The organism is Burkholderiaceae bacterium (assembly GCA_024235995.1).
In the GTDB taxonomy this organism is placed as follows: domain Bacteria; phylum Pseudomonadota; class Gammaproteobacteria; order Burkholderiales; family Burkholderiaceae_C; genus Ottowia.
Genome location: JACKLI010000001.1, coordinates 1,288,548 through 1,344,168, shown reverse-complemented (window position 1 = coordinate 1,344,168; position 55,621 = coordinate 1,288,548). Strand labels below are relative to the sequence as shown.

At 69.0% G+C, this 55,621-nt stretch carries 55 protein-coding genes (2 of these 55 only partly in view); 9 read left to right on the top strand and 46 right to left on the bottom strand.

Translation table 11 applies throughout. The features are described 5' to 3' along the window. On the top strand, positions 1-332 hold the 3' portion of the coding sequence (locus tag H6927_06515; GenBank protein MCP5217753.1) for an acyl-CoA thioesterase. Its footprint begins 154 nt before the window's first position; only the last 332 of its 486 coding nucleotides appear in the window; the start codon falls outside the window, past its left edge; the stop codon is at positions 330-332. On the opposite strand, the gene H6927_06510 is transcribed toward H6927_06515, so the two are convergent. Both H6927_06510 and H6927_06505 read right to left on the bottom strand, forming a co-directional pair. Then, entirely contained in the window at positions 317-802 is a 486-nt protein-coding gene (locus H6927_06510) for a thioesterase family protein (protein ID MCP5217752.1), read from the bottom strand. The two genes, H6927_06515 and H6927_06510, sit on opposite strands and share 16 nt — an antisense overlap. Positions 803-872: 70 nt before the next feature. After that, complete coding sequence (locus H6927_06505) at positions 873-1,646, bottom strand: enoyl-CoA hydratase (GenBank protein MCP5217751.1); 774 nt, start codon at positions 1,644-1,646, stop codon at positions 873-875. 89 nt (positions 1,647-1,735) lie between these two features. Here H6927_06505 and H6927_06500 point away from each other — a divergent pair, with 89 nt between their 5' ends. After that, the gene (locus tag H6927_06500) at positions 1,736-2,788 is read left to right on the top strand and encodes a tellurite resistance/C4-dicarboxylate transporter family protein (GenBank protein MCP5217750.1); all 1,053 of its coding nucleotides are present in this window, start codon (positions 1,736-1,738) and stop codon (positions 2,786-2,788) included. A 16-nt stretch (positions 2,789-2,804) separates the two neighbouring features. On the opposite strand, the gene H6927_06495 is transcribed toward H6927_06500, so the two are convergent. The 11 genes from H6927_06495 to H6927_06445 form a co-directional block, all read right to left on the bottom strand. Then, the gene (locus tag H6927_06495) at positions 2,805-3,401 is read right to left on the bottom strand and encodes a 2-hydroxychromene-2-carboxylate isomerase (protein MCP5217749.1); all 597 of its coding nucleotides are present in this window, start codon (positions 3,399-3,401) and stop codon (positions 2,805-2,807) included. Between the two features lie 14 nt (positions 3,402-3,415). After that, entirely contained in the window at positions 3,416-4,162 is a 747-nt protein-coding gene (locus H6927_06490; GenBank protein MCP5217748.1) for an SDR family oxidoreductase, read from the bottom strand. Positions 4,163-4,170: 8 nt separating this feature from the next. After that, positions 4,171-5,031, bottom strand: a complete 861-nt coding sequence (locus tag H6927_06485; GenBank protein MCP5217747.1) for a thioesterase family protein — start codon at positions 5,029-5,031, stop codon at positions 4,171-4,173. Between the two features lie 76 nt (positions 5,032-5,107). Next, positions 5,108-6,316: an acetyl-CoA C-acyltransferase gene (locus H6927_06480; protein MCP5217746.1), complete on the bottom strand. Its 1,209-nt coding sequence runs from the start codon at positions 6,314-6,316 to the stop codon at positions 5,108-5,110. A 25-nt stretch (positions 6,317-6,341) separates the two neighbouring features. Further along, positions 6,342-8,741, bottom strand: coding sequence for an enoyl-CoA hydratase/isomerase family protein (locus tag H6927_06475; GenBank protein ID MCP5217745.1), 2,400 nt, complete (start codon positions 8,739-8,741; stop codon positions 6,342-6,344). 12 nt (positions 8,742-8,753) lie between these two features. Further along, positions 8,754-9,191: a DUF2147 domain-containing protein gene (locus H6927_06470; GenBank protein ID MCP5217744.1), complete on the bottom strand. Its 438-nt coding sequence runs from the start codon at positions 9,189-9,191 to the stop codon at positions 8,754-8,756. 85 nt (positions 9,192-9,276) lie between these two features. Then, the gene (locus tag H6927_06465) at positions 9,277-11,073 is read right to left on the bottom strand and encodes an acyl-CoA dehydrogenase C-terminal domain-containing protein (protein ID MCP5217743.1); all 1,797 of its coding nucleotides are present in this window, start codon (positions 11,071-11,073) and stop codon (positions 9,277-9,279) included. A gap of 34 nt (positions 11,074-11,107) precedes the next feature. Beyond that, entirely contained in the window at positions 11,108-11,761 is a 654-nt protein-coding gene (locus H6927_06460; protein ID MCP5217742.1) for a TetR/AcrR family transcriptional regulator, read from the bottom strand. Between the two features lie 305 nt (positions 11,762-12,066). After that, positions 12,067-12,711 carry a nucleoid occlusion factor SlmA gene (gene slmA, locus H6927_06455; protein MCP5217741.1) on the bottom strand — a complete coding sequence of 215 codons (645 nt, stop codon included), beginning with the start codon at positions 12,709-12,711 and terminating at the stop codon, positions 12,067-12,069. Between the two features lie 58 nt (positions 12,712-12,769). Continuing rightward, positions 12,770-13,663 carry an acetylglutamate kinase gene (gene argB / locus H6927_06450; protein MCP5217740.1) on the bottom strand — a complete coding sequence of 298 codons (894 nt, stop codon included), beginning with the start codon at positions 13,661-13,663 and terminating at the stop codon, positions 12,770-12,772. A gap of 46 nt (positions 13,664-13,709) precedes the next feature. Continuing rightward, a complete protein-coding gene (locus H6927_06445) occupies positions 13,710-14,822 on the bottom strand; it encodes a glycosyltransferase family 4 protein (protein MCP5217739.1) in 1,113 nt (370 codons plus the stop codon). Between the two features lie 226 nt (positions 14,823-15,048). Between H6927_06445 and H6927_06440 the strand changes: the two genes are divergently transcribed. Beyond that, positions 15,049-19,125 (top strand): glycosyltransferase, encoded by a 4,077-nt coding sequence (locus tag H6927_06440; protein MCP5217738.1) that lies wholly within the window; start codon positions 15,049-15,051, stop codon positions 19,123-19,125. A 22-nt stretch (positions 19,126-19,147) separates the two neighbouring features. Then, a complete protein-coding gene (locus H6927_06435) occupies positions 19,148-20,098 on the top strand; it encodes a glycosyltransferase (protein MCP5217737.1) in 951 nt (316 codons plus the stop codon). Positions 20,099-20,129: 31 nt separating this feature from the next. On the opposite strand, the gene H6927_06430 is transcribed toward H6927_06435, so the two are convergent. The 8 genes from H6927_06430 to H6927_06395 all read right to left on the bottom strand — a co-directional run bounded on the left by H6927_06430 (position 20,130) and on the right by H6927_06395 (position 27,251). Further along, a complete protein-coding gene (locus tag H6927_06430) occupies positions 20,130-21,020 on the bottom strand; it encodes a class I SAM-dependent methyltransferase (GenBank protein MCP5217736.1) in 891 nt (296 codons plus the stop codon). Positions 21,021-21,033: 13 nt separating this feature from the next. Beyond that, positions 21,034-22,296, bottom strand: coding sequence for an ABC transporter ATP-binding protein (locus H6927_06425; protein MCP5217735.1), 1,263 nt, complete (start codon positions 22,294-22,296; stop codon positions 21,034-21,036). Further along, entirely contained in the window at positions 22,271-22,507 is a 237-nt protein-coding gene (locus H6927_06420; GenBank protein MCP5217734.1) for a BrnA antitoxin family protein, read from the bottom strand. The genes H6927_06425 and H6927_06420 overlap by 26 nt, the downstream gene beginning before the upstream one ends. Next, positions 22,482-22,775, bottom strand: a complete 294-nt coding sequence (locus H6927_06415; GenBank protein MCP5217733.1) for a BrnT family toxin — start codon at positions 22,773-22,775, stop codon at positions 22,482-22,484. The genes H6927_06420 and H6927_06415 overlap by 26 nt, the downstream gene beginning before the upstream one ends. Positions 22,776-22,799: 24 nt before the next feature. After that, the gene (locus tag H6927_06410) at positions 22,800-23,249 is read right to left on the bottom strand and encodes a nucleotidyltransferase domain-containing protein (protein MCP5217732.1); all 450 of its coding nucleotides are present in this window, start codon (positions 23,247-23,249) and stop codon (positions 22,800-22,802) included. A 33-nt stretch (positions 23,250-23,282) separates the two neighbouring features. Beyond that, entirely contained in the window at positions 23,283-24,083 is an 801-nt protein-coding gene (locus H6927_06405; protein MCP5217731.1) for an ABC transporter permease, read from the bottom strand. A gap of 211 nt (positions 24,084-24,294) precedes the next feature. After that, the gene (locus tag H6927_06400) at positions 24,295-25,287 is read right to left on the bottom strand and encodes a peptidyl-prolyl cis-trans isomerase (protein ID MCP5217730.1); all 993 of its coding nucleotides are present in this window, start codon (positions 25,285-25,287) and stop codon (positions 24,295-24,297) included. Positions 25,288-25,529: 242 nt separating this feature from the next. Then, the gene (locus H6927_06395) at positions 25,530-27,251 is read right to left on the bottom strand and encodes a hypothetical protein (protein ID MCP5217729.1); all 1,722 of its coding nucleotides are present in this window, start codon (positions 27,249-27,251) and stop codon (positions 25,530-25,532) included. Positions 27,252-27,473: 222 nt separating this feature from the next. Between H6927_06395 and H6927_06390 the strand changes: the two genes are divergently transcribed. Further along, complete coding sequence (locus H6927_06390; GenBank protein ID MCP5217728.1) at positions 27,474-28,571, top strand: IS5 family transposase; 1,098 nt, start codon at positions 27,474-27,476, stop codon at positions 28,569-28,571. 162 nt (positions 28,572-28,733) lie between these two features. Here H6927_06390 and H6927_06385 read toward each other — a convergent pair whose 3' ends face one another. The 24 genes from H6927_06385 to rfbB form a co-directional block, all read right to left on the bottom strand. Beyond that, a complete protein-coding gene (locus H6927_06385) occupies positions 28,734-29,168 on the bottom strand; it encodes a hypothetical protein (protein ID MCP5217727.1) in 435 nt (144 codons plus the stop codon). Between the two features lie 378 nt (positions 29,169-29,546). Further along, a complete protein-coding gene (gspD, locus tag H6927_06380; protein ID MCP5217726.1) occupies positions 29,547-32,054 on the bottom strand; it encodes a type II secretion system secretin GspD in 2,508 nt (835 codons plus the stop codon). Positions 32,055-32,081: 27 nt separating this feature from the next. Then, positions 32,082-32,834, bottom strand: coding sequence for a hypothetical protein (locus H6927_06375; protein ID MCP5217725.1), 753 nt, complete (start codon positions 32,832-32,834; stop codon positions 32,082-32,084). Beyond that, positions 32,831-33,391 (bottom strand): hypothetical protein, encoded by a 561-nt coding sequence (locus H6927_06370; protein ID MCP5217724.1) that lies wholly within the window; start codon positions 33,389-33,391, stop codon positions 32,831-32,833. Before H6927_06370 ends, H6927_06375 begins: the two co-directional genes overlap by 4 nt. Next, complete coding sequence (locus H6927_06365) at positions 33,388-34,476, bottom strand: PilN domain-containing protein (protein MCP5217723.1); 1,089 nt, start codon at positions 34,474-34,476, stop codon at positions 33,388-33,390. Before H6927_06365 ends, H6927_06370 begins: the two co-directional genes overlap by 4 nt. Before the next feature lie 20 nt (positions 34,477-34,496). Then, on the bottom strand, positions 34,497-35,378 hold the full coding sequence (locus H6927_06360; protein MCP5217722.1) for a general secretion pathway protein GspK: 882 nt from the start codon (positions 35,376-35,378) through the stop codon (positions 34,497-34,499). A gap of 13 nt (positions 35,379-35,391) precedes the next feature. After that, positions 35,392-36,084 (bottom strand): prepilin-type N-terminal cleavage/methylation domain-containing protein, encoded by a 693-nt coding sequence (locus H6927_06355; protein MCP5217721.1) that lies wholly within the window; start codon positions 36,082-36,084, stop codon positions 35,392-35,394. Then, a complete protein-coding gene (locus H6927_06350) occupies positions 36,081-36,530 on the bottom strand; it encodes a prepilin-type N-terminal cleavage/methylation domain-containing protein (protein MCP5217720.1) in 450 nt (149 codons plus the stop codon). The genes H6927_06355 and H6927_06350 overlap by 4 nt, the downstream gene beginning before the upstream one ends. 53 nt (positions 36,531-36,583) lie before the next feature. Then, positions 36,584-37,069 carry a GspH/FimT family pseudopilin gene (locus tag H6927_06345; protein ID MCP5217719.1) on the bottom strand — a complete coding sequence of 162 codons (486 nt, stop codon included), beginning with the start codon at positions 37,067-37,069 and terminating at the stop codon, positions 36,584-36,586. Positions 37,070-37,138: 69 nt separating this feature from the next. Next, positions 37,139-37,576 (bottom strand): type II secretion system major pseudopilin GspG, encoded by a 438-nt coding sequence (gene gspG, locus H6927_06340; protein MCP5217718.1) that lies wholly within the window; start codon positions 37,574-37,576, stop codon positions 37,139-37,141. A gap of 26 nt (positions 37,577-37,602) precedes the next feature. After that, a complete protein-coding gene (locus H6927_06335; protein MCP5217717.1) occupies positions 37,603-38,826 on the bottom strand; it encodes a type II secretion system F family protein in 1,224 nt (407 codons plus the stop codon). After that, complete coding sequence (gene gspE, locus H6927_06330; protein ID MCP5217716.1) at positions 38,826-40,574, bottom strand: type II secretion system ATPase GspE; 1,749 nt, start codon at positions 40,572-40,574, stop codon at positions 38,826-38,828. Before gspE ends, H6927_06335 begins: the two co-directional genes overlap by 1 nt. Positions 40,575-40,656: 82 nt before the next feature. After that, positions 40,657-41,844, bottom strand: coding sequence for an acyltransferase (locus H6927_06325; protein ID MCP5217715.1), 1,188 nt, complete (start codon positions 41,842-41,844; stop codon positions 40,657-40,659). 4 nt (positions 41,845-41,848) lie between these two features. After that, on the bottom strand, positions 41,849-42,652 hold the full coding sequence (locus H6927_06320; protein MCP5217714.1) for a glycosyltransferase: 804 nt from the start codon (positions 42,650-42,652) through the stop codon (positions 41,849-41,851). Next, on the bottom strand, positions 42,652-43,206 hold the full coding sequence (rfbC, locus tag H6927_06315) for a dTDP-4-dehydrorhamnose 3,5-epimerase (GenBank protein MCP5217713.1): 555 nt from the start codon (positions 43,204-43,206) through the stop codon (positions 42,652-42,654). Before rfbC ends, H6927_06320 begins: the two co-directional genes overlap by 1 nt. A gap of 24 nt (positions 43,207-43,230) precedes the next feature. Then, entirely contained in the window at positions 43,231-43,974 is a 744-nt protein-coding gene (locus H6927_06310; protein ID MCP5217712.1) for an N-acetyltransferase, read from the bottom strand. A gap of 57 nt (positions 43,975-44,031) precedes the next feature. Further along, a complete protein-coding gene (locus H6927_06305; GenBank protein ID MCP5217711.1) occupies positions 44,032-45,867 on the bottom strand; it encodes a hypothetical protein in 1,836 nt (611 codons plus the stop codon). A gap of 28 nt (positions 45,868-45,895) precedes the next feature. Continuing rightward, entirely contained in the window at positions 45,896-46,270 is a 375-nt protein-coding gene (locus tag H6927_06300; protein MCP5217710.1) for a GtrA family protein, read from the bottom strand. Then, entirely contained in the window at positions 46,267-46,731 is a 465-nt protein-coding gene (locus H6927_06295; GenBank protein ID MCP5217709.1) for a WxcM-like domain-containing protein, read from the bottom strand. The genes H6927_06300 and H6927_06295 overlap by 4 nt, the downstream gene beginning before the upstream one ends. Next, positions 46,728-47,660: a glycosyltransferase family 2 protein gene (locus tag H6927_06290; protein MCP5217708.1), complete on the bottom strand. Its 933-nt coding sequence runs from the start codon at positions 47,658-47,660 to the stop codon at positions 46,728-46,730. The genes H6927_06295 and H6927_06290 overlap by 4 nt, the downstream gene beginning before the upstream one ends. Before the next feature lie 3 nt (positions 47,661-47,663). Further along, positions 47,664-48,773 carry a DegT/DnrJ/EryC1/StrS family aminotransferase gene (locus H6927_06285; GenBank protein MCP5217707.1) on the bottom strand — a complete coding sequence of 370 codons (1,110 nt, stop codon included), beginning with the start codon at positions 48,771-48,773 and terminating at the stop codon, positions 47,664-47,666. Between the two features lies 1 nt (position 48,774). Further along, on the bottom strand, positions 48,775-49,674 hold the full coding sequence (rfbA, locus tag H6927_06280) for a glucose-1-phosphate thymidylyltransferase RfbA (GenBank protein ID MCP5217706.1): 900 nt from the start codon (positions 49,672-49,674) through the stop codon (positions 48,775-48,777). Beyond that, on the bottom strand, positions 49,671-50,573 hold the full coding sequence (gene rfbD / locus H6927_06275; protein ID MCP5217705.1) for a dTDP-4-dehydrorhamnose reductase: 903 nt from the start codon (positions 50,571-50,573) through the stop codon (positions 49,671-49,673). The genes rfbA and rfbD overlap by 4 nt, the downstream gene beginning before the upstream one ends. Beyond that, positions 50,570-51,634 (bottom strand): dTDP-glucose 4,6-dehydratase, encoded by a 1,065-nt coding sequence (gene rfbB / locus H6927_06270; protein MCP5217704.1) that lies wholly within the window; start codon positions 51,632-51,634, stop codon positions 50,570-50,572. The genes rfbD and rfbB overlap by 4 nt, the downstream gene beginning before the upstream one ends. Before the next feature lie 155 nt (positions 51,635-51,789). Here rfbB and H6927_06265 point away from each other — a divergent pair, with 155 nt between their 5' ends. From H6927_06265 to H6927_06250, 4 genes are all read left to right on the top strand, one after another. After that, positions 51,790-52,299, top strand: coding sequence for a phasin family protein (locus H6927_06265; GenBank protein ID MCP5217703.1), 510 nt, complete (start codon positions 51,790-51,792; stop codon positions 52,297-52,299). 98 nt (positions 52,300-52,397) lie between these two features. Then, positions 52,398-53,558: a DUF3108 domain-containing protein gene (locus H6927_06260; protein MCP5217702.1), complete on the top strand. Its 1,161-nt coding sequence runs from the start codon at positions 52,398-52,400 to the stop codon at positions 53,556-53,558. Next, entirely contained in the window at positions 53,555-54,244 is a 690-nt protein-coding gene (locus tag H6927_06255) for a TetR/AcrR family transcriptional regulator (protein MCP5217701.1), read from the top strand. The genes H6927_06260 and H6927_06255 overlap by 4 nt, the downstream gene beginning before the upstream one ends. A gap of 66 nt (positions 54,245-54,310) precedes the next feature. Further along, on the top strand, positions 54,311-54,565 hold the full coding sequence (locus H6927_06250) for an acyl-CoA-binding protein (GenBank protein ID MCP5217700.1): 255 nt from the start codon (positions 54,311-54,313) through the stop codon (positions 54,563-54,565). A gap of 14 nt (positions 54,566-54,579) precedes the next feature. On the opposite strand, the gene H6927_06245 is transcribed toward H6927_06250, so the two are convergent. Next, positions 54,580-55,621 carry the 3' portion of an acyltransferase gene (locus H6927_06245; protein ID MCP5217699.1) on the bottom strand. It continues 197 nt past the right edge of the window, so 1,042 of the gene's 1,239 nt are visible here — the last part of the coding sequence; its start codon lies beyond the right edge, outside the window — the gene reads right to left on this strand; the stop codon is at positions 54,580-54,582.

Here is a 55,621-nt window from a genome sequence, read left to right as displayed (position 1 = left end):
GCTGGGTGATGGCCCAGGTGGACCTGGCCGGCTCGGTGCTGCCCGCGCGCTATGCGCAGGGGCGCATGGCCACGGTGGCGGTCAACCAGTTCATCTTCAGGCAGCCGGTGCGGGTGGGCGACATCCTCTCGCTGGTGGCCAAGATGGAGCGCATCGGCCGCACCTCGATGACGGTGAACGTGGGCGTGTATGCCGAGCGCATCCGCAACCAGGGGCGCTACATCAAGGTGACCGAGGCGCAGCTGACCTACGTGGCCATCGACGAGGACGGGCGGCCGCGCGAGGTGCCGGTGCGCGACCTGGCGACACCGCTGCGTCAGGACACGATGTAGGCCGCCGCGCCGGTGGCTAGCAGGCCGCCGTCGGCCCCGTGAAAGGCCATGCGCGTGCTGGCCACGCGCGAGCCCAGGCGGAGCACCTGCGCCTCGGCCCTGAAATGCGGGCCCACGCCGGGGCGCAGGTAGTCGATGCGCAGATCGATCGTGCCCAGCTTGGCAAAGCGCGCCAGGCGCTGCTCGGGCGGCTCGTCCATGTGGCGCGCGCCGATGGCCGCCATCACCGCCAGGCCGGCGGTGGCGTCCAGCACCGCGCTGATCACGCCGCCGTGCAGGCGCTGGTGCTGGTAGTGGCCGATCAGCTCGGGCCGCATGTCGATGCCGCAGCACACGCGCTCGCCCGACAGCTCGGTCACCTTCAGGCCCAGCAGGGTGTTGAAGACGATGCGCTCCTCGAACAGCTGCGACAGGCTGGCGACGAAGGCGGGCTCGAAGGGCCGGGCGGGGACAGGGGCTTTGGGGCTCATGGTTCAGGCAGCAAGCGGGTCAACTATCATAATCATAGCTTGCCGCGCTTTTCCGACGCGGGCCAGTGCCTCAAAACTTGCTGAAATCGGGTTTGCGCTTCTGCGCAAAGGCGGCAAAGGCCTCGCGCGCGGCCGGCTCGTGCAGCATGCGGCCGAAGACCGCGCCCTCCTCGTCCATGCGCGCCAGCACCGCCGCCTGCTGCCCGCCCTTCATCAGGCGCTTGGTCTCCATCAGCGCGGTCAGCGGCTTGGCCGCCAGCTTGCGCGCCTGGCCCTGGGCGATGGCGTTGCATTCGGTGGGCGGCACCACGCGGTTGACCAGGCCCACCTCCAGCGCCGCCTCGGCCATGAAGGGCTCGCCCAGCAGCAGGGCCTCGGCCGCGCGGTGCATCCCGAACATTTGCGGCAGCAGCAGGCTGGAGCCCGCCTCGGGCACCAGGCCCAGGTTGACGAAGGGCAGCGCGAAGGCGGCGTTGTCGCCGGCGTAGACCAGGTCGCAGTGCAGCAGCAGCGTGGTGCCCACGCCCACCGCCGGGCCGCAGACCGCCGCCACGATGGGCTTGGGAAAGCTGGCGATGGCGCGCAGAAAGCGCCACACCGGCTGCTGCTCGCGCGGGCCGGGGTCGGCCGGCGCGGCCTGAAAGTCGCCGATGTCGTTGCCGGCCGAGAACACCGTGGCGTCGCCCTGGATCAGCACCACCCGCACGGCGGCGTCTTGCGCCGCCTGCTCCAGGCCGTCGGCCAGCGCGGCGTACATGGCGCGGGTGATGGAGTTCTTCTTGTCGACCCGGTTGAAGGTCAGGGTCATCACGCCGGCTTCGACGTGGGTGAGGATGTCGCTCATGAGGGCCTCCGGGTTGTAACCCGGCGATGCTACCGCGCGCGCGGGCGGCGCCCTGCCGCCTGCGCGACGCTCTTGCACAATCACGCCTGATGAACGCCGCCGCCCCACCCCTGCCGCGCCGCACGCTGGCCGATTTGTCGCCGGCCAACTTCGGCATGGTGATGGCCACCGGCATCGTCTCGATCGCCATGCACCTGCTGGGCCAGGCCGTGCTGGCACGCGCGCTGCTGGCCGTCAACGCGGCGCTGTATGCAGGCCTGTGGGCGCTGACGCTGCTGCGCCTGGCCCGCCACCGCGCGCGCCTGGTCGCCGACCTTCGGGACCACGAGCGCGGGCCGGGTTTTTTCACCGCGGTGGCCGGCTCGGGCGTGCTGGGCAGCCAGTGCCTGCTGCTGGGCGGGCCGCGCGGCGCGGCGCTGGCGCTGTGGGGGCTGACCGCGCTGCTGTGGCTGCTGCTGACCTACGGCCTGTTCGCGGTGCTGACCACCAAGGCCGTCAAGCCGACGCTGGACCGCGGCATCAACGGCACCTGGCTGCTGGCCGTGGTGGCCACGCAGTCCCTGGCCGTGCTGGGCGTGCTGCTGGCGCCCGGCCTGCCCGGCAGCCTGCACCTGGCCGTCAACTTCATGGCGCTGGCGCTGTGGCTGTGGGGCGGCATGCTCTACATCTGGATCATGGCGCTGATCTTCTACCGCTACACCTTCTTCACCCTGGCCGCCGAGGACCTGACGCCACCGTACTGGATCAACATGGGCGCCATGGCCATTTCCACCCTGGCCGGCGCGCTGCTGGTGCTGGCCGCGCCGCAGGCGCCATTCCTGCGGTCACTGCTGCCCTTCATCAAGGGCTTCACGCTGTTTTACTGGGCCAGCGGCAGCTGGTGGATTCCGCTGCTGCTGGTGCTGGGCGTGTGGCGCTACGGCATCGCACGCGTGCCGCTGCGCTACGACCCGATGTACTGGGGCGCGGTGTTTCCGCTGGGCATGTACGCGGTGTGCACGCTGGACCTGATCCGCGCGCTCGAGCTGCCCTTCCTGGCCTGGCTGCCGCCGCTGTTCGGCCTGGCCGCGGTGCTGGCCTGGGTGGCGGCGTTCGCCGGCTTGCTGCACCGCATCGGGCAGTGGGCGCTGGCCCCACGCTGAAGCGCGGCCTGGCCTCTCAGCCCAGCGCCTCGCGCACCCAGTCCAGCCGGTCCTGGCCCCAGAACATCCGCTCGCCGACAAACATCGTCGGCGCGCCGAACACGCCGCGCGCCACGGCCTCCTCGGTCACGGCCTTGAGGCGGTCCTTGACCGGCTGCTGGCCGGCCTGCGCCAGCACCTGGGCCGGGTCGAAGCCGGCGGCTTGCAGGACGACGCCGACCACGGCCGGATCGCCCATGTTCTTTTCATCGACCCACATGGCCTGGAACATGGCGCGGCAGCAGTCGCCGAAGCGCGCGCCGCCATCGTGCATCTGCATGGCCGTAGCGCCGCGCATCAGCAGCAGGGTGTTGACGGGAAAGTGGGGGTTGAAGCGCAGCGGCACGCCGTAGCGCGCGGCATGCTGCTCGAGGTCGCGGCGCACGTAGCGGCTCTTGGCCGGCACCTCGGCCGGCGAGCGATTGCCCGTGGCCTGGAACACGCCACCCAGCAGCATGGGCTTGCAGACCAGCTCGGCGCCGGCGTCGCGGCACAGCGCGGGCAGTTGCGTCCAGGCCAGGTAGGCGGCGGGGCTGCCGAAGTCGAAGTAGAACTCGACGGTCTTGGTGGTCATGCGCGGCTCCTGGTTCAGAATTTTTCAGACCACGGGCGCAGGTCCAGTTCGTGCGTCCAGGCATCGCGCGGCTGGCGGTGCAGCATCACATACTGCTGGGCGATGTGCTCGGGGTTGAGGATGCCGTCCTGCGCCTTCAGGGCATAGCGCTCGGGGAACTGCGTGCGGATGAACTCGGTGTCGATGCCGCCGTCGATCACGGCATGCGCCACGTGGACGCCCTGCGGCCCCAGCTCGCGCGCCATGCTTTGCGCCAGCGCGCGCAGCGCCATCTTGGCGCCGGAAAACGCCGCGAACCGGGCGCCGCCGCGCAGCGAGGCCGTGGCCCCGGTGAACACGATGGTGCCGCGGTGCCCACCGGCGGGCATGGAGCGCGCCACCATGCGCCTGGCGACTTCGCGCGCGTTCAGGAAGCCGGCAAAGCAGGCCATCTCCCACACCTTGAAGTACTTGCGCGCGGTCTCAGTCAGGATGCTCTCGGGCACGTTGGCGCCGATGTTGAACACCAGCACCTCGATCGGGCCGACCTCGCGCTCGATGCGCTCGACCAGCGCCACCACCTCGTCTTCCTTGCGGGCATCGCTGCCGAAGGCGTGCGCGGTGCCGCCCGCGGCCTCGATCTGCGCCACCAGCGGCGCCAGCTTGTCGGCATGGCGGCGCGTGACGCAGGTGGCGTAGCCCTCGCGCGCAAAGGCGCGGGCGATGGCGCCGCCGGTGGCGTCACCGGCGCCGACGACGAGGGCGGCTGCCTGCTGGGACATGGCGGGCTTCACTCCTTGAAGTAAACCACCTGGTGCGTGGTCGCCAGCAGCTGGCCGCCGGCGCTCCACAGCTCGCCGCTCTGGTCGAAGTAGCCGTTGAAGAAGCGCTGCCCGCGCGCCTGCGCCAGCACGTGGCCGGTGCCGCAGGCGGCCAGCAGCGCCGGGTCGACGTGGAAGTAGATCGAAAACGAAACGGTGCCGATGGGCGTCATGGTGGCGCGGCGCAGCCACACGCGGGGGTAGAACGTGTCGCACAGCGCCGTCAGGCTGGCGTAGTCCAGCGGGCGCGGCGGCTCGTCGCGCACCCACAGGCCGGTCTCGCTGCCGGGCGTTTCGGCGCCGTTCCAGTCACGCGGCATCGGGCCTTCGAAAAAGCGCATGTCGTAGCGGCCGAACCAGGCCACGCGCGCGCTGCGCGGCGCGCTGGGCACCTCATCCACCGCGGGCACCGCCGGCATCGTGCGGTCGGTGGCGCCCCAGGTGGTGCGCCGCACGGCCGTGACCACGGTGGCGGTGAACACCACGGCGTCCGTGCCCGCCGCGTCGGGCTGATGCACGGTGACGATCCAGTGCTGGGTCGAGCGGTTGGTGCGCGCCGGCGCGGCCTCGACCGTGAACGGGCCGTCGGCCAGCGCGGCGGCGAAATTGCCGGTGAAGGCCACCGGCTCGCCCAGCCGCTCGGGATGGATCAGGACGGCCTGCAGCGCCTGCGCGGCGGTGATGCCACCAAAGGGACCGACCATGTTGGCGTAGCCGGCGCTGGTGTGGCCGCGAAAGCGCCGCGGCGCGCCGGCGGCACTGGCCGGCAGCGGCTGCAGCGCCACCGCGCGATCGAAGGCGTGCTCCGCGAGTCCCGCATCCCCATCCATAAGATTCCTCGATTGATGGCTGCTCGCGCTTGCCAGGCAAGGGCGAGCGCCCGATTGAACCCGAATTGGGTGGGGATCACACGCGCTCGAAGATGCCCGCCGCGCCCTGCCCCATGCCCACGCACATGGTGACCATGCCGTACCGGCGATTGTGGCGCCGCAAGGCATGCACGACTGTCGCCGACCGGATCGCGCCGGTGGCGCCCAGCGGGTGGCCCAGGGCGATGGCGCCGCCCATCGGGTTGACCTTGGCGGGGTCCAGCTTGAGCGTGTTCATCACCGCCAGCGACTGCGCGGCAAAGGCCTCGTTCAGCTCGATCCAGTCCAGCGCGTCCTGCTTGAGGCCGGCGGCCTTGAGCGCCGCCGGAATCGCCTCGATCGGCCCCACGCCCATGATGTGCGGCGGCACGCCGCGCGCGGCAAAGCTGACGAAGCGCGCCAGCGGCGTCAAACCGAAGCGCTTGACCGCCGACTCGCTGGCCAGGATCAGCGCGCCCGCGCCGTCGCTGGTCTGGCTGCTGTTGCCCGCCGTCACGCTGCCGCGCGCGGCAAACACGGTGCGCAGCTTGCCCAGCCCTTCCAGGCTGGTGTCGGGGCGCGGGCCTTCGTCGATGTCCACCGTGCGCGTGCGGGTGCCCACCTCCGCGGTCTTGAGGTTGACGCGCCGCTCGGTCACCTCGATGGGCGTCATCTCGTCCTTGAACTCGCCCGCGGCAATGGCCGCCACGGCGCGCTGGTTGGACTGCAGCGCAAACGCGTCCTGCGCCTCGCGCGACACGCCCCACTGCTGCGCCACCTTCTCGGCCGTCAGCCCCATGCCGTAGGCAATGCCGTAGTCGTCCACGTTGTCGGTGTCGGCAAAGACGGCGGGCGACAGCGAGGGCGTGTTGCCCATCATCGGCACCATGCTCATGCTTTCCACACCGGCGGCGACCATCACCTCGGCCTCGCCCACGCGGATGCGGTCGGCGGCGATCTGCACCGCCGACAGACCCGAGGCGCAAAAGCGGTTGACGGTGATGCCGCCCACCGACTTGGGCAGCCCCGCCAGCACCGCGCCCACGCGCGCCACGTTCAGGCCCTGCTGCGCCTCGGGAATGGCGCAGCCGCAGACCAGGTCTTCGATGGCGGCCGGGTCCAGCCCCGGCGCCTGCCGCAGCGCCGAGCGCAGCACGGCGGCCAGCAGGTCGTCGGGCCGGGTGTTCCTGAAATAGCCCTTGTGCGACTTGCCGATGGGCGTGCGCGTGGCGGCGACGATGTAGGCGTCCTGGATTTGCTTGCTCATGATTCGTTTGCTCCTTGCTTCGCCTTCAATTGCGCACCGGCTTGCCCGTGGCCAGCATGCCCATGATGCGGGCCTGCGTCTTGGGGTGGCCCAGCAGGCCGGTGAAGGCCTGGCGCTCCAGCGCCATCAAATATTCCTCGTTCACCAGCGTGCCAGCATCCACGTCGCCGCCGGTCAGCACGCCCGCGATCAGGCTGGCGATGTGAAAGTCGTGCGCGCTGATGAAGCCGCCGTCGCGCATGTTGACCAGCTGGCCCAGGATGGTGGCCTTGCCGTCGCGCCCCGCCACCGGGAACAAACGCTTGAGCGGCGCGCGCCAGCCGGCCTGGTGCATGGTCTTGGCCTCGCTGATGGCCACGTGCAGCACCTCGTCCTTGTGCGGCACGATCACATCGCTCCACTGCAGGTAGCCCAGTTGGCGCGACTCGATGGCGCTGGTGCCCACCTTGGCCATGGCCGCCGCGGTGAAGCCCTCGGTCAAAAAGGGCAGCAGGTCCTTGCCCGTGCTGGCCTGCGCGTTCTCAGCCGCGCGGCGGGCGATGTAGGCCAGGCCGCCGCCGCCGGGCACCAGGCCCACACCGACCTCGACCAGGCCCATGTAGCTTTCCAGGTGCGCCACGCGGCGCGCGCAGTGCACCGACAGCTCGCAGCCGCCCCCCAGCGCCATGCCGCGGATGGCCGCGACGACGGGCACCTGGGCATAGCGCACGCGCAGCATCATCTCCTGCAGCTCCTGCTCCATCGAGCCGACCAGGTCGGCCCCGCCAGCCACGTAGCCGGGCAGCATGGATTCGAGGTCGGCGCCGACCGAGAACGGCTCGCTGCCGGGCCAGATCACCAGCCCCTGATACTCGCTCTCAGCCGCATCCAGCGCCTTGGCAAAGCCCTCGGCCACCTGCGGGCTGATGACGTGCATCTTGGTCTTGAGCGAGGCGATCAGCACCTCATCGTCCAGCGTCCATACACGGATCGCCTTGTCCTCGAACACGGTCTTGCCGGCGCCAATAGCGCGCGGCCCGCCTTCGCCCAGCAGCAGCTCGGGAAAGATCTGGCGTTGATACACCGGCAGCGTGCGGCGCGGCTCGAACTGGCCGGTGCCGGGGTTCCACGAACCCTTGTCGGTGTGCACGCCGCCGGCCTCGGCCACCGGGCCCTTGAACACCCAGTCGGGCAGCGGCGCCTTGCAGATCGCCTTGCCGGCGTCGATGTCGGCCTGCACCATCTGCGCCACTTCCAGCCAGCCGGCCTCCTGCCACAGCTCGAATGGCCCCTGCTGCATGCCAAAGCCCCAGCGCATGGCCTGGTCGACGTCGCGCGCGGTGTGGGCAATGCTTTGCAGATGCACGGCGGCATAGTGAAAACCGTTGCGCAAAATGGCCCACAGGAACTGCCCCTCGGCGCCGGTCGATTCGCGCAGCAGCTTCAGGCGCTCGGCGGCGGGGCGTTGCAGCATGCGGCCGTACACCGCGTTGGCCTTGGCGCCGGCAGGCACGTAGCTGCCACTCTTCAGGTCGAAGCGCAGCACCTCGCGCCCCACCTTCTTGAAGTAGCCGGCCTTGGTCTTTTGCCCCAGGTTGCCCAGCTCGATCAGCTTGGCCAGATCGGCCGGCGTGCTGAAGGCGGCGTAGAACGGATCGGCATCAAGGCTCAGCTTGCCCTGCTGCGTCTTGATCACGTGGCCCAGCGTGTCCAGCCCCACCACGTCGGCGGTGCGGAAGGTGCCGCTGCTGGCGCGGCCCAGGCGCTTGCCGGTCAGGTCGTCGACCACGTCGTAAGTCAGGCCGTAGCGCTGCACCTCCTGCATCGTCATCAGCATGTTGCCGATGCCGATGCGGTTGGCGATGAAGTTGGGCGTGTCCTTGGCGCGCACCACGCCCTTGCCCAGGCCGCTGGTGACGAAGGCCTCCAGCTGGTCGAGCACACCGGGCTCGGTGGTGGGGGTGGCGATCAGCTCCACCAGGTGCATGTAGCGCGGCGGGTTGAAGAAGTGGATGCCGCAAAAGCGCGGGCGCAGCTGCTCGGGCAGCGCCTGCGACAGCTCGGTGATCGACAGGCCCGAGGTGTTGCTGGCCAGGATGGCGTTCTTGCCCACCGAGGCGGCGATCTTGTGGTACAGATCGCTCTTCCAGTCCATGCGCTCGGCAATGGCCTCGATCACCAGGTCGCAGCCCTTGAGCTTTTTCAGGTCGTCCTCGTAGTTGGCGGGCTCGATCAGGTCGGCGTCGGCCGCCACGCCGATGGGCGAGGGCTTGAGCTTTTTCAGGTTGGCGATCGCGTTCAGCACGATGCCGTTCTTGGGGCCTTCCTTGGCCGGCAAATCGAACAAGACCACCGGCACCTTCAGGTTGACGAGCTGGGCCGCGATCTGCGCGCCCATCACGCCCGCGCCGAGCACGGCGACTTTTCTCACGTTGAATCGGGACATGGTTTTTTCCATTCAATTCGGTTGTTGCACGCGCTGCCAGGTCTGCGTGCGCCAGAACGGCCCCAGGTAGCCGCGCACCTGCAGCTGCCTGCCGCCATCGACGGGCGTGAAGCTGGCGCGGTACTCCTTGCCGTTTTCGGGGTCGAGGATGGTGCCGCCCTCCCACACGTCCTTGTCCGCGTTCTTCTTGCCGCCGCGGATGATCTCCAGCCCCACCATGGGCTGGCCCTTGCGGTCGTCCGTGCACTCGTCGCACACCGTCTTGGCGCCCTTGCGCAGGGTTTTCTCGATGCGGCCCGACAGGCCATTGGGGCCCTCGGCGATGCGGATCTCGGCCTTGGGCTCCTGGGTCTTGTCGTCGATGCTGTTCCAGGTGCCCACGGGGGTCATCTGGGCCAGGGCGGGCGTCAAGAATGCTCCGAATGCGATAGCGACCAGGGATTGTTTCATGCAGGCTCCAGACAGATTTTTGGGTCATTGACCGCCACCCCCTCCCCCGCCTCGCGGGAGAGGGTTGGGGCGAGGGAGGGGCCGCTCAGGCCAGCGCCGCCTCGGTGTCCAGCAGGTTGACCGCGCCGGCGCGCGCGGTGATCATCAGCGTGGCCGTCTCGGGGAACAGGCGCGCGAAGTAGAAACGCGCGGTCTGCAGCTTGGCGGCGTAGAAGGGGTCGGCATTGCCGGCGGCGATCTGCTTGAGCGACACGCTGGCCATGCGGGCGAACAGGTAGCCGAACACCAGGTGCCCGGCCACGCGCAGAAAGTCGGTCGCCGCCGCGCCCACCTCGTCGGGGTTGGTCATGCCCTTGAAGCCGATCTCGGTGGTGAACTTGCTGAACTTGTCGGCCAGGCCCGCCAGCGGGTTGATGAACTCGGCCATGGCTTCGCTCACGCCCTCGGCACGCACCAGCGCCTCGATCTGCTTGCCCAGCTTCTTGAGCGTGGCGCCCTGGTTCATCAGCACCTTGCGGCCCAGCAGGTCGAGCGCCTGCACGGTGTTGGTGCCCTCGTAGATCATGTTGATGCGCGCGTCGCGCACGAACTGCTCGGCGCCCGTCTCATGGATGTAGCCGTGGCCGCCATACACCTGCATGCAGGCGTTGGTGGCGGCAAAGCCGTTGTCGGTCAGGAAGGCCTTCACGATGGGCGTCAGCAGCGCCACCATCTCCTCGTTGTCCTGGCGCACCTTTTCGTCGGGGTGGTGCTCGGCCTGATCCAGCAGCAGCGCGCACCAGGTGGCCAGCGCGCGGCCGCCCTCGGCGTAGGCCTTGGCGGTCAGCAGCATGCGGCGCACGTCGGGGTGCACGATGATCGGGTCGGCCGGCTTGTCCTTGGCCTTGGGGCCCGACAGGCTGCGCATCTGCAGGCGTTCCTTGGCGTACGCCAGCGCGTTCTGGTAGGCCACCTCGGTCAGGCCCAGCGACTGGTTGCCCACGCCCAGGCGCGCGCCGTTCATCATCACGAACATGGCGGCCAGGCCCTTGTTGGGCTCGCCCACCAGGGTGCCTTCGGCGCCGTCCAGGCTGAGCTGGCAGGTGGCGTTGCCGTGGATGCCCATCTTGTGCTCCAGGCCGGTGCACACCACGGGGTTGCGCTCGCCCGGGCTGCCGTCCGCCTTGAGCTTGAACTTGGGCACGACGAACAGGCTGATGCCCTTGCTGCCCTTGGGCGCGTCCGGCAGGCGCGCCAGCACCAGGTGCACGATGTTGGGCGCGAAGTCGTGCTCGCCCGCGCTGATGAAGATCTTGCTGCCGGTGATCTTGTAGCTGCCATCGGCCTGCGGCTCGGCCTTGGTGCGCAGCAGGCCCAGGTCGGTGCCGCAGTGCGGCTCGGTCAGGCACATGGTGCCGGTCCACTCGCCGCTGGTCAGCTTGGGCAGGTACAGCTTCTTCTGCTGCTCGCTGCCGTGCGCGTGCAGCGCGGCGTAGGCGCCGTGCGCCAGGCCGGTGTACATGGTCCAGGCCTGGTTGGCGCTGTTGAGCATCTCGAACACGCAGGTGTTCATCACCATCGGCTGGCCCTGGCCACCGTACTGGGGGTCGCACGACAGCGCGGGCCAGCCGCCTTCCACGTACTGCTGGTAGGCCTCTTTGAAGCCCTTGGGCGCCGTCACCTCATGCGTGGCCTTGTCCAGCGTGCAGCCTTCGGCGTCGCCGCTCAGGTTGATGGGGGCGATCACCCCGGCGGCGAACTTGCCGGCTTCCTCCAGCACCGCGTCCATGGTCTCGGCGTCCACGTCGGCGTAGCGCGGAATGGCCTTGAGCTGGTCGACGGCGCCAAGCAGTTCGTGCAGCACGAATTGCATGTCGCGCAGGGGCGGGGTGTAGCTGGGCATGGCGGGGGCTCTCCTGGTTTGAATGAAAGAAGGATCAGGCGCCGTAGCGCTGAAGGATGTTGACGAAACCTTGCCGGGCGCGTGCCTGCGAGCCGGGCCGGCGCATGAAGCGCGCCTCGTAGTGCAGCGCCAGGATCAGGGCGTGGATCTCGAAGCTGATCTGGCGCGGGTCGGCACCGGCGGCCAGGTGGCCTTCCTCGCAGGCCTGGGCCACGGCGCGCGTCATGGCGCCGATCCAGGCGTCCACCGCCTCGGCCAGCGCGTCGTGCACCGCGCCGGGGCGGTCGTCGAACTCGACCGCGCCGCTGATGAAGATGCAGCCCGAGTCCAGCTCGGCGCTGGTGTGGCGCATCCAGTTCTCGAACAGGGCGCGCACCCGCGGCAGCCCGCGCGGCTTGCGCATGGCGGGCGCGAAGACCTCGGCCTCGAAGCGGCGGTAGTACTCGCGCACCACGGCGATCTGCAGCTCCTCGCGCGAGCCGAAGTGGGCGAACACGCCCGACTTGCTCTTGCCCACGGCCTCGGCCAGGGTGCCGATGGACAGGCCCTCCAGCCCCACGCGCGCGGCCATGCCCAGGGCAACGGCCACGATCTCGGCGCGCGTCTGCTCGCCCTTGGCCAGCGCGCGCGGCGTCCCGCCGGCGCGGACGGCCGAATGGGGGGGAGGAAGCAGGATCGAAGTGGTCATAATAAAACGAACGATCGTGCTATTTTGAGGTTGTTTTGGACGTCTGCCAAGAGCCAGGATCCATCATCGACTAAGTATTTACCCGTAGATCACTGCATTCGATGCCCTCGGGGACACTGTGCGAGCGCCGGGCGCGTCTGTCAACGGGCGGGGCGGGCCGGAGGGGCCGGCATGGCGGCCTCATCCAGCAGACGGGGCTCTTTCTTGCCCATGGGGCCATGGCGCACCCGCTTCATGGCATGCGCCAGAAAACATGAACAATATGGCTGCAGCGCCTGCCGATCAAGCGCCACAAACTACAATATTCATAGTATCCGCGCCAGGCAGGCCGGCAATTGGTCGAGCGGGCTGCGCCGAAAGCCTGAGCGCGCGAAGCGCTGCAGCCGCCCGGCCATGAAGGCCACCAGCAGCGCCGCCGCCACCTTGGCATCGGCGTCGGGCGTGGCGGTGGCGGCGCCATCTTGCGCCGCACCGTCGCGCAGGCTCTGGCGCAGCGCCGCTTCCAGCTTGTCGAACAGATGGTTCATGCGCTCCTGCAGGCGCTGGTGCTCGCCCACCAGGGCGTCGCCCACCATCACGCGCGCCATGCCGGGGTTCTTCTCGCCGAACTGCAGCACCATGGTCACGATGCGCGCGGCCCGCGCCGGGCCGGCCGGCCCGCGCGCGCCGATCTGGTTGACGAGGCCGAACACGCTCGACTCGATGAAATCGATCAGCGCCTCGAACATCTGCGCCTTGCTGGCGAAGTGGCGGTACAGCGCCGCCTCGCTCATCTGCAGGCGCGCGGCCAGCGCGGCGGTGGTGATGCGGTCGAGCGCGGGCTGCTCCAGCATGGCGGCCAGCGCCTGCAGGATCTGCTCGCGCCGCTCGCCGGGCCTGGCGCGCCGGCGCGGCGCGGCGGTGCCCGGGGCCGGGTCGGCCGTGCTGGCGGGGGCGTCGTCGGGCTGCATGGCGGCGTCGGGTGTTTCCAAATGATTCTGCCATAGCCACCCCGGCTGCCCCACGGGGCTATCCAGCCTTGATCATGGTGCCGAAGGCCTGGTCGGTCAGCACCTCCAGCAGCATCGCGTGCGGCACGCGCCCGTCGATGATGTGCACGGCGTTGACGCCGCTCCTGGCCGCGTCCAGCGCGCCGCTGATCTTGGGGATCATGCCGCCGGAGATGGTGCCGTCGCGCACCAGCGCGTCGATGCCCGCCGGCGTCAGCTCGGGCAGCAGCTGGCCGGCCTTGTCCAGCACGCCGGGGATGTTGGTCAGCATCAAGAGCTTCTCGGCCTGCAGCACCATGGCCAGGCGCGCGGCCACCACGTCGGCGTTGATGTTGTAGCTCTCGTTGTGCGCGCCGAAGCCGATCGGGCTGACCACGGGGATGAACTGGTCGTCCTGCAGCGCCTTGACCACCGCCGGGTCGATGGCCTCGATGTCGCCCACCTGGCCCACGTCGTGCTCCACGGCGGGGTCCTTTTGATCCACCATGCGCAGCTTGCGCGCGCGGATCAGCCCGCCGTCGCGCCCGGTCAGGCCCACCGCCTTGCCGCCGGCCTGGTTGATCAGGCCCACGATGTCCTGCTGCACCTCGCCGGCCAGCACCCACTCCACCACCTCCATGGTCTCGTCGTCGGTCACGCGCATGCCCTGGATGAAGTGGCCCTGCTTGCCCAGGCGCTTCAGGGCGGTCTCGATCTGCGGGCCGCCGCCGTGCACCACCACCGGGTTGATGCCCACCAGCTTGAGCAGCACCACGTCCTCGGCAAAGGCCTGCTGCAGCGCCGGCTCGGTCATGGCGTTGCCGCCGTACTTGATGACCATGGTCTTGCCATGGAACCGGCGGATGTAGGGCAGCGCCTGCGCCAGGATGTGGGCCTTGTCGCGGGCGGCGGTGGCGTTGATGTCGTTGGTCATGGCAGGTAGGGGCAGAGATGCGGCAAGCCGTCAATGATAGGGAGCGCTACAGCCGGGTATTGCGAAACACCCGCTGCATCTTGAATCGGATCAGCGCCATGTACGCTGCCACGTAGCTCAGCGCAAACAGCAAGCAAAACGCCAGCAGCACGCCGCTGAAGCGCCAGAACAGCAGCGCCGGCACCACCGACAGCGCGATGAAGCCCCACAGGTAGGGGGCCACGCGGTTGTTGCGCTTGAGCATGCTGCGCGCTTCATCCTCGTCCAGCACGCTGCGCACCACGCGCCGGTAGATGAGCTGGTGCAGGTGCAGGGCGTCGGCCATGCCCGGCGAGTCGCCGCGCATCAGCTTGCGGTAGATGGAAAACAGCGTCTCCCACACCGGGTAGATCAGCAGCAGCAGCGGAAACCAGGGTGACACGATGGGATGGCGCTGCACCAGCAGCAGGCTGATCACGGCAATTCCCACGCCCCACACATAAGCACCGGCGTCGCCCGCAAACACCAGTCCACGCGGATAGTTCCACACCAGAAACCCCCCTGTCGCCGCCGCCAGCGCAACGGCCAGCACCGCCAGTTCACGATCACCCACCTGCAACGCCACATGCGCCAGCGCCAGGCACACCACCAGCGCCACCACGCCCGCCAGGCCGTTGTACCCATCAATAATATTGAAAGCATGCGGCAGGCCGGCCACCGCCAGCACCGCCAACCCCACACCCAGCCACGGCCAAGCGTTCCAAACAGCATCCAGCCACGCAAAGTCCAGCCGCGGCACCGCGATACCGAACAAACCCCAGGCCAGCAGGCCCGAGCTCAGGGTCAGCAGCAGGCGCCAGCGCACGGCCAGTTTCTGCGTCAAATCCTCCAGCACGCCGCCGGCAAACGCCGGCAGCACGACCAGCGCCCAGGTGACCCATGAAACCCGATCGACGTCGATGTTGCCCGCCAGATCGGCCGCCTGCAGCAACGGCAGGGCTGCCAACGCCAGCGTCGCGCCCGCCAGCAGGCCAATACCGCCCACACGCGGCACGTCGCCGACATGAAAGCGCTGCGGTGCGTCCTGCGGATAACGCGCCGAGCGCGGCCGCAGCAGTCGGCGCGCCGCCAGGGTCAGCACCAGAGACAACACGAACGCGAGAGCCGCCACCGAAATCATTCGAAAAACCTGAACCTGAAACGGCAGTCGACCACCTGGAATCGCCTTGTTTCCAGCGCGCGTGCTTGCGAATGCCCGAGTCACCCGAACCTCTGGGGTGAAACCCGCCCTGCCCCCGCCCGCACCGCCGACGATGCGTTCAAAAAAGGGCCTCATGGTAGCATCCAAGGCCCTGCCCGGAGACGGCCGCCCGCGGCGCCCACCGGTCGCAAGCCGCTTGATTTCCATGGCATCCGCTCCCTCCACACTGCACATCTATCGGCGCGACATCGACGCCAGCGAGCGCACCTCCTTGACCGTGCTCGCCACCCACATTGGGCTCGGCGCCCGCGTGCTAGACCTGGGCTGCGGCAGCGGCGCCCTCGGTCGCTTCCTGCGCATGGAGGGCAGCAGCCTCATCATCGACGGCCTGACCATCAGCCCAGAAGAAGCCGCGCTGGCCGCACCGCACTACCGCCGCGTCGAGGTCGCCGACCTCGAAAGCTGCGACCTGGCCGCCCTGTTTGCACCGGGCAGTTACGACGCCATCGTCTGCGCCGACGTACTCGAGCACATCCGCCACCCCGAGCAGGTGCTGCGCGCCTGTCGCCTGCTGCTGGCCGAGGGCGGGCGCGTGCTGTTGTCCATCCCCAATACCGGTTACGCGGGCCTGATCGCCGAGCTGATGACCGGCGAGTTCCGCTACCGCCCCGAAGGCCTGCTGGACGAAACCCACCTGCGTTTTTTCACCCGCCAGACACTGACCCGTTTTCTGGCCGCCGAGCACTGGGCCGTGGAGGAAATCCAAACTGTCCCGCGGCCCCTGCCCGACTCCGAGTTCCGCGTCGCCTTCGACGCCCTGCCCCCCGCCGTGGCGCGCCACCTGCTCGCGTTGCCCGATGCGTTGAGCTACCAGTTCATCGTGCGCTGCCGCCCGGCCGCGCCCGACGAGGCCATCGCCCCCCCCGAACCGCCAGCGCACCTGCCCGTCCAGGCCCATTTCTCGGCCGAGTTGTACTGGGATCAGGGCCAGGGCTTCGCCGAGCAACGCAAGCAAGTCGCCAGCGGCATCATCGGCCGCGAAATGCAGACTCTGCGCTTCGAATTGCCCGACGGGCTGGACGGCTTGCGACGCCTCAAGCTCGACCCCGCCGACCGGCCCGGCATCCTGCATCTGCACGCCCTGCGCCTGCGCTGCGCCGATCAGGAGCAGCCCCTGTGGCACTGGCGCGCGTCCGAGCCCGGCGTCGGCGCGTCATTGCAAAGCACCCCATGCCATCAAGTGGTCTGGGGCGCGCCACTGCCCGGCAGCGCTGCAGCAGCCGTCCTGACCGGAGACGATCCATCGATTGAACTGCCCATCGACGGCACCACGCTGGCGCGCGCCGCCACCCACCACGCCCTCACGGTCGAGGTGGATCTGGGCTGGCCGATGTCGGCCGACTATCTGCACCTGGCCAGCGTCATCGGTCCGCTGCAAAGCGAACGGCAATTCCTGCGCGAACAAGTCGAGCGCACGGTCGCCATCATGCAAGACCACGAAAAACTGGCCCTGGAACACACCGACCTGCACCGACAACACGCCGACCTGCATCGACGCCACACCGACCTGCACCGGCAACACGCCGACTTGCGTCAAGCCCACACCGAGCTGTCGAAGACCACCGAACACCAGTCGCAAGCGATCCATCAACTGCGCGCCCAAATCCAGGGGCTGTCATTGCAAACCAACGAGTTGTCGGCGGAAAACGCGGCGTTGTCTACGGAAAACGCGGCGTTGTCCACCAACAACGAAAAGCTTGCGGCAGAAAACACCCATCTGTCCGCCGCCAATGCCACCCCGCCCCATCCAGCCGTCCTCCAAGCGCAGCAACAAATCGCCACATTGCAGCAGCAACTGCGCGACGCCACCGATGCGGTGTACCGGCTGCAGAACCTGCGCGCCGTCCGCTACACCCGCCCGCTGGCCAACCTGCGCAACCGGCTTCTCGGCCGCCCACCCGGCGTCTTGCCGATACCCGCTTCACCCGCCCTCGCGCCGACGCCCGCACCCGTGATGCTGCCCATCCCGGCGCCGCGCAGCGCAGGGGTCGACATCATCGTGCCCGTTTACCGCGGCCTGGCCGACACCCGGCAGTGCCTTGAGTCGGTGTTGACCAACCCACAAACCACGGACTGGCGCCTGATCGTCATCAACGACTGCAGCCCCGAGCCCGAAGTCACCGAGTGGCTGCGCGCGCTGGCCGCTGCCGAGCCGCGCCTGACCCTGCTGGAAAACGAGCACAACCTGGGTTTCGTCGGCACCGTCAACCGCGGCATGGCACTGTCGGCCGAGCACGACGTGCTGTTGCTCAACAGCGACACCGAAGTGGCCAACGACTGGCTCGACCGCTTGCGCCGCTGCGCCTACAGCCAGGCGCGCGTCGGCTCGGTCACCCCGTTCTCGGGCAATGCCACCATTTGCAGCTACCCCGAGTTCTGCGCCGACAATTCCCTGCCGCCAGGCCACGACACCGCCAGCCTGGACGCCCTGTTCGCCCAGGCCAACGCGGGCCGCAGCGTGCCGGTGCCCACCGCCGTCGGTTTTTGCATGTACATCCGCCGCGACGCCCTGCAAGCCGTGGGGCTGTTCGACGAAGCCCACTTCGGCAAGGGCTACGGCGAGGAAAACGACTTCTGCCAGCGCGCCATCGACCTGGGCTGGGTCAACCTCCATGCGCTGGATACCTACGTGCGCCACACCGGTGGCGTGAGCTTCGGCGACAGCAAGAGCCCGCGCGAGCTCGCCGCCATGGACACCCTGCGCCGCCTGCACCCCGGCTACGAAGCCCAGGTGCGTGATTTCGTGCAGGCCGACCCGGCACGCCCCGCGCGGCTGGCGGTCGACTGGCTGCGCGCCACCGACGGCGGCCGCAAGCCCGTGATCCTGGCGGTTCATCACGCGCGCGGAGGCGGCACCGAGCGCCACGTGCTCGAACTGGCCGCGCACCTGGCCGACGAAGCCCTGTTCCTGTCTTTGCAGCCCGCGGGGGCGCAGCAGCACGTGGTGCTGCGTCTGATCGAGACCCAGGACGGCCACGCCGCGTTTTCCGAGCGGTGGTCGGTGCAGTTCGATCTGGCGCACCAACGGGACGCCCTGCTGCACCTGCTGCGCGCCATGCCGGTGGCGCACATCCACCACCACCACCTGCTCGGCCACGGCCCCACCGTGTGGGCGCTGGCGCAAACGCTGGGCGTAAGCTACGACTTCACCGTCCACGATTTCTACAGCCGCTGCACCCACATCACGCTGACCGGCCAGCACGGCCGCTACCAGATGGACGGGCACGGCGAATGCTGCGGCGGCCAGCACCCCCCTTCGTTGCCGGAAGTGCAGGAAGACATCCAGGCCTGGCGCAAACGCAACCGGCAATTCCTGCTGCTCGCCCGCTTCGTGCTCGCCCCCAGCCTGGACACCGCCGTCCGTATCCAGCAGTTCGTCCCCCAGGCGTCGGTCCGGTTTGCCCCGCACACCGACCTCAACCCCTCGGCCCTGCCCGCGCCCCAACCCACGCCGCTGCCCACCGAGCGCCCGCTGCGCGTGGTCGTCATTGGCGCGCTCAGCGCCATCAAGGGCGCCGATGTGCTGGAAGACACCGCCCGACTGGCCCGCAAGACCGGCGCGCCGATCGAGTTTCAGCTCATCGGCTACGCCTATCGGCACCTGCAGACCACCCCCGCCACCGCCCTGACCAAGGTGCACGGCCAATACGACGAGGCCGACCTGCCCGCCATGCTGCAGCGCATCGCGCCCGATGTGGTGTGGTTCCCCGCCCTGTGGCCCGAGACCTACAGCTACACGCTGAGCGCCGCGTTGGCCGCCAATCTGCCCGTGGTGGTGCCCGACCTGGGCGCCTTCGTCGAACGCGTGGCCGGGCGCCCCTGGAGCTGGGTACAGGCCTGGGACAGCACGCCCGAGCAATGGGTTGATTTTTTTCGCACCGTGCGCACCCAGTTGCTGGCCAACAACAACCACACGCCAGTAGCCCCGCCCATGCCCGCCGCGCTGGCACAACTGGCTCAGACACAAGGCACGTGGGACTATCACCGCGACTACCTGGACTTTCCCAGGCTCACCCCGTCCCATGAGGAAACCTTGCAGCGCGCGCAAGAGATCGCTCGGCTCCTTGCCGAGGCCCGGCGTCGCAACCCACCGCCCGAACCCGCGCGTGGCGGCCTGTACGACCTGGCCTTGCGCCTGCAGCGCGCGCCCATGCTGAGCCCCGTCATGCGCGCCGTCCCGCAAGGTCTGCGCTTTCGCATCAAACGCCTGCTGAGCCGGTGATTGCGACGCGGGATACGGGGCCATGACTGCCGCCGTGATTGTGGCGGTGGTGGTTGCATACCACCCCGATTCGGAACGCCTGGCACAACTGTTGGCACGCCTGGCGCCGCAAGTCGCGCACACCGTATGCGTGGACAACACCGACGCCCCAGCCTCCAGCATGCAGGCGTCCGCGGCATCCAGGCCCGACGCCCACGCCACCGTGCTGCGCCTGGGCCACAATGCCGGCATTGCGCATGCGCAAAACCTGGGCATTGCCCGCGCACGCGCGCTGGGCGCCAGCCACGTCCTGCTGATGGACCAGGACAGCCTGCCACCGCCCAACCTCGTGGCCCAGTTGCTGCGCGCAATGCGACAACCCCATGCGCAGCCGGTGGCAGCCATCGGCCCGTTGTGCCGCGACGTTAAAACCGGCCGCATCATGCCGCTGATCCAGCGCCAGGGCTGGCGCATTCACCGAATGGCGCCCACGCCAACGACAGTACCTGGCACCCCCACCCGTGATCGCCCTGTTGCCGTCGAATACATCCCCGCGTCGGGCAGCCTGATCGACCTGGCGCTGTTCGAGCGCGTAGGCCCGCTGCAAGCCGATTACTTCATCGACCGCGTGGACGTGCAGTGGTGCTTGCGCGCGCGCCGACTGGGCCTTGCCATTGCCGTTCACCCCACCGTCGAGATGGCCCACGATCAAGCCACGCGCACCGTTCAACTGGGCCATCGCACGCTGTATGTGGGCCATGACTTTCGCGCCTACTTTCATGTGCGCAACTCGCTGGCCATGGCACTTCGCGCGCCCATTGCGCCGATCTGGCGTGTAGACCAGTTGCTCAAACTGCCGGGCTACATGGTGTTGCACATGGCTGCCGCGCAGCACGGTCGCTGGCGCATGGTCCGCCTGATGGCCGCTGCCGTGCGCGATGCAGTGTTCTGCCGCATGGGGCGTGGGCATTTCACCGGCCGGCAACTGCGCTGATGCAGACCATCGCGGTTGAACCTGGAAACGGCTATGGACCCTGCTTTTTCAGCACCCAGGCATCCTGGTGGTTCCAGAACCACACGGGCGCCCGATCCACCTGGACCGGCGCCGGGGCCAGCTCGTTCACCCGGGCCCGCACGAAGGCCTCGTCGGTGAAGGCCGTGCCGTACTCCTGCGCGTCGATGGCGTTCGACTCGCTCGACGGCGCAAAGAAATAGCCCTCGCCATCCAGGGCCACCCCGGCGCGGCGCGCGGCCTCGCTGCCGTGGGTGGAAAACACCAGCAGCCCACCGGGCGCCACGGCATCCCACAGCACGGCCAGCCAGCGCCCCCAACTGCCGCGCGGCAGGTGGCTGAACAGCGACAGCACGAACACCAGGTCGTACCGGCGCGGCCACGCCAGTTGCTCGGGCACGGCGTGCGACACAAAGCCCTGCACGCCGAAGCTCTGGCGCGCAAAGTCCACCGCGTCCGCCACCACGTCCGACACCGTCACGCGCCCCGGCCCGATGGCCTTGACCAGATGGCGCGTGAAGCGCCCGTGCCCGCTGGCAAATTCCAGCACGTGATTCATCTTGACCAGCGGCTGGTCGGCGCGCTCCAGCAACAGCAGCAACTCCGACAGCGTGCGCCAGCCATCGGCCAGATAGTCGCGCAGCGGGTTGTTCGAGGTCGGGTGGCCGGCAAAGAAATGAAAGATGTCGTCCTGCGGCGCAATGGCACAGTTCAGCCCGAACATCTGCGCGAACGCGCCTTCAAGGCCGTTCAGCTCGATCAGGTTGTGCGCGGCCAGGCGGGTGGCCGGCTGCGCGCGAGCGCCCTGCCATGCCGCTGCCGCGCCGGCGCGGTCGCCCGCATCCAGGCAGCACTGCCCCGCTTGCAAAAGCGCTTGCGCCTGCTCCAGGCTCACCACGTTCATCGCAGGCCCTCTCTCACTCCCAGCGGTGCGGCAGACGCACCAGACCCGGCATCAGCGTCGGCCGCACGAAGCGGAAATGCCGAAACTGAAACCACTGCTCATACACCACCAACCCGCTGGCATCGAACAAAAACGCGCTGATCACGTACTGCCCGCTGTGCAAGCCCAACTCCGGGAAGGTCAGCACCGAGCGCCACACGCCGGGCGACACCGGCTGCGGCACCGCGCCGTCCTCGTGCGTGGCCAGCGAGGTAATGCCCACGCCGTGCGATTGCTCGATCATGAAGCCGATGTTGGGCCGCTCCTGCCCGCGCCCACGCACCGTGATCGTCACCACCAGGTCGGTGCTGCCCAGCAAAGGCGGATCACCTCCGTCCAGGTTGGCCACGTCCACCGACAGGATGGCGGCCATGTCATCGCCATGGGCCGGGGCCGCCGGTGGCGCGGGGGCCGCTGCCGCCTTGGCCTCGTCGCTCGCCGCGGGTGCGGCCAGCATGCGCGTGTGCATCTCATACGCGCCAATCACCGGCTCCGTCGGCCCCAGCTCCATCACCCGGCCATGGTCCAGCCACAGCGCCACGTCGCACAACTGGCGCACGTGGTAGGGGCTGTGCGAGCAAAACAAAATGGTGCAGCCGTTGGCGCGAAACGCCTCGATGCGCTCGATGCATTTTTTCTGAAAACGCTGGTCGCCCACCGCCAGCGCCTCGTCGATGATCAGCAAATCCGGCTCCACCGCCGTCACCAGGGCGAAGGCCAGGCGCACCACCATGCCCGACGAATAGGTCTTGACCGGCCGGTCGATCGCCTCGCCGATCTCGGCAAAAGCCAGCACCTGGGCCTCCAGCCGTGCCATCTGATCGTGCTCGATGCCGATCAGGCTGCCGCCGAAGTACAGGTTCTGCCGCCCCGTGAAGTCGGGGTGAAAGCCCGCCCCCAGCTCCAGGATGGCCGTGATGCGCCCGTGCCGCTCGACGCGCCCCTGCGTGGGCTGCACCGTGCCGCAGATCAGCTTGAGCAGCGTGCTCTTGCCCGCGCCGTTGTGGCCCACCACGCCCAGGCACTGCCCGCGCGCCAGCTCCAGGCTCACGCCCTGCAGCGCCCAGTGGCTGCGGTGCGTGGCGCGGCCCGTCAGCAGCGCCCGCAGGCGCGCGCGCGGCGAGTCGTACAAGCGGTACTCCTTGCCCACGTCGTGCAGCCGCAGGGGCGGTGGCCCGGGCCGGTCGATCGTGGCGCCGGTGTCAACACCCTCACACCCGTCTGTGCCGCGCAACATATTCATCCAGCAGTTGCCGAATCATTTTTTGGTACTGCATGTGGTGCTTGCGCGCGGTCTCCTTGAAGAACTCCACGCTGTCCGAGCTCAGCGAGATCGTGACTTTCGTCTGCTCGTTTTTCAGCGCCAGCTCTTCAGGCGAGGGCAGAAAGTCCGGCACCACCCGGATCGCGCCCAAGGGCTCGTCACCGTATCGAATTGGCTTGCTCATACACCGCCTTGCCTTTGCGCCAGTAGCCCGCCCCGATGATCCGGATGCGGCCGGCGCGGACCGTGAAGCGGACGGTAAGGATCCCGCTTGCGTCCCGATTCGCGCCGAAACAGTAGTAGCGTTTTTCATGCTGACTGTGCGTCAAGTCTTCGGCAATGACACGCCTGTGGTCCAGAACTGCCTGCTGCGCCTCGTAGAACGAAACACCATGCTTGCGCTGGTTGGCCGCATTCTTTGCATCGTCCCACTCGAAATTCGATTCATGCATCAACGCAGCCCAGCAATGATATGGCTATTTTGCCATACCTCTGTTTGCAGGCGCACTCCACGCGCGTCTCCGCTCGCGCAGCATGCGCTGCGCATAAGGCAGAAAGTCCTCGGTGTCGAAAACGTGGCGCCGAATCAGCGCCGCATGGTCCGCGTCACTGCCGAACAGGCGCTGGCCGTGCGCCAGGATCTCCCCCAGCAAGGGTTCGCCCACCGTCGTCAGGTCAATCAGGTCAACCGGCCGCCCGCACGCTGCCGCCAGCAACTCGATCAACTCCACCTCCTGCGCCACCGACAGCGGGCGATCGGCTTGCACGGCGATATCCAGATCGCTGTCCAGGCCCGCGCCACCTTGCGCCAGCGAACCGAAAACGAAAGCCAGCCGCAGGCCATCTCGCCCTTCGAGCAACTGGCGCAGTGGCCCAAGCTCGGCCGCGCCCAAGGGTTCGTTACCGTGTTGCTGTGGACTGCCCATTTTCAAGTCTACCCGCTTGGCCTGGCTCGCCCATCACAGCCAGTCCACCAGCGCGTCGCGGCTGCGCGCGATGGCCAGCGAAAGCGCCAGCGCCAGCGCGCCGATCCAGGCCGCCAGCGCCAGCCACACCGACGGCGGCGGCCACGAGCCTTGCAGCAGGGCCGACTGATAGCCCATGATCGGCGCCGTCATCGGGTTGAGCCACAGCAGCCAGCGCCAGCCCTCGGGAAACAGCGTGACCGGAAACAGCACCGGCGACAGAAACACCCCCAGCGACAGCAGCACGCCCACCACCTGCACCACGTCGCGCAGCGCCGCCGCCAGAATGGCCAGCAGGTAGGCCAGCAAAAAGGCCAGCACGCCCTGCAGCGCCAGCAGCGGCGCCAGCGCCCACACGCCCGGCGCAAACTGGTGGCTGCCCGCGTACAGCGGCACCAACAACAGCAGCAGCGGCGCAAACACCACGCCGCTGGCCAGCACCGCGCGGGCCGGAAACAGCACCGGCGGCAGCGGGTTCTTGTGCAGCAGGGAGCCGGCGTCCAGCAGGCTGCTCATGCCGCGCTGCACCGCGTCGGCAAAGGCCATCCAGGGCAGCATGCCGACGATCAGGTAGGTGCCCACGCGCGACGTGGGCGCGCCCTGGCCCAGGCGCATGCCAAACACCACGTCGAACACCAGAAAATACGAGGCAATGGTCAGCAGCGGCGGCAGCCACACCCACAGCAGGCCGCCGGCCGAGCCGGCAAAGCGCGCGCCCAGCTCGCGCCGCGTCAGCACCGCCAGCAAGGCGCGCAGGCGCCAAAGCTGGCGGCAGTCGTGCAGCAAGGCCGTCATGAATCAAGACGGCAGCCCCCGGCCGGCATGGGCCGCCGCGGGCTGCGGGTCAGAAGGTGTGAATGAATCCGGCGTGCCCGAGCAGAGCGCCCAAACGCGGCCGATCAAGACGCAAAGCGCAGACGTAGCGCGGGCTGCGGCGAGCATTTGCAACGCGGAGCGGGCGCGTTTGAGCGGGATGAGCGGGCATGGTGGGTTGGTTCACACCTTCTCAGTGCTTGGCGCCGCCAGACAAGGGGATCAGCTTGACGTGATGCCCCATCACGGCCTGCAGCGCCGGCTCCTGCACCTGGGCGTTCCGGTCTTCGGCCTCCCACACGCGGCCGCGCTCGCGCGCCGTCACGGTGTTGCGCACCTCCTCGCGAATGAGGGGGTAGACCTCGTCAAAAGGCTTCAGCCTGGCGGCCTTGCGCTCTTCGAGCTGGATGATGTGATAGCCAAACGGCGTGCGCACCGGCTCGCTCACGTCGCCCGGCTTGGCCAGGCCGAAAGCGGCATCCTCAAACGACTTGACCATCTTGCCGCGGGCAAAAAACCCCAGCTCGCCACCGCGCTCGGCGTTGGTCTTGTCGGTGGAGTTCTCGGCCGCCAGCTTGGCAAAGTCGGCGCCTTTCAGCACCTGGGCGCGCAGCGCCTGGGCGCGGGCCTTGACGGCGTCGTCGTCGCTGCCGTCCTTGGCCACCGCCAGCAGAATGTGGCGCGCGCGCACCTCCTCGGGCTGGGTGTAGCGGTCGGGCTTGGCCTGGTATTCGGAGCGGGCGTAGCGCTTGAGCGCCTCGTCATCGGGCAGCACGCCGCTCACGGCGCGCCGCAGGCTCAACTCCATCAGCGCCTGCTCTTGCCTGAGGGCCATCAGGGCGGCGCCTTCGGGGGTCTGGTCCAGCCTGGCCTGGCGCGCCTGGGCCGCCAGGGCGTGCTGCACGTACAGGCTGCGTGCAAAGCGATGGACCGAGGCCGGGGTGGCCCAGAAGGTTTCGCGCTCGCGCTCGGGCACCAACTCGTTGACAGCGGCCTCCAGTTGGGCGGCGGTGACGCCCCCGGCCGGGCCGCTGGCCACCACGGCATCGGCGGCGGGTGCGGCGGCCGGCTGTGCCAAGGCCGCGCCCACCGGCAGCCACAGGCTCAGCGCCAGCAGGGGCGCGGCCCAGGCGTGGCCCGGCCGGGCTTGAAGAAAGGGTTGCGGATTGCGGTTGGCGTGGTGCATAGACAGGAGAAAAAATCAAGAAAAAAGGCCGCAGCAGCACCGCGGCACAAGGGCGCCATCATAGCGCAGCGCCAGCGGTAGAGCGCCGCGGGGCGCCAGAGTTCCGCAGCGCCGGGGGCGCCACCGGTGCGCGCGACGCAAAAAAAAGCGGGGGTTGCCCCCCCGCTTTTGTTGCCGTACCCTGGGTGCCCGGGCCCAAGGGCCCGGACATCCGTGCGGCACAGCCGCTGCCTGGATTCAACTCAAGAAGGCATAGCGTAGAAACGAGCCGGGCCCGTCCAGCGATGCGGAAGGGTCAGACCGTAGTTGCCGTTGCCCGCCTTGATGGAGGTGGCGGCAAAGCCGATGGCCGGAATGGCCGTCGGGAAGCGGCCCGGTTGGCCCGCGTTGGGGTTGGGCGTGCCCAGAACCAGTTGGGCCCAGCCGGCCGGTCCAGCCACCAGGTCGGCCACGCTGTGGGCGGTAATCCCTGCCTGCAGCACCGAGCTGTTGCCGAACTGCAGCGTGAAGGACTCGCCGCAATACTGCCTGATGGTGCCAGGCGAGAATTCCTGGTTGTTGCGGGTGCGCTCTTCGCGATCCAGGGTGCTGAGGGCAGCGTCCATGCAGGCCATGGGGCCGTAGGCGGTGTGCTGCAGACGCAGTTGCTGGGTATAAGGCTTGAACGGATCGCCCTTGACACCACCCGTGAACTCATCGGCGTTGATCAGGAAGGCACCGTCCACCAGCAGGTTGAGGATGTTGAGGCCCGGGTTGATCACGTCATACGCCACGGCAGCATGGTAGCGGCGGACGGGCTGGGTCACGACCCAGTCGGTCATCCAGCTCACGGTGCTGGCGTCGGCGGCGGCGGCCACGTAGTCGTTCAGCAGGCGCTCTTTCTCGAACGCAATGCCGATCCTCGAAGCCTGGTCGAAAGGATCATCACCCGTAACCATGGGAGTGGACAGATCCGGGAAGTCCATCAGCACCGGACGCGGACCCAGGTTGCCCGGGTTGATGAGCGGCGGGAACCCGACGGAACCCGCCAGCAGGATCACGTCACTGGTGTAGCCAGCCACTTGCTCCATGCCACCGGGGAACAGACCGTCCGCCGGCACGTTGGTTTGCGGAGCAAAGTTGATCAGCGCCGGCGCGGTGCTGGCCGTGCCGTTGTTGCCCAGAGTCGGCTCGGCGGTGGCCAGCAGAGCGGACTGCGCGCCGCCATAGACAGCCAGTTGCTCGGTGTTGAACACACCCCAGGAGCCCATCAGACCGCCGGTGGGGCTGTCCAGGCCGTAAGCCAGCGCACCGTCGGGGGTGGTGACAAGGCTGGAGTTCATCAGCGCGCCAATCGGGCCTGCCGTGCAGGGCGCCACGCCAGCCACGTGCTTGGTGGCGGCAAACAGCGGGTTGACCAGCGGGTTGCCGTAGCCGTCCTTGGTGCCGGCGATGGTCGGCGGGATGTCGGCCATGTTCAGCACTTCGACATAGCCTTCGCGGGTCAGCGCGGCCCGCTGAGCGTCGGACAGCTGGATCGACAGGCGGTCGGTGTTGAAGTCAGCCGGCCACAGGCCGCTGGTCTGCGTGGGGTAGGTGCAGGACTTGTCTTCGGTGGAGATTTGCGCCAGGCCGGTGGCGACGTCACGGCTGACGGCCGCCGTCCACACGTCGCCAGGCGACAGGAACACGGTGAAGTCCATCACGTCGTCGGAGTTGGACGCGCCACGGAAACGGACCTTGACCGCCTTGCCGTTTTTCAGATCGGTGTTGGCGATGTTGAAGGCCGTGCTCATCACGCCTTGCGCCGTGTAGTACGGGGTGATCAGGGCATGACCGACACCGCCCGGGTTGCTGAAAACGTTGACCGCGGTGGGGGCGGTGATACCAGGAACCTGAAGTACCACGGCGGCGCTGGCGGCGCCGACATAGCCCAATCCGCCCAGGGCGACTGCTGCACTCAGCGACAGAATGCTCTTTTTCATAGCATGACTCCATTAAAAGAAGATAGTTGCAAGACCCAAGCGAATCTTGGAAATGCAAGGTAATGCTAACACGGTGCCAATGAGAATTTCAACCGCGCCCCATCAGGGAAGATGCAAGCACGGAGATTTGTTGTTTTTTGAAAACAACCGGGAACTGACGGGCACCTCTAAAAACCCCCGTCCTACCCTGACCTACCGCCCAAACAGTTAGACAATCCTCCGATGAGCACACCTCCCGACCGCAGCGCCGTCAAGTTCGACCTGTTTGCCGATGCCGCGCGCAAGCGCAAGATCGAAGCGCTGGGCGATCCGCTGCAGCTCATTGCCCGGCACATTGACTTTGACCACCTCACGCAGGTCATCGATGACCTGCTGCCCCGGGGAGACGGACGCAAGGGCGGACGCCCGCCGTACCCCACATCCGTCATGGTGCGCATCCTGGTCTTGAAGTACCTGAACCAACTGAGCGACGAGCAGGTGGAATACCAACTACTCGACCGCATGAGCTACCAGCGCTTTTGCTTGCTGGAGGACAGCGCCACCATCCCCGACCGCAATACCGTCTGGCATTACCAGCAGCGCCTGGGCGCCGATGGTGTGACGGCCTTGTTCCAGGCGGTCGATGGCCAGTTGCTGGGCCACGGGTTCATTGCACGCTGCGGGCAGATCATCGACGCCACCCTGGTGCCCGCGCCCATCCAGCACTTCACCAAGGATGAGAAAGAGCAGTTGGCCCAGGGCAAGACCCCCGAGGACTGGAGCGATGCCAAGCGCCGGCAAAAAGACCTGGACGCCACCCATACCAAGAAACACGGCAAGAGTTACCACGGCTACAAGCTGAGCATCAATGTAGACGTCAAGCACAAGTTCATCCGCAAGATCGCCACCGGCACGGCCAGCGAGCACGACAGCAGGCACTTCGATGAGGTGCTCGACGAGCACAACACCAGCCGGGATGTCTATGCCGACAAGGGCTACCCGAGCGCACGGCGCAGCGAAATGCTCCAGGTGCTGGGCTGGCGGGAGCATATCCAGCGCAAGGCCCAGAAGAGCAAGCCCCTGAGCGCATGCCAGAAGAAGCGCAACACGCGCATTGCCAGGATCCGTGCCCGAGTGGAGCACCCCTTTGCCCAAATGCGCCACATGGGCGGCAAGCTCATTCGCACCATCGGCCAGGTGCGCGCTGCGGTGGCCATGACCATGATGGCGGCCTGCTACAACCTCAAGCGCCTGGCCAGGTTCCTCGAAGATGGGGTGGATGCGTTCTACAAGGGCGGGCCATCAAAGAGCGAGGTGCGCCTGCAGGGGATCAATGCGTGAGAAATGGGGCGGAAAACGCCCTGGAACATGCCATATTTGCTTAAAAAATGGGCAGAACTGAAATGCTCGGTCTGCCTCAGTCGGCACGCTGCTGAAAACGGCGGTTTTTAGAGGTGCCCTGACATCTTTTGCCCTGCGTGCCGGCGCGCGGAACTGGCGCGCTCAAAGGGCCTGAAAAAACCACCACTGGCCGTCTTCGCGAATCCATTCTTCGTCGACGACGGCGTTGATTTGCTGGCCGACGAAGGGCTGCACCAGCAGCTTGCTGGTGACGCGCAGGCGGACGGTGCAGCGCTCGGCGGCGCAGTTGACGGCATGCACCTGCACGCCTTCCCACTGCCCACCGCTGCCAAAGCGCCTGGCGTAGTCGCGCTGCTTGACAATGGCGCGAAAACTGGGTTGGGCGTAGGTCCAGGCGGTCTTGAAGTCACCGGCGATCAGGGCGTCCCAGCGAGCCTCGACGCGCTGGGTGACGATTTGCTCGGTCGTCTGGGGGCCCAGGCTGGCGCAGGCCGAGAGCAGCAGCGCACCGGCAGCCAGGATGCCGCCCAGGGCATGGCGGCGCAGGCTGGAAGCGGGGGGAAGGGTCAGGGGCATGGCGTGGTGAGGGGTTGTGGGTGGGTTGAAAAGAAGCGGATTGTCGCAAACCGGCGACGCCGGCGCGTGGGCGGCGGCATTGGAGAAGAGCGCCCGGGGCGGCGCGCGTTCCCGCGGGCCGGGGCCGCGAGGTTAGCAAACGTAAAATTTGTGCCGCCGGATGTGCAGGCGGGCGCCGGCGCCCCGGGCGGGCGGCGCGCGGGGGCGGGGGGTGACTCAGAAGGTGTGAATGAATCCGGCGTGTCCGAGCAGACCGCCCAAACGCGGCCGATCAAGGCGCAAAGCGCAGACGTAGCTCGGGCTACGGCGAGCATTTGCAACGCCGAGCGGGCGCGTTTGGGCGGGATGAGCGGGCATGGCGGGTTCGTTCACACCTTCTCAGGGCTGGGTGGTGGCGGCGGGCAGCGCGGCACCGAGGGCGCCGCTGCCCAGCAGGCCCTGCATGCGGTCGCGCAGCTCGCGGCTGACGGCGCGGGCGTCTTCGTCGGAGCGCAGCACGCGCGGGGTGAGGATGACCAGCATCTCGGTGCGCTCGGTGTTGTTTTTGTGCTGGCCAAACAGCGCGCCCAGCACGGGGATGGACGAGAGGATGGGCAGGCCGGACTTGCCGTTGGAGTTGGAGTCCTTGATGAGGCCGCCGAGCACCAGGGTTTCGCCCGAGCGGACGGCAACCTTGGAGTTGATCTGGCGCTGCATGAAGGTGGGGTAGCCGGCGGTGGCGACGGAGCTGGAGTCGGGGCCGATGTTGGTGACCATCTGGTTGATGTCGAGGGTGACCAAATCGCCCGCGCTGACGGAGGGCGTGACGCCGAGCATGACGCCGGTGTCCTTGTACTGGATGTTGGTGGTGAGGTAGGGGGTGACGGCGCCGGACTGGGTGGTGCCGGTGTTGATGGGCACCTGGTCGCCCACCTGGAAGGCGGCGGTGTGGTTGTCGAGCACCATGAGCGAGGGGCTGGACATGACCTTGACCAGCGATTTCTTGGCCAGGGCGGTGAGCACGGCGGCAACCTTGCTGCCGTTGCTGAGGCTGTAGGTGAAGGCGTCGCTGGTCTGGGCGGTGGGGGTGGGGGTGGCGCTGGAGCTGGAGATGGGGTTGGGGTTGCCCAGCACGCCGAGGCCGTCGAAGCGGCCCAGGCCGCCGTTGAAGGCCCATTGCAGGCCGTATTGCAGGTTGTCGCCCAGGGTGACTTCGACGATGGAGGCTTCGATGAGCACCTGCGCGCGCTGGATGTCCAGGCGCTTGAGGGTGGCCGCGATGCGCTGGTATTCGGCCGCGCTGGCGTGGATGAGCAGGGTGTTGTTGATGCGGTCGGCCATGACGCGCACGTTGCCGGCCAGGGTGGTGGTGACGACGTTGGGGCCGCGCGCGCCGCCCTGCTGCTGGCCGATGCCGCCCGCGCCGGCGAAACCGCCGCCGCCGAAACCACCGCCGCCGAAGCCGCCGCCGGTGCCAAAGCCGCCGCCGCCAAAACCGCCGGTGCCGAAGCCCCCGCTGGAGCCGAAGCCGCCGGTGCCGCCGGTGCCGAAGCCGCCGGTGCCGCCGGTGCCGAACTGGTTGCGGTTGGAGCCGAACTGGCTGGCGAAGCTGTTGTTGACGTTGCTGTAGCCGCCGGCGCTGGTGAGGCCGGGGGCGACGCCGGTGAGGCCGCTGAAGCCGGTGCTGGTCTGGGTGGTGGCGCCGTAGATGCCGTTGAGCAGCTCGGCCAGGTGGTCGGCGGAGCCGTTTTGCACCTTGTAGACGAACAGTTGGGGTTCGGTGCTGTTGACGTTGGGCTGGTCGAAGCGCTCGATCCAGTAGCGCACTTCGTCGAGGTAGGCGGCGCGCGGGGTGATGACCAGCACGGCGTTGATGCGCTCGATGGGGATGACGCGCAGGGCACCGAACAGGGGGCTGGATTCGCCCATGCCCTGCAGGGCGGGGGCGGCGCCGGGGGCGCCCTGCGGGGCCGGGGCGGGCGCGGCCGTGCCGGCGCGCGGGGCGGTGCCGGTGGCGGCGCCCGTGGCGGCAGCGGCGGCGGTGCCGCCGGAGAGCATGCGCAGGGCGTTGTCGATCTCGGCGGCGCTGGTGTATTTGAGCGGGAACACGCCGACGGACATGCCGCGCAGGAGGTTGACGTCGAAGGTCTTGACGAGGTCGAGCCAGCCTTCGGCCTCGGCGCGGGTGCCGCGCATGATGAGCACGTTGCGCAGGTTGTCGACGCGGACGATGGCGTCGGAGGCGACCATGGGCTGCAGGATTTTGGCCATCTCGCCGGCGCCCAGGTATTCGAGCGGGATGATGATGGTGCCGTAGCCGGGCGGCAGGGGTTTGCCGGGCTCGGCCAGCACGGGGGCGGCAACGATGCCCTTGAGGGCTTCGGGGGTGCCGACGTGGTAGGTGCCGCGGGGGTCGCGGGCCATGACGATGCCGTTGACCTGGAGCGCGGATTCGAGCAGCAGCAGGGCGCGGTCGGCGCTGACGCTGCCGCGCGTGGTGAGGGTGATGGTGCCGTTGAGCGGCGGGTGAACGACGTAGTCGACCTTGAGCAGCTCGCCCAGCATGACGCGCACCACCTCGGCGGCGGGGGCGGATTCGAACTTGAGGCTGGTGGTGGCGCCCTTGGCGGGGCGGCTGACGGGCACCGCGGGGGGGGCGAGCAGCCGGTCGTTGCCGCGGATGATGACGGGCTCGCTGGCCGACGCGGCGGAGGCCGCGGAGGCGGCCGTGGCGGGCGCGGCGGGAACGGGGGCGCTGGCCGGCTGCGCAGGCAGGGGAGCGGGCTCGGTCCAGGTGGCGACGGGCTGGGCGTCGCCAGGCAGCGGGCCGGGCTGGGTGCAGGCCGACAGGACACCCAGGAGCAGCAGCAGGGACAGGGAGGAGGAAGGGCGGTGCATGGCGGGCATGGGGCAGCGGGTGTGGGTTGCGTCGGGTCAGGGCTTGACGCCCGTGGAGCGGGGCGGAACGCGCCGGGCGGAGCCGCCAAAGCTGCCGAGCGGGATGTCGGCTGGGGCGGCGGCCGGAGCCGGTGGCGCTGGCGTGGCCGGCGCCGGTCGGGCGGCCGGAGCCGGTGGCGCGAACCGTGCGGCCGGTGCCGGAGTCGGAGCCGCGGCGGGCCGGGTGCCCGGGCGCTGGCGGGGTGTGGTGGCGGATGGGCGGGCCGGGGCGTTGGCGCCGGAGGGGGCGGCGTCGGGGTCGGGCAGGACGGACAACTGGATGCGGCGCTGCTGGCCGGCGCGCTCGAACACGGCGTCGCGCCCTTCGATGGCGCGCAGGGTCCAGTCGCCGACTTGCTCGCCGGTGCGCACGAAGCGGTCGTTGCCGTCTTCCTGCAGCATGACGCCGGTGAGCAGGGGGCCGGCCACCAGGCCTTGCAGCCTGACCTGCTCGATGGCGGTGGGCGGCGGGGCGGCGGGGGCGGCGGCCGAGGCGGCGCTGGCGGGGGCCTGGGGACGGCGGGCGGGGTAGAACAGCGGGCGGGCCAGGATGTCGGGGTAGTCGGCGGCGGCGGCCGGGTTGGGCCGCAGGGCGCTGGCGCGGGCGTCGTCGAGGTTGGGGGCCTGGGGCGCTGGCGCCTGCCACTGGCGCCAGTGCGCCAGCGGGCCGGGGCCGAGCCACAGGGCCGCGAGCAGGAGGCCCATGAGGGCGACGGCGCCGACGTACAGGGGGGTGGCAAGGCGGGTCATGGCCGGCGCTCCTGCAGCACGTAGAGGTCGAGCTGGGCGAGCACCACGGGCGAGGTGCCGGGCATGCCGCCAAATTGCACGGCCAGTTGCATGTTGGTGGTGTAGATGGCGGGGCGCTGCTGCACCAGTTCGCGCAGGAAGCCGACCAACTGGGGCCACTGGCCTTCGATGCGCAGGACGAGGCCGATGCGGTCGAAGCCGTGCTCGTCGCGCGGAGCGGCGGCCTGGCTGCTGCTGATGCGCAGGTCGCGGGCGGTGGCGAGTTCGCGCACGCGCTGCAGGGCGTTGTTGCCGACCTGGCCGGCGTCCTGGCCGGCGGGGTAGACGAATTGCTGGAGGTTGGCCTGCACGGCCTGGCTCATCTGCGCGAATTCGTCCTTGTGCTGGATGAGGCCGGTGAGGCGGGCGTAGCGGGGGTCGATGGCGGCCAGTTGGGCGGCGGCCTGCTGGTGCCGGCTGACGACGAACCAGGACGACCAGGCGAGCAGCGCGAGCAGCAGCGCGCCGGCGGCCAGCAGCCAGAGGAGTTCGGGGCGTGGGGCGCGGCTGGTGTTCATGAGGCGGCGCCCTCGGGGCCCAGGATGGGGCCGTAGCGCCTGGCGTCGAGCTTGAGTTCGATGATGAAGGTCTCCTTGTCGGCACCGACGGGGCGGGTGGCGGGCGAGGCCAGGCGCACGTCGTGCACGCCGGGCTGGGCGCCCAGGCGCTGCACGAGGGCGGCGGCGTCGTCGGCCTGGCCGTTGAGCACCACTTTGACGCCTTCGACGCGCAGGACGGAGAGCCAGGCGTCGTCGGGCAGGGTGCGGGTGAGCATGTCGAGCACGGGGGGCAAGGCCAGTTGGGCGTTGAATTGCTGCTGGATCAGGCGCAGGTGGTCGAGCTGCTGGGTGAGTGCCTCGCGCTGGGCCTGCTGCGGGGCGCTGTCTTTTTGCAGGGCGGCAAAGGCCTGGCTGGCCTGCTGGGCGCGCCCGCGCAGCAGGATGGTGGGGGTGAGCACGAGCGCGAGCAGCAGGGCCAGGGCCAGGGCCAGCAGCAGCAGGCGGCGGATGAGGCCCTGGCGCACGCGGCGTTCGCGCGCGCCTTCGCCGAAGCCGCGCAGGACGATGGGGGTGAGGGCTGGTGTTGGGGCGGCCGTGGTGGCGGCGGGTGGCAGGGCCCAGATTTCAGGCTGGGTGACGGTGCTGAAACGGGTGGCCAGCGATTCGAGTTGCTGGCGGGAAGTGATGGCGATGTCGACCTGGATGCGCTGGGGGTCGAGGCGCCGCGCGCTGTAGCCGGAGATGGTTTGCCCGGCGGCAAAGGGGCTGGCGGCGGCGACTTCGAGCTGGACGGCCTGCGCCAGCTCGGCGGGGGCCAGCGGCGGCAGGGTGAGGCGGCGGTCGAGCCAGAGGGCGGCGGGCAGCTCCAGTGCCTGCACGGCGTCGTCGGCCACGGGGGCGGGGGTGGGCTGCGCCTGGCCGTGGGCCAGCAGCCAGGTGCTGGCGCGGCCGTCGGCCTGGTGCAGTTGCACGGGGACCTGGGGCACCAGCCGGCGCAGCAGGGGCCAGTCCAGCAGCAGGGCGCCAGCGGCCCGCCATTGGTGGGGCCATTGGGCGGGCTGGAGGCCGAAGAAGCGGGGTATGTCGGGTTGGGCAGCGGTCATGAAACAAAGGCAGCCTTGCGTCAGCGGGCGGCTTGCGCGATCTGGCGGTCGGTGCGCATCAGGCGCCAGGGCGCCGTGGGCGAGTATTCAGGCCCCAAGGCCACGTCCTGGGTCAGGGTGAGTATTTTGCCTGCATCCAGAGGCACCCGGGCGCTGAGGCGGTAAAAAGGCGAGGCGCCGGCGCTGCCGAGGAGCTGGGGGCTGAAGCCGGTGGTGTTGGCGCCGGGCTGCCCGCCGGCGAGCTGGGCCTGGTATTGAGCCACGGCGCCGGCGTTGCCCTGGGCGAGCACGAGCAGGACGTCGGGGGGGGCGGCGGCGGGGTTGACGCGGGTGCCGGCGTCGAGGTCGGCGCTGAGCAAGGGGGCGACGCGGGCGTAGAGCCCGTAGTCGAAGCCGGGCACGAGCATGAGGTCTTCGACGGCCTCGAACTGGCGCGGGGCGGCGCGGGCCAGGGCGGCGCCGGCGGGGTCGCCCTGGAAGCGCCCGTTGCCCCAGTCGACGACGGTGCCGGCCAGGTCGCGGGCGGGGCCGGCGGGCAGGCCGCCGGCAAACTGGAGCACGGCGGCCATCTGGTCGGGGGTGATGCCGTTGAGGGCGATCAGGCCGCCGAGGGGCATGAGCTGCACCTGGATGGACAGCCCGGCGTAGTCGACGGTGACGGTGGTGGCGGCGGCGGGCCGGTTGCGCGTGGCCTGCAATTGCTGCAGCACGAGGGCGTTGGCGGCTTCGCCCAGGGCCTGGCCGGTGGCGGCGTCGCGCTGGAGGCCGACCAATTGGATTTGCTGGCGCACGGTGGTGCTGACGCCAATGACCAGGATGCTGAGCGCGGCCACGATCCAGAGCACGGCCACCAGGGCCATGCCGCGCGGGGCGGCGACGGGCCGCGGACGGGGGGGCGCCATGGATTGGTTCAGCTCAATTGCGGCCACCAAAGGAGCCTCCGGTGGCGCTGGGGTCGCTGGTGCGGGTGGCCAGCAGGCTGATGACGAGGGGCGGCCAGGGGGGCTGCGGCCCTTCGATCTGGATTTGGACGGCGGCGGGCAGCATGGTGGGCGGCAGGGCGTTGGCGGGAACACCGGGCGGGGGCCAGACGGGGCTCCATTGGCCGCTGTAGGGGTCCTGGTAGCTGAGTGAAAAGGCGCTGACGGGCCAGGCCAGCACGCGCCCGGGCGCCTGGCCCCAGGCGTCGAAGCCGGGGGCGCCGCTCCAGGGGGCGTAGCGCAGCACGAGGCGGGAGCCGCCCTCGCCTGGCTCCAGGCCCAGGTGCAGGTAGTGGCGCCCGCCGAGGCTGTAGCGCGCGGGCATGATGCCGATCCAGGACAGCTCGGCCGGGCCGGCCTGGAAGAACGGCACCTGGACGGGCCTGTCGGCGCTGAGCTGCTGGTGGCGGCGCGCGGATACGCGGCCCAGCACGTCCTGCAGCAGGGTGCTGGCCAGGCGGTAGTCGTCGGCGGCTTCGATGCGCTGCTCGACGCGCTGCTCGACCTGGCCCATGGAGCGCAGCGCGCTGGTGAGCACCAGCATGAGCATGGCCAGCAGCACCAGCGCAATCAGCACCTCGACCAGGGTGAAGCCGCGCGGCGCCGGGGATGCGGGCGCGGACTTCATGGGACGACGCCCCCGCGCGGCGGGCGGCGCTCGGGCCGCAGGCTGGTGAGCTCGAACGTGCGCTGGACGGTGCCGTCGAGCCAGGAGACGTCGATGACGATTTGGTGCAGGCGGGCGGCCTGGGGATCGGCGCTGTTGACGGGGGTGGGATAGGGGCGGCTGGCGACTTGCCAGCCGAAGCCGGCGGCTTGGCCGGCTTCGTTGAGGCCCTGGGCGGGCACGGTCTGGTAGGCGGCCAGCAGCGATTGGGCAAACCCCATGGCATGTTCGTGCCGGGCCAGCACGCCGGCCTGGCGGGCGTTGTTGCCGCTGACGCGGTAGAGCATGCCCAGGGCCATGGCGGCGATGGCGAAGGCGACCAGGATTTCGAGCAGGGAAAAGCCGCGCTGCGTGGGCTGGAGGCGCTGCCGGCCCCTCTCCCCAGAGGGGAGAGGGAGCCAAGGCATGGCCCCCTCGCCCGCTTGCGGGAGAGGGTTGGGGTGAGGGCCGGCGGCCGTGGTCATGGCTGGATCGGCTCCTGCTCGACGCGGCCCGAGAACCAGTCGACGCGCAGGCGCACGCCGCTGCCGGAGGGGCGGATGAGGTCGACGCTGCCGCCGGAGGCGCCGCCGCGCGGCAGGAAGCGGATGGCCAGGCGGCCGTCGGCGGTGCTTTCCTCGGCGGCCATGACGGCGCGCATGGCGAGGGGCTCGGGCACGGTGTGCCGGGGGCCGCCGTCGATGCCGAAGCTGCGGGCGCGCAGATCGACGGTGAAGCGGGTTTCGACGCCCTGGCTTTGCGCCTGCTGGCGCGCGACGCGCATGTCGGCGAGCACCTGGCGCACGGTGTCGCGGTACTGGCTGGATTCGTGCAGGCGCTCGAAGGCGATGGGGATCAGGCCGACCATCAGGGCCATCAGGGCGATGACGACGAGCAGCTCGATGAGGGTGAAGCCGGCGGCGCGGCGCGGGGGCCGGCCAAGCCCTCGAAATACTCTGTTTTTCATAGCTGCTCGCGCTTTACCGACAAGCGCCAGAGCCATATTTGACCAATATTTCAATGCCCCGGCCGTGACTTACTGCTTGTTGCGCACGTCGACGTTCTCGCCCTCGCCGCCGGGGGCGTTGTCGGCGCCCAGCGACAGGATTTCGAGGCCGCCGTTGGGGCCGGGGTTGGCGTAGTGGTAGGGGTTGCCCCAGGGGTCGGCGGGCAGGCCGCCCTTGAGGTAGGGGCCGTTCCAGCCATTGGCCGAGGCGGGCTTGGCGACGAGGGCCTGCAGGCCCTCGGCGTTGGTGGGGTAGCGACCGACGTCGAGCTTGAAGATTTCGAGCGCCTTGTCCAGGTCGGCGATCTGGATGCCCGCCGTCTTGGTCTTGGCGCCGCCCAGGCGGTCCATCACGGCCGGGCCGACCAGGCCGGCCAGCAGCGCGATGATGGCGATGACCACCAGCATCTCGATCAGGGTGAAGCCGCGCGCGGCGCGGGCGAATTGGCGGCGGATGATGGCTTGCATGCGGTGGTTCCTTTTGAATGGAGGGGTCAGCCCGCCAGGTCGTTGATGGACAAAATACCGAGCAGGATGGAGACGATGATGGCCGCGATGAGCGCACCCAGCACCAGGATGAGAATGGGCTCCAGCAGGGTGAGCGCCCGCTTGATGCCGGTTTCGACCTCGCGGTCGAGCACGTCGGCCAACTCGTTCATCATGGGGCCGATGCGGCCGGTTTCCTCGCCCACTCGGATCAGGTTGATGGCCAAAGGTTCAAACACCTGCGTGGCCTCCATGGCGCGCACCATGCGCGCGCCTTCCTTGACCATCGGCGCCATCTTGGCCAGGGGCGCGCGCAGGTTGGCGTTGCCCACGGTCTCGGTGGCGATGTGCAGGCCAGTCAGCAGCGGCACGCCGTTGCCCAGCAGGGTGCCCAGCGAGCGGGCGAACAGGGTCAGATCGTATTTGTAGAGCAGCGGCCCGATGACGGGCAGCCCGAGCACGCGCGCCTGCCACCAGGCACGACCCGAGGGCGAGCGAAACCAGCGCCAGGCCAGCCAGCCAAACAGCAGGGCGGCGATGCCGATGAGTAGGCCGTAGTGCCGAAAACCCTGGCCCAGGGCCATGACGAAACGGGTGGGCAGGGGCAGCGCGTCGCCCATACCCTTGAAGAGCTTTTCGAACTGGGGCACGACGAAGCCGAGCATGCCGGCCAGCGAGAGCGCGGCCACGCCCAGCAGGATGGCGGGATACAGGGTGGCGGAGATGACGCTTTCGCGCAGGGCGCGCAAACGATCCATGTGCGCGACCAGGCGGGCCAGCACCTCGGACATCTGGCCGCTGGCCTCGCCCGAGCGCACCATGTTGAGGTAGAAGTCGCCAAACAGCTTGTCGTGCTTGGCCAGGGCGCGCGAGAAGGTGGCGCCGCCCTTGACGTCCTCCAGCACGCCCTGCAGCAACTGTTGCACGCGCGGCTTGGCGCTCATCTCGATCAGCACGCGCAGCGCGTTGTCCAGCGCCAGGCCGGCGCGCAGCATGATGGACAGCTCGCTGGTGAAGGCCAGCACATCAGCCCGGTTGACCGGCCCCTTGTCCACGCGCCGCACGCGCCCGCCCACGGTGACGCCGGCCGCGGCGGCCGCGCTCTCGACCTTGAGCGGCGTCAGGCCCCGCTCGCGCAGCTGGCGCAGCACGGCGTCGGCGGCCGCCGCCTGGCTGCGGCCTTCGATCAGCTGCCCGTCGGCCTGGGCGGCGCGCCATGCGAACTCAGGCATCAGCCCTCACCCTGGTCTTGCGTGACGCGCAGCAGCTCGTCCAGGCTGGTGACGCCCGCCGCCACCTTGCGCAGGCCGTCCTCGTACAGGCTGTGCATGCCCGCATGCATGGCCAGGGCGTGCAGGCTGCTCGCGTCCTGCCCCTGCAGGATGGCGCTGCGCAGGGCCTCGTCGACCACCAGCAGCTCGTGGATGCCGGTGCGGCCCTGGTAGCCGGTGCCGCGGCAGTGATCGCAACCCCGAGCCTCGTACATGGGCTGGCCAGCGGGCAGAAAGCGCCCCAGGCCCGAGTCCTGCAGCAGCTCGGGCGCGGGCTGCACCGGCGCCTTGCAGTGCGGGCACAGGCGGCGCACCAGGCGCTGGGCCAGCACGCCGTTGACGGTGGAGGTGATGAGGTAGCGCTCCACCCCCATGTCCTGCATGCGGATGACGGCGCTGGCGGCGGTGTTGGTGTGCAGGGTGGACAGCACCAGGTGGCCGGTGAGCGAGGACTGCACGGCGATCTGCGCGGTCTCGCCGTCGCGCATCTCGCCGATCATGATGATGTCCGGGTCCTGGCGCAGGATGGAGCGCAGGGCGTTGGCGAAGGTCAGGTTGATCTGGGTGTGGACCTGGATCTGGTTGATGCCGGCCATCTGGTATTCGACCGGGTCCTCGACGGTGATGATCTTTTGCGAGGTGGCGTCCAGCTCGGCCAGGGCGGCGTACAGCGTGGTGGTCTTGCCCGAGCCGGTGGGGCCCGTCACCAGCAGGATGCCGTGCGGGCGATGCACCAGCTGGTGAAAGCGCTCCAGCGTGTCGGGCGCGAAGCCCATGTCGCCCAGCCCGAAGCGCACGCTGGCGCGGTCGAGCACGCGCATGACCACGCTCTCGCCGTACACCGTGGGCACGGTGGACACGCGCAGGTCCAGCTCGCGCCCCTTGACGCGGGTCTTGATGCGCCCGTCCTGCGGCAGGCGGCGCTCGGCGATGTCCAGGTGCGCCAGCAGCTTGACGCGCGAGCTGACGGCCGCGCCCTGCCCCGCCGGCACCACCTCGCCGGGGTGCAGCACGCCGTCGACGCGGTAGCGCACGTGCAGGCCGTCGTCGAAGGGCTCCAGGTGGATGTCGGAGGCGCGCAGCTCGATCACGCGCCCGATCAGGCTGTTGACCAGGCGGATCACCGGCGCCTCGCTGGCCAGGTCGCGCAGGTGCTCGACGAAGTCGCCCGCGCCCTCCTCGTCCAGCGCCCCGTCGTCGCCGGTTTCGGCCGCGGCCTCCTCCTGCTGGCGCTGCAGCGCCTTGCCGATGTCGGAGGGCAGGCCCACGGCGGGGCGCACCGCCAGGCCGGTGGTCAGGTGCAGGGCCTTGAGCACGAAGGCGTCCTGCGGCGCGCGCATGACCACGTCGAGCCGGCCGTCCTCGGCGCGCAGCGGCAGCACGTGGTGGGTCTTGAGGAACTCGGGCAGCAGGCCGGGCAGCTCGGGCGGCACCTCGGGAAACGCCTCGGCGGCCACGAAGGGCAGGCCCAGGTGCTCGGCCAGCGCGTGGGCGGCGTCGGGCTCGGACACCAGGCCCAGGCTGACCAGCACGCCGTCCAGCGCGCCGCCCATCTCGTGCTGCGCAGCCAGCGCCCGCTCCAGGTCGCGCGGCGTGAGCTTGCCGGCGCGCACCAGCAGCTCGCCGTACTCGGGCCAGCGCACGGTCCAGCCGTCCGCCGCGGTTGGGGGCGGGGACGAAACAAGGGGGCTGGAGGGCAAATCGGTCATGGGCTGTGGCGCGCGCGGGGCGGGTGAACGGCAGGAGCCGGAGAGCAAACTGGAATTTTACGGGGTGCAGGTGCACGCCCGTTCACCCCCCGCCGCGCACGCCGAAGGGGCCGGCCTGCACGCGGCGCGTGAAGCGCTCGCGCAGGTCGGAGCTGGGTTTCTCGAAGCTGTGAAACACCAGGGCCGAGACGGCGAACACCAGCAGCACCCACAGCAGCACCAGCCAGCCGACGATGGGCGCCGGGTCGATTGCCCACACCTTGATGAAGTGGGTGATGAGGGCGATCAGGGGGTAATGGCACAGATAGATGGAGTAGGAGTAGTCGCCCACGCGCGCGGCCAGCCAGCGCACGCCCCAAATGCCCCCGCGGCGGGCGGTGAGCCAAGGCAGGATCAGCACGGTGCCGACGCCGGGCGCGACGATCAGCGCCAGATCGTTGAAGCGGCCGCCGGCAAACCGGCCCCAACCGACCAGCATGAAGTAAAACATGGCGGCGGCCGCGCCGAGGGTGAGCGCGAGGCCGAGCAAGGCCTTGCGGCCCTGGGCGCGGCCCCACCATTGCGGGTGCCAGCGGTTGAGGATGGCGGCGGCCACGCCCCAGCCGGTCGCGTCCAGGTGCATCAGGGTGACGCGGCGGATGTTGTCGTCCCAATTGAAAAAATCGGTCGAGGGGGTCACCAGGGTGCGCAGGACGGTGGGCACCCCGATCAACAACCCGGCGACAACCCAGAACAAATGCCGGCGCTCCAGGCGAACGAGCCAGGCGACGGCGCCCAGCAGCAGCGGCATCAGGAAATAGAACCATTCGTCGAGCGCCAGGGACCAGGCCTCGGCAAAAAACAAGGGCTTGGTCTCGGCCTTGAAAAGGTTTTGCGAGAACACCGCAAAAGACCATGCGAAGCGCCCTTGCTCGATGCCCCACCACGCCAGCAGCGCGTTGACGAGCAGGAACAGGTAGTAGTTGGGAATGGTGCGAAACCAGCGGCGCAGCCAGAAGTCGCGCGCGCTGGCCCACCAGGCGCCCCGTGTCTCGAAGCTGCGGATCATCATGGAGCCGATGAGAAAGCCGCTGAGCACGAACAGCCATTCGATGGAAAACACGGCGCAGGCGCTGAGGGCGGCATGCCAGCCACTCCAGTCGGACAGGCCGGTGGCGAGAAAAAAACCGAAGTAGCCGTGGTTCATCAGCACCACGCTGATGGCCAGCGTGCGCAGCATGTCGAGGCCGAAGTTGCGCTGATAGCGCGCGGCCGGCGATGGCGGACTCATTGGGCTACCCTCCGCGCTGGGCGCCGTGGGCCTGCCAGGCTTGCCAGACGGGCGAGCGCCACAGGCGCAGCAGGCTGGTGACGTGCCACAGCAGGGGCTGCCAGCCGCGCCGGCTGGCGCGCTGGGCCTGGTGCTGCACCAGGGCCGTGTCGGCGCACGCCAGGCGCCAGCCGGCCAGTTGCAGGCGCAGGCACAGATCGACGTCTTCGCAGTACATGTGAAAGCTTTCATCGAAGCCCTGGAGCTGGGCATAGGCGCCGCGGCGCAGCAGCAGGAAGGCGGCATTGACCCACTCGGGCGCCTGGCCGGGACGCAGCTCGTGCGGGCGGCGCAGCAGGTGGCGGCGCAGCAGCCGGGCCGGCGTGGGGGCCAGGCGCTGGTGGTCTTGCCGGCGGCCCTGGGCGTCGCATTGCTGCGGATAGGCGGCGCCAATGCGGGGGTCGCCGGCCAGCCGCTCGCACAGGGCTGGAAAGGGGTTGGCGGGCAGGCGCAGGTCGGGGTTGAGGACGGCAAACAGCGGTTGCCCGCCATGGCTGCCGTCCAGGGCAAAGGCCCGGTTGTGATTGGCGCCAAAGCCCAGCGGCGCCGGGGATTCGATGAGCCGCAGCTCGAACGGCCAGCGCTGGGCGCGCCAGCGCCCGGCCCGCGCCGGGTCGGGGCGATTGAGGGTGACGATGACGCGCTGCAACCGGGGTTCGCCCAGCGCGGCGAGGTCGGCGAGCAGCCGATCGACCTCGGGCCCCTGCCCGTGACTGACGACCGAGGCCGTGATGCCGTCCGACGGCGCCGGGGCCGACGCCTGCTGCATCACGGCAACTCGGCCTGCGCCAGCGGCAGGCCCTCGCGGTCCTTGGCCGAGAGGATGGGGGTGTCGATGCCGTGGGCCGCGAGCGGCCATTGGATGCCGATGGCCGGGTCGTCCCAGCGGATGCTGCGCTCATGCTCGGGCGCGTAGTAGTCGCTGGTCTTGTAGAGGAAGTCGGCGCTGTCGCTGAGCACCACGAAGCCATGGGCCAGGCCGGCCGGCACCCACAACTGGCGCCGGTTGTCGGCCGTCAGCTCCACGCCCGCCCAGCGCCCGAAGGTGGGCGAGTCGCGGCGGATGTCGAGCGCCACGTCGAACACCGCGCCCTGCACCACGCGCACCAGCTTGCCCTGCGGCTGGCGCAACTGGTAGTGCAGGCCGCGCAGCACGCCCCTGGCCGAGCGGCTGTGGTTGTCCTGCACGAAGTCGATGTCCAGCCCGGTGGCGGCGGCAAAGCGGCGGCGGTTGTAGCTTTCGGTGAAAAAGCCGCGGGCGTCGCCGAACACCTGGGGCTCCAGAATGAGAACGCCTGGAAGGGCCGTTGAAATGACTTTCATGAATCTTGGAGGAAAAATCAAAAATCAGTGCGTGAATTCATTGATCCATTGCAGCACCTGATCCGGGGGATAGCCCCTGTGAAAATGCCTGCGCCATGGATATGCACTGGCATTTGAACCATCCTTCATTTTTATTGCGTCGGTATTGCAGACAAATTTGGCCGGCGAGCCCGCCACAACCACATCGGGGGCAACATCGCGTGCAACCGAGCTGTGGGCGGCCACCAAAGCCCCCCGGCCGATGGTCGCCCCGGGCAAAATGACGGACATGGTGGCAATGGCCACGAAGTCCTCCACCACGACACCCATTCGAACCTCGCTGGGAGGGTGAGGGTCATTGGTGAGGACCACATACGGGAAAATCCAGACGAAATTCCCGATGCTGGATTTCTGCCCGACATGGACATTGCTATGGAACCGGACGAAATCACCAATCCTGCAATGCCCCTGGATGTCGCCCAATGTTCCGATCTGGAAATTCTTTCCGGCGCGCGTTTGCTCTCGCACGGTGACGCGATGGCCGGTGGTCAGGTTTTGATCGAATGTCGAGCCTTCATAAAAGACGCTGTGGGAGCGGATGAGGCTGTTTTTTCCGATCGAGAGCATGCCGCCATGCGCCGCATCGCTTGCCGGGCAACCCAATTCGCAGTGCGACCCGATGACGGTGTTGTCGCCAAGGGATACGTTCTTGTGCACGATGGTGTAGGGACCAATCGCCACGTTCGAGCCGATGATCGCCTGGTCGTCGACAAGGGCTGTCGGGTGTATGGATGCAGCAGTCACCGTGCTCTCAGTTCGTTTCAAGGCCAGGGGCCCGGCCGGGCTTCAGGGTCGATCCCAAAGACGGCAGGTTACTTGCAAGTCCAGCCACTTGAAAAGCCCTTGTCCGCTGACGGGGTCGATGCGCAACTGCGGCTCGAACCCCACGGGGCTGTCGATCGAGAATTCCATCGATACGGTGCCATCGCCCCAAGGAGCGTGCGCTTGCCGCGCCGACTGCGCTTGAGTGTATGCGGCGGCCCCTCGGGGGCGAAAAAATATCTCGGTGGTCTCCTGCGCCCGGGTGAGCAGCGTCAAGCGCACGCCGAGAGTACGGCATCGATCCAGGCCCTGGGCAGCAGGGGAAGCCGGCACGGGAACAAGCCATTGAACATCCCCTTCGCCCCGAAACCATCCGTCGCGCAAAAGCACCGCGTTCCGCCATGATGCACGCTCGAAATCGGCCGTGCCGGACCAGTGCAGCAAGGTCTGGCCGAAACCCTGGCGGGCCACGATGGGCAGGTAGCGCACGAAGGAGGCGTGAATGTCGCGCGCATGGATGTAGGCGCGCGTCAGGTCGGGGATTCCCATCCAGGCCAGATCGAGGCAATCAATCGGCTCACCCGAGCCGAGCTGACGCTGAAGGCAGGCCAGGTCCCTGGCGCGGGCCTGCGCGGCCTGGCGATAGTGGGTCTGGACATCGAAAACGCCGCGCGCCCAGCCAAGCAGCGCCAGGACCAGCAGCGCCCCCACCAGGGCCGGCATGGCGTGAGGGCGCCGACGCCAGCCGAGGAACAGCACGGCGGCCAGCCAGGGGAACAGCAGGGTCACCCAGAAAAAATGAAACCGTTCGTAGGAAAACTGGAAGACTTGCACGGCGCCGCGGATGGCCGGATCGCGGAAGCCGGCGCGGCCCATGCTGACGATTGCCAGATAGGAAAAAACCACGGCGCTGAGGGGCAGCAGCACCAGGGCCAGGCGGCGCCAGCGCGCCGATGACGGCGCCGGGCGGGTCAACCCCCGGCGCAGCACCCAGGCGAGAGCCCCCCCCCAGATCAGGCACACCCCGGCAGCCCATCCCAGCTCCAGGGCGACAGAATGAAAACCGTGCCCGGTGCCGCGCCCGATCTTGCCCAACAGGTAGGCCCAGAAGTCCGAACGGTCGGGCCAGGTGACGCCCAGGTACTGCTGCACACCGTCAATCCGCGCGGGGTTGCGCGTCAGATAAAGCTGCAAGCCGCTGGTGAGCGCGCCCGCCAGGCCCAACGCCCACCCGGCCGCACGCACGCGCGCCAGCAGCGCCGGCCGTTCATGCCCGCGCATGCCCCAGGCCAGCATGATCCAGCAGGCCCCCAGCACCAGCGCCGCCACGGCGCCGGAGATGTAGGACAGGCCGGCCAGCAGCCCGAGCAGGAAAATCCACCCCCGTTGCCCGCGCCCCCCATCCTGTGGGGCAAGCACCAGGCCCATGGCGCCCAGCAACGGCAGCAGCGGCAGCGCCTGGTGGTACGCCAGGCTCTGCTCGCCCCAGTAGCTGCCGGACTGCAGCATGGGAATGCAAAAGGCAAACAAGCCCGCTTGTTGCAGACGGTTGCCACACACCTGCCCCAACAGGCGCCATTGCAGCCAGAGCAGGCCGCCCAGCACGCCCAGCATCGACAAGGTCTGGTATGCCAGGGCATTGCCGCCCAGCCACCGCTGGGCCCATGCGTCCAGGCCCAGCCCGATGGGCGCCAGGGTGTTGTTGACCGCGCGAAAGAGCCGCGCCGGATCGAGCGACAGCGCGTTGCGCTGATCGTAGACGCGCCAATCATCGAGAAAGGGTAGATCGGTGCCCCAGCGCAGCCACGCCAGCACGTTGGCGCCCAGCATCAGCAGCGGCAAGGCGACGCAGGCGCGCAACAGCCAGGTCCTGGCAAACGAGTGCTTTTCAATGCGTGCCATGCGGGGTGAAAATCCAGCGCTGCACAAAAAACATCAGGGGCACGCACACCAGCGTGGCGACCAGGGGGGCCAGCCATGCGGGGCCCCGCAGCCAGGCAACCCATGCTTGCACCACGGCGAGCCCAAGGCCCAGTTGCAAACCTTGACTGAAGGCGGCCCACAACAGCGAACAGCGCTTGCCAGGCCTTGCAAACACCGCATGGCGCAGCAGGAGAAAGGACAGACCGACGCCGCAGGCAAAGGCCAGCGCGTAGGCCAGGCGATAGTCCAGCCATTGCAGCAGTGCCAGGTACAGCGCGTAAGTCACGGCGGTGTTGGCGCCGCCGGCGGCCAGATAGCGCAGGGCCTCGCGTGCGATCACGCAGCGGCTCCGGCGGCGCGCACCTCGGCCACGAACTGCGCGTGGTCGCGGATGTAGTCGGCCGCGTCATAGGGGTCGGAGGCCAGCACCAGCAGCACGGCGTCGGGCGAATAGCGGTGCTGGACGCCCCACACCATGGGCGGCAGCAGCAGGCCCAGGTTGGGACGGTCGAGCACGAAGGCCTCGCGCCGCGCGCCGTCGTCGGCAATGACGTGGATGGAGCCCTTGACGGCCATCAGGAACTGGCTGCAGCGCCGGTGCGCGTGCGCGCCGCGCAGCTCGGCGCTGGGCACGTTGTAGACCAGAAAGCTGCGCTGCACGGCAAAGGGCAGGTCGGGCCCGACCTCGGCCACGCACAGATCGCCGCGCGCGTCCTTCACCTCGCGCAGCACGTGCAGGCGCACGCCGCGCACGGCGCTGTCGATGACGCAGGGGCCGGTGGGCAGGGCTCGCTGGCTCATGGAGCTTCGAAGCGATCGATGCGCAGCGCCACGGCCTGCGGGCGCTGCTTGGTGTTTTCATAGGCGCGCCAGGCGTAGGTGCCGACGATGCCCAGGCTGAGCAGGTTGAGCGCGCCGAAGAACAGGATGGCGATCATGGTCATCGAATACCCCGGCACCTCGATCAGGCCGGTGAGCTTGCCGAACAGCACCAGACCGGCCATGACCACCGCCACCGCCATGCCCAGCAGGCCGGCGCGGGTGAGCCAGCGCACCGGCAGGTCGGTGAAGGCGAACACGCTGTCGGCCAGGTAGGCGATCTTCTTGCTCCAGGTCCAGGCCGATGCGCCGTGGCGGCGCGGCTGGCGCGCGTAGGGCACGCTGGCACGGCGAAAGCCCAGCCAGAAGATCTGCGCGATGAGCGAGCTGCGGCTCTCGTGCAGGCCCAGCAGCGCGTCGCGAAAGGCCTGGTTGCAGGCGAAGATGTCCACGCCGCCGGGCGGCATCTCGGGCACCACCCAGCGGCGGTAGGCGGCCCAGAACAATTGCGCCTGCCAGCGCTGCATGAAGGGGTCGTGGCGCAGGGCGCGCTCGGCCACCACCACGTCGGCCTCGCCGCGCGCCAGCACGGCCTGCATCTGCGGCACCAGCTCGGGCGGCTCCTGCAAATCGGCCGCCATGACGGCGAAGTGCTCGCCGCGGGCGTGCTGCAGGCCGGTGCGCACGGCGGCGAAGGCGCCGAAGTTGCGCGTGAGCAGCACCAGCGTGGCGCGCAGGCCGGTGGCCGGCAACTGCTCGCGCAGCAGGGCGTGGCAGCGGTCGGGGCTGCCGTCGACCACGAACACCACCTCCAGCGCGCCGGCGAGCTGCCGGTGCAGGCCCTGCACGGCGGCCAGCAGCTCGGGGATGGAGCCCTCGTTGCGGTAGACCGGGATGATGAGGCTGAGCACCGGTCAACCCTGGGCGAAGAAGGCGCGCACGCCGGCGATGACCGCGTCCGCCTGCGCATCGCTCAGGCCCGGATAGCAGGGCAGCGACAGCACCTGGGCGCAGGCCGATTCGGTGACGGGCAGCGACGGCGGCGGGCGGTGCGCCCAGATGGGCTGGCGATGGTCGGCGATGGGGTAGTGCACGTCGCTGGCGATGCCCAGCGCCGCCAGGTGGGCCTGCAGCGCGGCGCGGCGCGGCGTGCGCACGACGTACAGGTGCATCACGTGCTCGGCGCCGGGCGCGGGCGGGCAGCGCAGGGGCAGGTCGGCCAGCGCGGCGCTGTAGCGCGCGGCGATGGCGCGGCGGCGCGCGTTGGCCGCATCCAGGCGCGGCAACTTGGCCGCCAGCACGGCGGCCTGCAGCTCGTCCAGGCGGCTGTTGACGCCGCCGGCCAGCGCGACCTCGTACTTGCGCACCCAGCCGTACTGGCGCAGCGCGCGCAGGCGCTCGGCCAGCGCCGCGTCCGACGTCACCACCGCGCCGCCGTCGCCCAGGGCGCCCAGGTTCTTGGTGGGGTAGAAGCTGAAGCAGCCCAGCCGCCCCCAGCTGCCGGCGCGGCGGCCTTGAAGCGTGGCGCCGTGCGCCTGGGCGCAGTCCTCGATCAGCGGCACGCCGGCCTGCCGGCACAGGGCGTCGATGGCCGGCATGGCGGCCATTTGCCCGTACAGGTGGGTGACGACGACGGCGGCCACCGGGCCGGCCGCCAGCGCGGCGGCCAGCGCGTCGGGCGCCATCGTCAGGCTTGGCTCGTCGACGTCGACCCAGCCCACGTCGGCGCCCACCTGGGCAATGGCGGCGCTGCCGGGGCAGCCGGCATTGGCCACCGTCAGCACGCGCTGGCCGGGGCCCACGCCCAGCGCGCGCAGGGCCAGGGCGATGGCGTCGGTGCCGTTGGCCACGCCGACGGCGTGCTCGACACCGACGTGGCGCGCGAACGCGGCCTCGAAGCCGCGCACCGCCGGGCCCAGCACGTACCAGCCGCTGTCGGCCACCTGCTGCAGGCAGGCGCCCAGGTCGACGCCGAAGGCGGCGCCGGCGGCGCAGAAGAAGGGGACGCTGGGGGGATTGGCCATGTCAACGTCGCTTTGGCGCGCCCGCATCCTGCAACAGCCGCATCAGGTATTGCCCATAGCCGCTCTTGGCCAGCGGCTCGGCGATGCGGGCCAGCTGCGCGGCGTCGATGAAGCCCTTGCGCCAGGCGATCTCCTCGGGGCAGGCCACTTTCAGGCCCTGGCGGCGCTCCAGCGTGGCGATGAACTGGCCGGCGTCCAGCAGGCTGTCGTGCGTGCCGGTGTCCAGCCAGGCGTAGCCGCGCCGCATGATCTCGACGTTGAGCTGGCCCTGCTTCAGGTAGGCGTCGTTGACGGTGGTGATCTCCAGCTCGCCGCGCGCGCTGGGCTGGATCGACTTGGCGATGTCCACCACCTGGCTGTCGTAAAAGTACAGCCCCGTGACGGCGTAGTTGCTGCGCGGCTGTTTGGGCTTTTCCTCGATGCTGACGGCGCGCCCGCGGGCGTCGAACTCGACCACGCCGTAGCGCTCGGGGTCGTGCACGTGGTAGGCAAACACCGTGGCGCCCTGGCTGCGCGCGTCGGCATTGGACAGCAGGGTCTCGAAGTCGTGGCCGTAGAACAGGTTGTCGCCCAGCACCAGCGCGCTGGGCGCGCCGCCGACAAAGCGCTCGCCGATGATGAAGGCCTGCGCCAGGCCGTCGGGACTGGGCTGCACGGCGTATTGCAGCTGGATGCCCCATTGGCTGCCGTCGCCCAGCAGCTGCTGAAAGCGCGGCGTGTCCCGCGGTGTGCTGATGACCAGGATGTCACGCATGCCCGCCAGCATGAGCGTGGCCAGCGGGTAATAGATCATCGGCTTGTCGTACACCGGCAGCAGTTGCTTGCTGATGGCCAGGGTGGCCGGGTGCAGCCGGGTGCCGGAGCCGCCGGCCAGGATGATGCCTTTGCGTGGAGAGGTCATGGTGTTTGCAGGATTTCTTGCAGCATGCGCTGCACGCCGTCCTGCCAGGGCGGCAGGGTGAGGCCAAAGGCGGCTTGCAGCTTGCGCGTGTCCAGACGCGAATTGTGCGGCCGCCGCGCGGGGGTGGGGTAGTCGGCGGTGGCGATGGGAGCCACCTCGTTTACTATTAATTTAATAGCTGATTGCGCTTGCTGGGCCTGCGCCAGAACGTATTTTGCATAGGAAAACCAGGTGGTCTCTCCCGCCGCGGCCAGGTGATACACGCCGGCCTTGGCGGGCTGGCACAGCACCTGCGCGATGGCGTGGGCGCTGACATCGGCAATCAACTCGGCGCCGGTGGGCGCGCCCCACTGATCGTCGATGACCGTCAAGCGCTCGCGCTCGGCGCCCAAGCGCAGCATGGTTTTGGCGAAGTTGCCCCCGCGCGCGGCGTAGACCCAGCTGGTGCGCAAAATCAGGTGCGCGCCGCCCGCCGCCACGATGGCCTGCTCGCCGGCCAGCTTGGTGCGGCCATACACGCTCAGGGGGCCGGTGGCATCCATCTCGCGCCAGGGCGTCTGGCCACTGCCGTCGAACACGTAGTCGGTGCCGTAGTGCAGCAGCAGTGCGCCGCAGGCCGCCGCCTCGCGCGCCAGCACGGCGGGCGCATCGGCATTGATGCGCCGCGCCAGCTCGGGCTCGGACTCGGCGCGGTCGACGGCGGTGTAGGCCGCGGCGTTGACGATGACGCGGGGCCGCAGCGCCCGCACGGTGGCGGCCAGGCCGTCCAGGTCGGCCAGGTCGCCGCACAGGCCATCGCCGCCGTGGCGATCGAGCGCGATCACCCGCCCCAGCGGCGCCAGGCTGCGCTGCAGCTCCCAGCCGAGCTGGCCGTTCTTGCCCAGCAGCAGGATCGTCATGCGCGGGCGCCGTACTGCGTGGCCACCCAGTCGCGGTAGGCGCCGGACTGCACCTGCGCCACCCAGTCGGCATGGTCCAGATACCACTGCACGGTCTTGCGGATGCCGGTGTCGAAGGTCTCGGCCGGGCGCCAAGCCAGCTCGCGCTCGATCTTGCGCGCGTCGATGGCGTAGCGCCGGTCGTGGCCGGGGCGATCTTTCACGTAAGTGATCTGCGTGCGGTAGCTCTGCCCGTCGGCACGCGGGCGCAATTCGTCCAGCAGGGCGCACACGGTGTGCACGATCTCGATGTTGGGCTTTTCGTTCCAGCCGCCGACGTTGTAGGTCTCACCCGGACGGCCGGCCTGCAGCACGCGGCGGATGGCGCTGCAGTGGTCGCCCACGTACAGCCAGTCGCGCACCTGCATGCCGTCGCCGTACACCGGCAGCGGCTTGCCGGCCAGCGCGTTGACGATCATCAGCGGGATCAGCTTTTCGGGAAAGTGATAGGGACCGTAATTGTTGGAACAATTGGTCGTCAGCACCGGCAGCCCGTGCGTGTGGTGCCAGGCGCGCACCAGGTGGTCGCTGGCGGCCTTGCTGGCGCTGTAGGGGCTGTTGGGCTCGTAGACGTGGTCCTCGGTGAAGGCCGGCGCGTCGGGTGCCAGGCTGCCGTAGACCTCGTCGGTGGACACGTGCAGAAAGCGGAAGGCCGCGCGCGCGCCCGCGGGCAAATCGCTCCAGTAAGCACGGGCGGCTTCCAGCAGGCGGAAGGTGCCCACGATGTTGGTGACGATGAAATCCTCGGCGCCATGGATGGAACGGTCCACATGGCTTTCGGCCGCGAAGTGCACGATGGCGCGCGGCCGGTGCTCGGCCAGCAGGCGCGCCACCAGGGCGCGGTCGCCGATGTCGCCCTGCACGAACACATGCCGCGCGTCGCCCTGCAGCGCGGCCAGGTTGGCCCGGTTGCCGGCATAGGTCAGCTTGTCGAGGTTGACGATGGGCTCATCGCCCGCGGCCAGCCAGTCGAGCACGAAGTTGCTGCCGATGAAGCCGGCGCCGCCGGTGACAAGAATCATGTTGCTGCCCCTCAAGCCATGGTGCCGCAGGGCTTGATGCAATGCGCAACCTGCTGCGATGGCACGAAATTCGGCATTATTTCATGTGGCTTGCCCTGCCTCGAAAAGGCTACAGTGCGGGCTAGGATGATTTCCGCCCACCCAGAACCCCCGCCATGGCCACCAAACCCGACAAAACCGCTGCCCGTCCGACCCACGCACCGGAAACGGCTCCCCAAGCACCGCAAGACGGTCTGAATACCCCCGCGCACAACATCTGGCTGGCCGGGCTGGGGGCGCTCGCCAGCGCTCAGGCCAATGCCCAGGCCGAGGGCGCCAAGGCGTTCGAGGCCCTGGTGCAGCAGGGCCTCGAAATGCAGGCGCGCACGCAGGCCCTGGCCAAGGAACAGTGGGCCGAAGCGGCGCAGCACATGGACAGCCTGACCGCCGGCGCGACAGGAGGCATGGGCGCCTGGGACCGGCTGGGCGGCATCTTCGAAGGCCGGGTGGCGCGCGCGCTGGCCAGCCTGGGCATGCCGTCGGCGTTTGAAATCGCCGACCTGAAAACACGCGTCACCACGCTGGAGCGCGCGCTCGCGCACGCACAGGGCGCCGCGCCCGCCGAGCCGGCGGCACCAACGCCGACTGGCAGCGCGCGGCGCAAAGGGGCTGGCAAGTCCACGTGAGTGCGCCCCCCCGAACATTCCGACCTTCCTGCTTTTCACAGTCTGTCTTGAACCACGCCCCCGCCCTCGCTCCCGTTCCGACTCCGTATCGGCGCCAGTTGGCGGGCACCACCGTGCTGGTGGTGGCCATCCACGCGCTGCTGGTGCTGGGCTTGCCCCACCTGCGCCAAACCCCACTGGCCGGACAGGACGCTGGCACCTTCGTCACCCGCCTGATCGCCCCACCAGCGCCGGCGCCCTCGGTCGAGCCTCAGCCCGTGGCGCCGCCAACGCCCCTGCCACAGCCGGACAAGCCCGCTGAGCCCAAGCCGAAGCCCCGGCCAGCCAAGTCCCATCCCGCACAGCCCCCCCAAGCCCCGACGCCCCCCTCAACCTCCGCCGCCGAGTCACCTCGCACACCCGCAACCTCTCGCGGCAGCGTCGATGCCGCAGTCAGCCTGCTGACCCCCAAACCCGTGGGAGACTTTGGCGGCGCGATCGCGCCCATGCCGATTCAGCCGCCGCTGTCGAGCAGCGAAGCGGCGCCGGCACTGAAGCTCGCGCAGGACATGGGGGACGCACCGATCCGGCTGGCGCGTGCCGCCGTCTTGAGTTATCAGGCCGCGGGCACCATCGACGGCCAGGAATTTACCGTGCCAACCCCGGTCCGGTGGCGCCAGGATGGCCAGTGGTACGAAATCCGATGGGGGTTCTACAACCCCAAGGTGGGCGAGCAAACCCGCAGCACCATCGGCCTGATCGCACCGCAGGGGCTGGTGCCGGTGCGCGCCGAATCGCGCACGCCCGATGCCCAGGAAATTGGCTTTGACTACAACACGCGACAGGTATGGTTCAGCGCGGCGGGCGCCCACGCCCCGCTGGTGCCGGGTGCGGTCGATCGACTGAGCGTGCTGTTTCAACTGGGTGCCTTGCTGGGGGGCGATCCGGCACGCTATCCGGTGGGCAGCACCATCGAACTGCCGGCGGCCCACCTGCGTGGCGCCGGGCTGTGGAGTTTTGTGGTCGAACCCAATGAAGACCTGCCGGCCTTGGGCGATCAGACGGTGCCGACGATCCGGCTGGTGCACGCACCGCACGACCAACGGGACGCCCGCATCGAAGTCTGGCTCGGCCCCACGCTGGACTACCTGCCGGTGCGCCTGCGCGTCACCGAACCCACCGGCGACCACGTCGAATACAACCTGGCGCGAGCCTACTCGCAGCCCACCCCCACGAACAGCACGGCGCCCGCCCTCGGCACGCCCACCTCCCCGCCATGATCCGCAAAGCGCCTCGCCGCACCGCCGAGCGGATCCTGAGCACCTCGCTGGAGCTGTTCAACCGCTTTGGCGAGCCCAACACATCCACCTCGATGATCGCTGGCGAGTTGCGCATCAGCCCGGGCAACCTGTACTACCACTATCCGTCCAAGGACGAGTTGATCAACACCCTGTTTGACCAGTACGCCCGGACCCTGACCGAGCTGCTGGCCGCGGCCAACGATGTGCGCGATGTCGAGGATGCCTGGTTCCTGCTGCATTCGCTGTTCGAGCTGATCTGGCAGTACCGCTTCTTCTATCGCGACCTCAACCACCTGCTGTCGCGCAACCGTCATCTGGAAACCCACTTCCCGGCGCTGTTGATGCGCAAGAAGAGCGCACTGCGGGGGGTGCTGGATCATTTGCGCGCCACCGATGCCCCTGCCGCCGAACCCCCGTCGGCGATCGACGCCGAACGCCGACAGGATGCCATCGCCGCCAGCATGGTGGTGGTGCTGACCTACTGGCTAAGCTACGAGTACGTGCTGCGGCCGCGCAGCGCCATGGAGCCCAACAACGCGCAAGACGCACTGATGCGCGGCGCCTACCATGTGATGGGCCTGCTGCTTCCACACCTGGATGCGCCACAGCGCAAGCACCTGAACACGCTGTTGCAAGCCTACAGCGCGCCACCAGAGCCGGGCTGACCTTGCGCGCGCAGCGCCGGCCCATCCCCCATCACGATCACCCTCCTGTTGTTTGACCAAGCCACCATGTCCGAGCTGAACACCCGCTTCACCGACGCCGTCGCGCGTTCCAAAACCCTGAGCCAACGGCCCGACAACCCGACCCTGCTGAAGATTTACTCACTCTACAAACAGGCCACCGAAGGCGACAACGAAGAGGCAAAACCCGGTTTTGCCGACATCGTGGCGCGCGCCAAGTGGGACGCCTGGAAGAAGCTCGAAGGCACCAGCACGGACGAAGCCAAGAGCCAATACATCGAGCTAATCGACGCGCTGCGCTGACCCAGAGGGTCCGGCTAGGACGCCGATGCATCGGAGCGATCGACGCCCTGCCCTGACACGCGGCTTGCCCGATACCGGGCCGCCAGTCGATAGCCCTTGCGCCGCGCCGGCTGCTCAACCAGCCGGTAGCCAAGTTCGGCCAGACCCAGCAACAAAACGAGGGCGCACGCCCCATACAAGGCCATATGCGCCTCGGGCGCTGCGCCCAGGCGATGCCAGAGCTCGCGCGTGCCCAGGTACGCCAGCATGTGCGTCAAGTACATGCTGTACGAACGGGCGCCCAGCCAGGTCAGGACGCCGCCCAGCACGCCGGTGGGCATCAGGAGCCGGCGATCCAGGCTGGCCATCCACACCAGAAACCCCGCGATCAGGGACAGCGCGCTGACCAGTCCTGGCCACGCCGCACGGCTGGGCGCGCCCAACCAGGCCAGCACGGCCATCGCCAGCAGACTCAGAACCTGCAGGGCTGCGCGCTGGTGAACCGGCATGGATGCCGGGGCGGTCGGGGCGCGTTGGCTTGCATCAACCGCGCGCAGGCTCCAGAACGCAAGGAGCACCCCCACGGCCAGGGCATCCACGCGGAAAAACCAGGCCACCCCCAGGGGCGGTCGGCTCCACGGCACCAGGCACAGCCAAACCAGGGCCAGCAGCAGCACGAGATGGCGCCGCGGCACCAGCAGCATCAGCAAGGGCGTCACCAGATAGAACTGCTCTTCCAGCGACAGCGACCAGTACACCACCAAGGCCCAGCCGGTCGGAAACAGCAGGTTCACGCGCGCCTGATCAACAAAATTGCAACTCGACAGGTCGCTGTGATAGCACCCCGCCCAATGCACATTGGCCACCTGAAAGATCGCCGCCAGCGCGTCCCGCGCCATGCGCCCGGGTTGGCCAAACAACCCGGAGGTGTTGAACCACAGTGCGCACAGAACCGCCACCGCGCTCCAGCACCATGCCGCCGGCCACAGCCGCCACACCCGCTTGATCCAGAACTCAACCGCAATCGGCCAGCGCGCGCCAACCGGCCACGCCAGCGCGTTCGATTGCGCGCTGGCC

Excerpts from the sequence above, each read along its gene's own strand:
- gspG (MCP5217718.1), bottom strand. The coding sequence starts at position 37,576 with ATGCAAGCCATCATCCGCCGCCAATTCGCCCGCGCCGCGCGCGGCTTC.
- H6927_06410 (MCP5217732.1), bottom strand. The coding sequence starts at position 23,249 with ATGGGCAGTCCACAGCAACACGGTAACGAACCCTTGGGCGCGGCCGAG.
- H6927_06495 (MCP5217749.1), bottom strand. The coding sequence starts at position 3,401 with ATGACCACCAAGACCGTCGAGTTCTACTTCGACTTCGGCAGCCCCGCC.
- H6927_06350 (MCP5217720.1), bottom strand. The coding sequence starts at position 36,530 with ATGCCTTGGCTCCCTCTCCCCTCTGGGGAGAGGGGCCGGCAGCGCCTC.
- H6927_06485 (MCP5217747.1), bottom strand. The coding sequence starts at position 5,031 with ATGGATGGGGATGCGGGACTCGCGGAGCACGCCTTCGATCGCGCGGTG.
- rfbA (MCP5217706.1), bottom strand. The coding sequence starts at position 49,674 with ATGACCTCTCCACGCAAAGGCATCATCCTGGCCGGCGGCTCCGGCACC.
- rfbB (MCP5217704.1), bottom strand. The coding sequence starts at position 51,634 with ATGATTCTTGTCACCGGCGGCGCCGGCTTCATCGGCAGCAACTTCGTG.
- H6927_06355 (MCP5217721.1), bottom strand. The coding sequence starts at position 36,084 with ATGAAGTCCGCGCCCGCATCCCCGGCGCCGCGCGGCTTCACCCTGGTC.
- H6927_06370 (MCP5217724.1), bottom strand. The coding sequence starts at position 33,391 with ATGAACACCAGCCGCGCCCCACGCCCCGAACTCCTCTGGCTGCTGGCC.
- H6927_06465 (MCP5217743.1), bottom strand. The coding sequence starts at position 11,073 with ATGCCCAGCTACACCCCGCCCCTGCGCGACATGCAATTCGTGCTGCAC.
- H6927_06500 (MCP5217750.1), top strand. The coding sequence starts at position 1,736 with ATGAACGCCGCCGCCCCACCCCTGCCGCGCCGCACGCTGGCCGATTTG.
- slmA (MCP5217741.1), bottom strand. The coding sequence starts at position 12,711 with ATGCAGCCCGACGACGCCCCCGCCAGCACGGCCGACCCGGCCCCGGGC.
- H6927_06510 (MCP5217752.1), bottom strand. The coding sequence starts at position 802 with ATGAGCCCCAAAGCCCCTGTCCCCGCCCGGCCCTTCGAGCCCGCCTTC.
- H6927_06490 (MCP5217748.1), bottom strand. The coding sequence starts at position 4,162 with ATGTCCCAGCAGGCAGCCGCCCTCGTCGTCGGCGCCGGTGACGCCACC.
- H6927_06460 (MCP5217742.1), bottom strand. The coding sequence starts at position 11,761 with ATGACCACTTCGATCCTGCTTCCTCCCCCCCATTCGGCCGTCCGCGCC.
- H6927_06375 (MCP5217725.1), bottom strand. The coding sequence starts at position 32,834 with ATGACCCGCCTTGCCACCCCCCTGTACGTCGGCGCCGTCGCCCTCATG.
- H6927_06435 (MCP5217737.1), top strand. The coding sequence starts at position 19,148 with ATGACTGCCGCCGTGATTGTGGCGGTGGTGGTTGCATACCACCCCGAT.
- H6927_06255 (MCP5217701.1), top strand. The coding sequence starts at position 53,555 with ATGATCCGCAAAGCGCCTCGCCGCACCGCCGAGCGGATCCTGAGCACC.
- H6927_06265 (MCP5217703.1), top strand. The coding sequence starts at position 51,790 with ATGGCCACCAAACCCGACAAAACCGCTGCCCGTCCGACCCACGCACCG.
- H6927_06430 (MCP5217736.1), bottom strand. The coding sequence starts at position 21,020 with ATGAACGTGGTGAGCCTGGAGCAGGCGCAAGCGCTTTTGCAAGCGGGG.
- gspD (MCP5217726.1), bottom strand. The coding sequence starts at position 32,054 with ATGCCCGCCATGCACCGCCCTTCCTCCTCCCTGTCCCTGCTGCTGCTC.
- H6927_06360 (MCP5217722.1), bottom strand. The coding sequence starts at position 35,378 with ATGGCGCCCCCCCGTCCGCGGCCCGTCGCCGCCCCGCGCGGCATGGCC.
- H6927_06480 (MCP5217746.1), bottom strand. The coding sequence starts at position 6,316 with ATGAGCAAGCAAATCCAGGACGCCTACATCGTCGCCGCCACGCGCACG.
- H6927_06345 (MCP5217719.1), bottom strand. The coding sequence starts at position 37,069 with ATGAAAAACAGAGTATTTCGAGGGCTTGGCCGGCCCCCGCGCCGCGCC.
- rfbD (MCP5217705.1), bottom strand. The coding sequence starts at position 50,573 with ATGACGATCCTGCTGCTGGGCAAGAACGGCCAGCTCGGCTGGGAGCTG.
- H6927_06395 (MCP5217729.1), bottom strand. The coding sequence starts at position 27,251 with ATGAAAAAGAGCATTCTGTCGCTGAGTGCAGCAGTCGCCCTGGGCGGA.
- H6927_06365 (MCP5217723.1), bottom strand. The coding sequence starts at position 34,476 with ATGACCGCTGCCCAACCCGACATACCCCGCTTCTTCGGCCTCCAGCCC.
- H6927_06390 (MCP5217728.1), top strand. The coding sequence starts at position 27,474 with ATGAGCACACCTCCCGACCGCAGCGCCGTCAAGTTCGACCTGTTTGCC.
- H6927_06440 (MCP5217738.1), top strand. The coding sequence starts at position 15,049 with ATGGCATCCGCTCCCTCCACACTGCACATCTATCGGCGCGACATCGAC.
- H6927_06415 (MCP5217733.1), bottom strand. The coding sequence starts at position 22,775 with ATGCATGAATCGAATTTCGAGTGGGACGATGCAAAGAATGCGGCCAAC.
- H6927_06475 (MCP5217745.1), bottom strand. The coding sequence starts at position 8,741 with ATGTCCCGATTCAACGTGAGAAAAGTCGCCGTGCTCGGCGCGGGCGTG.
- H6927_06505 (MCP5217751.1), bottom strand. The coding sequence starts at position 1,646 with ATGAGCGACATCCTCACCCACGTCGAAGCCGGCGTGATGACCCTGACC.
- rfbC (MCP5217713.1), bottom strand. The coding sequence starts at position 43,206 with ATGAAAGTCATTTCAACGGCCCTTCCAGGCGTTCTCATTCTGGAGCCC.
- H6927_06250 (MCP5217700.1), top strand. The coding sequence starts at position 54,311 with ATGTCCGAGCTGAACACCCGCTTCACCGACGCCGTCGCGCGTTCCAAA.
- H6927_06320 (MCP5217714.1), bottom strand. The coding sequence starts at position 42,652 with ATGCAGCAGGCGTCGGCCCCGGCGCCGTCGGACGGCATCACGGCCTCG.
- H6927_06400 (MCP5217730.1), bottom strand. The coding sequence starts at position 25,287 with ATGCACCACGCCAACCGCAATCCGCAACCCTTTCTTCAAGCCCGGCCG.
- H6927_06385 (MCP5217727.1), bottom strand. The coding sequence starts at position 29,168 with ATGCCCCTGACCCTTCCCCCCGCTTCCAGCCTGCGCCGCCATGCCCTG.
- H6927_06470 (MCP5217744.1), bottom strand. The coding sequence starts at position 9,191 with ATGAAACAATCCCTGGTCGCTATCGCATTCGGAGCATTCTTGACGCCC.
- H6927_06285 (MCP5217707.1), bottom strand. The coding sequence starts at position 48,773 with ATGGCCAATCCCCCCAGCGTCCCCTTCTTCTGCGCCGCCGGCGCCGCC.
- H6927_06295 (MCP5217709.1), bottom strand. The coding sequence starts at position 46,731 with ATGAGCCAGCGAGCCCTGCCCACCGGCCCCTGCGTCATCGACAGCGCC.
- H6927_06335 (MCP5217717.1), bottom strand. The coding sequence starts at position 38,826 with ATGCCTGAGTTCGCATGGCGCGCCGCCCAGGCCGACGGGCAGCTGATC.
- H6927_06420 (MCP5217734.1), bottom strand. The coding sequence starts at position 22,507 with ATGAGCAAGCCAATTCGATACGGTGACGAGCCCTTGGGCGCGATCCGG.
- H6927_06445 (MCP5217739.1), bottom strand. The coding sequence starts at position 14,822 with ATGATTTCGGTGGCGGCTCTCGCGTTCGTGTTGTCTCTGGTGCTGACC.
- gspE (MCP5217716.1), bottom strand. The coding sequence starts at position 40,574 with ATGACCGATTTGCCCTCCAGCCCCCTTGTTTCGTCCCCGCCCCCAACC.
- H6927_06405 (MCP5217731.1), bottom strand. The coding sequence starts at position 24,083 with ATGACGGCCTTGCTGCACGACTGCCGCCAGCTTTGGCGCCTGCGCGCC.
- H6927_06325 (MCP5217715.1), bottom strand. The coding sequence starts at position 41,844 with ATGAGTCCGCCATCGCCGGCCGCGCGCTATCAGCGCAACTTCGGCCTC.
- argB (MCP5217740.1), bottom strand. The coding sequence starts at position 13,663 with ATGACCAACGACATCAACGCCACCGCCGCCCGCGACAAGGCCCACATC.
- H6927_06425 (MCP5217735.1), bottom strand. The coding sequence starts at position 22,296 with ATGTTGCGCGGCACAGACGGGTGTGAGGGTGTTGACACCGGCGCCACG.